Origin of the sequence: Halopseudomonas sp. Lyrl_26 (assembly GCF_051948695.1) — a bacterium.
GTDB classification, from domain to species: Bacteria; Pseudomonadota; Gammaproteobacteria; order Pseudomonadales; family Pseudomonadaceae; genus Halopseudomonas; species Halopseudomonas formosensis.
On sequence record NZ_JAYJLH010000004.1, the window covers coordinates 1 to 57,671 of the forward strand.

General features: G+C 64.5%; 44 protein-coding genes, 1 pseudogene and 1 riboswitch (1 of these 46 running past the window's edge). Of the genes and pseudogenes, 25 read left to right on the forward strand and 20 right to left on the reverse strand.

Going from position 1 to position 57,671, the window contains the following annotated elements; translation table 11 throughout:
- Positions 1 to 72 precede the first annotated feature (72 nt).
- Entirely contained in the window at positions 73 to 1,956 is a 1,884-nt protein-coding gene (gene thiC / locus VF673_RS06945) for a phosphomethylpyrimidine synthase ThiC (RefSeq protein ID WP_440291398.1), read from the reverse strand.
- A gap of 79 nt (positions 1,957 to 2,035) precedes the next feature.
- A riboswitch (TPP riboswitch) is annotated at positions 2,036 to 2,136 on the reverse strand.
- 136 nt (positions 2,137 to 2,272) lie between these two features.
- Between thiC and VF673_RS06950 the strand changes: the two genes are divergently transcribed.
- A complete protein-coding gene (locus VF673_RS06950; protein ID WP_440291399.1) occupies positions 2,273 to 3,745 on the forward strand; it encodes a TolC family outer membrane protein in 1,473 nt (490 codons plus the stop codon).
- A gap of 3 nt (positions 3,746 to 3,748) precedes the next feature.
- On the opposite strand, the gene waaA is transcribed toward VF673_RS06950, so the two are convergent.
- A complete protein-coding gene (gene waaA, locus VF673_RS06955) occupies positions 3,749 to 5,005 on the reverse strand; it encodes a lipid IV(A) 3-deoxy-D-manno-octulosonic acid transferase (protein WP_440291400.1) in 1,257 nt (418 codons plus the stop codon).
- A gap of 134 nt (positions 5,006 to 5,139) precedes the next feature.
- Between waaA and VF673_RS06960 the strand changes: the two genes are divergently transcribed.
- From VF673_RS06960 to VF673_RS06975, 4 genes are all read left to right on the forward strand, one after another.
- Entirely contained in the window at positions 5,140 to 6,306 is a 1,167-nt protein-coding gene (locus VF673_RS06960; protein ID WP_440291401.1) for an NAD(P)/FAD-dependent oxidoreductase, read from the forward strand.
- Entirely contained in the window at positions 6,306 to 7,121 is an 816-nt protein-coding gene (locus VF673_RS06965; protein ID WP_273125311.1) for an aldo/keto reductase, read from the forward strand. Before VF673_RS06960 ends, VF673_RS06965 begins: the two co-directional genes overlap by 1 nt.
- Before the next feature lie 53 nt (positions 7,122 to 7,174).
- Entirely contained in the window at positions 7,175 to 8,041 is an 867-nt protein-coding gene (locus VF673_RS06970) for a hypothetical protein (RefSeq protein WP_090536596.1), read from the forward strand.
- 111 nt (positions 8,042 to 8,152) lie between these two features.
- Positions 8,153 to 9,649 (forward strand): acetyl-CoA hydrolase/transferase family protein, encoded by a 1,497-nt coding sequence (locus VF673_RS06975; protein WP_320331056.1) that lies wholly within the window; start codon positions 8,153 to 8,155, stop codon positions 9,647 to 9,649.
- 46 nt (positions 9,650 to 9,695) lie between these two features.
- Here the strand turns inward: VF673_RS06975 and VF673_RS06980 are convergent, their stop codons facing one another.
- The 4 genes from VF673_RS06980 to mpl form a co-directional block, all read right to left on the reverse strand.
- The gene (locus tag VF673_RS06980) at positions 9,696 to 11,876 is read right to left on the reverse strand and encodes a sulfatase-like hydrolase/transferase (protein ID WP_440291402.1); all 2,181 of its coding nucleotides are present in this window, start codon (positions 11,874 to 11,876) and stop codon (positions 9,696 to 9,698) included.
- Positions 11,877 to 12,459: 583 nt separating this feature from the next.
- Positions 12,460 to 14,325: a carboxylesterase/lipase family protein gene (locus tag VF673_RS06985; protein WP_440291403.1), complete on the reverse strand. Its 1,866-nt coding sequence runs from the start codon at positions 14,323 to 14,325 to the stop codon at positions 12,460 to 12,462.
- Positions 14,326 to 14,503: 178 nt separating this feature from the next.
- The gene (locus VF673_RS06990; protein ID WP_320331052.1) at positions 14,504 to 15,112 is read right to left on the reverse strand and encodes a flavin prenyltransferase UbiX; all 609 of its coding nucleotides are present in this window, start codon (positions 15,110 to 15,112) and stop codon (positions 14,504 to 14,506) included.
- The gene (gene mpl, locus VF673_RS06995) at positions 15,105 to 16,466 is read right to left on the reverse strand and encodes a UDP-N-acetylmuramate:L-alanyl-gamma-D-glutamyl-meso-diaminopimelate ligase (RefSeq protein ID WP_440291404.1); all 1,362 of its coding nucleotides are present in this window, start codon (positions 16,464 to 16,466) and stop codon (positions 15,105 to 15,107) included. The genes VF673_RS06990 and mpl overlap by 8 nt, the downstream gene beginning before the upstream one ends.
- Positions 16,467 to 16,693: 227 nt before the next feature.
- Here mpl and VF673_RS07000 point away from each other — a divergent pair, with 227 nt between their 5' ends.
- From VF673_RS07000 to VF673_RS07010, 3 genes are all read left to right on the forward strand, one after another.
- Positions 16,694 to 17,953: a 6-phosphofructokinase gene (locus VF673_RS07000; RefSeq protein ID WP_440291405.1), complete on the forward strand. Its 1,260-nt coding sequence runs from the start codon at positions 16,694 to 16,696 to the stop codon at positions 17,951 to 17,953.
- A 246-nt stretch (positions 17,954 to 18,199) separates the two neighbouring features.
- Positions 18,200 to 18,727: an inorganic diphosphatase gene (ppa, locus tag VF673_RS07005; RefSeq protein WP_273123723.1), complete on the forward strand. Its 528-nt coding sequence runs from the start codon at positions 18,200 to 18,202 to the stop codon at positions 18,725 to 18,727.
- A 101-nt stretch (positions 18,728 to 18,828) separates the two neighbouring features.
- A complete protein-coding gene (locus VF673_RS07010) occupies positions 18,829 to 20,190 on the forward strand; it encodes an MFS transporter (protein ID WP_407920429.1) in 1,362 nt (453 codons plus the stop codon).
- A gap of 36 nt (positions 20,191 to 20,226) precedes the next feature.
- On the opposite strand, the gene VF673_RS07015 is transcribed toward VF673_RS07010, so the two are convergent.
- Complete coding sequence (locus VF673_RS07015) at positions 20,227 to 20,766, reverse strand: peroxiredoxin (protein ID WP_090536580.1); 540 nt, start codon at positions 20,764 to 20,766, stop codon at positions 20,227 to 20,229.
- Positions 20,767 to 20,880: 114 nt separating this feature from the next.
- Positions 20,881 to 21,645 (reverse strand): enoyl-CoA hydratase, encoded by a 765-nt coding sequence (locus VF673_RS07020; protein WP_440291406.1) that lies wholly within the window; start codon positions 21,643 to 21,645, stop codon positions 20,881 to 20,883.
- Positions 21,646 to 22,273: 628 nt separating this feature from the next.
- Here VF673_RS07020 and VF673_RS07025 point away from each other — a divergent pair.
- From VF673_RS07025 to VF673_RS07035, 3 genes are all read left to right on the forward strand, one after another.
- On the forward strand, positions 22,274 to 24,271 hold the full coding sequence (locus VF673_RS07025; protein WP_440291407.1) for a carboxylesterase/lipase family protein: 1,998 nt from the start codon (positions 22,274 to 22,276) through the stop codon (positions 24,269 to 24,271).
- Positions 24,272 to 24,291: 20 nt separating this feature from the next.
- Positions 24,292 to 26,313: a carboxylesterase family protein gene (locus VF673_RS07030; RefSeq protein ID WP_440291408.1), complete on the forward strand. Its 2,022-nt coding sequence runs from the start codon at positions 24,292 to 24,294 to the stop codon at positions 26,311 to 26,313.
- A 154-nt stretch (positions 26,314 to 26,467) separates the two neighbouring features.
- Positions 26,468 to 27,799, forward strand: a complete 1,332-nt coding sequence (locus tag VF673_RS07035; protein WP_440291409.1) for a ferredoxin reductase family protein — start codon at positions 26,468 to 26,470, stop codon at positions 27,797 to 27,799.
- Between the two features lie 70 nt (positions 27,800 to 27,869).
- Here the strand turns inward: VF673_RS07035 and VF673_RS07040 are convergent, their stop codons facing one another.
- The 4 genes from VF673_RS07040 to pchA form a co-directional block, all read right to left on the reverse strand.
- A complete protein-coding gene (locus VF673_RS07040; RefSeq protein WP_440291410.1) occupies positions 27,870 to 29,438 on the reverse strand; it encodes an FAD-binding oxidoreductase in 1,569 nt (522 codons plus the stop codon).
- 13 nt (positions 29,439 to 29,451) lie between these two features.
- A complete protein-coding gene (locus tag VF673_RS07045; protein ID WP_440291411.1) occupies positions 29,452 to 30,138 on the reverse strand; it encodes a hypothetical protein in 687 nt (228 codons plus the stop codon).
- A gap of 10 nt (positions 30,139 to 30,148) precedes the next feature.
- Positions 30,149 to 30,487, reverse strand: coding sequence for a c-type cytochrome (locus VF673_RS07050; protein ID WP_090536569.1), 339 nt, complete (start codon positions 30,485 to 30,487; stop codon positions 30,149 to 30,151).
- Between the two features lie 61 nt (positions 30,488 to 30,548).
- Positions 30,549 to 32,021: a 4-hydroxybenzaldehyde dehydrogenase gene (pchA, locus tag VF673_RS07055; protein WP_440291412.1), complete on the reverse strand. Its 1,473-nt coding sequence runs from the start codon at positions 32,019 to 32,021 to the stop codon at positions 30,549 to 30,551.
- Positions 32,022 to 32,261: 240 nt separating this feature from the next.
- Between pchA and VF673_RS07060 the strand changes: the two genes are divergently transcribed.
- Positions 32,262 to 34,064, forward strand: a complete 1,803-nt coding sequence (locus tag VF673_RS07060; RefSeq protein ID WP_273126031.1) for a sigma 54-interacting transcriptional regulator — start codon at positions 32,262 to 32,264, stop codon at positions 34,062 to 34,064.
- Positions 34,065 to 34,126: 62 nt separating this feature from the next.
- Here VF673_RS07060 and VF673_RS07065 read toward each other — a convergent pair whose 3' ends face one another.
- Entirely contained in the window at positions 34,127 to 35,215 is a 1,089-nt protein-coding gene (locus VF673_RS07065) for an NAD(P)-dependent alcohol dehydrogenase (protein ID WP_273126028.1), read from the reverse strand.
- Positions 35,216 to 35,287: 72 nt separating this feature from the next.
- Positions 35,288 to 35,632, reverse strand: coding sequence for a 4a-hydroxytetrahydrobiopterin dehydratase (locus VF673_RS07070; RefSeq protein WP_440291413.1), 345 nt, complete (start codon positions 35,630 to 35,632; stop codon positions 35,288 to 35,290).
- A gap of 130 nt (positions 35,633 to 35,762) precedes the next feature.
- Between VF673_RS07070 and VF673_RS07075 the strand changes: the two genes are divergently transcribed.
- The gene (locus VF673_RS07075) at positions 35,763 to 36,230 is read left to right on the forward strand and encodes a hypothetical protein (protein ID WP_440291414.1); all 468 of its coding nucleotides are present in this window, start codon (positions 35,763 to 35,765) and stop codon (positions 36,228 to 36,230) included.
- Between the two features lie 55 nt (positions 36,231 to 36,285).
- Here the strand turns inward: VF673_RS07075 and VF673_RS07080 are convergent, their stop codons facing one another.
- The gene (locus VF673_RS07080; RefSeq protein ID WP_440291415.1) at positions 36,286 to 37,026 is read right to left on the reverse strand and encodes an outer membrane beta-barrel protein; all 741 of its coding nucleotides are present in this window, start codon (positions 37,024 to 37,026) and stop codon (positions 36,286 to 36,288) included.
- Positions 37,027 to 37,187: 161 nt separating this feature from the next.
- Between VF673_RS07080 and VF673_RS07085 the strand changes: the two genes are divergently transcribed.
- Positions 37,188 to 37,964, forward strand: coding sequence for a methyltransferase domain-containing protein (locus tag VF673_RS07085; protein WP_440291416.1), 777 nt, complete (start codon positions 37,188 to 37,190; stop codon positions 37,962 to 37,964).
- Here the strand turns inward: VF673_RS07085 and VF673_RS07090 are convergent.
- The 3 genes from VF673_RS07090 to VF673_RS07100 all read right to left on the reverse strand — a co-directional run bounded on the left by VF673_RS07090 (position 37,948) and on the right by VF673_RS07100 (position 40,747).
- The gene (locus VF673_RS07090; protein ID WP_440291569.1) at positions 37,948 to 39,312 is read right to left on the reverse strand and encodes an MATE family efflux transporter; all 1,365 of its coding nucleotides are present in this window, start codon (positions 39,310 to 39,312) and stop codon (positions 37,948 to 37,950) included. The genes VF673_RS07085 and VF673_RS07090 overlap by 17 nt on opposite strands.
- A gap of 72 nt (positions 39,313 to 39,384) precedes the next feature.
- Complete coding sequence (locus VF673_RS07095; protein ID WP_440291417.1) at positions 39,385 to 39,756, reverse strand: translation initiation factor Sui1; 372 nt, start codon at positions 39,754 to 39,756, stop codon at positions 39,385 to 39,387.
- A gap of 4 nt (positions 39,757 to 39,760) precedes the next feature.
- Positions 39,761 to 40,747: a DUF2333 family protein gene (locus tag VF673_RS07100; RefSeq protein ID WP_440291418.1), complete on the reverse strand. Its 987-nt coding sequence runs from the start codon at positions 40,745 to 40,747 to the stop codon at positions 39,761 to 39,763.
- 239 nt (positions 40,748 to 40,986) lie between these two features.
- Between VF673_RS07100 and dsbD the strand changes: the two genes are divergently transcribed.
- The 11 genes from dsbD (at position 40,987) to VF673_RS07155 (ending at position 54,850) form a co-directional block, all read left to right on the forward strand.
- Positions 40,987 to 42,777, forward strand: a complete 1,791-nt coding sequence (dsbD, locus tag VF673_RS07105; protein WP_440291419.1) for a protein-disulfide reductase DsbD — start codon at positions 40,987 to 40,989, stop codon at positions 42,775 to 42,777.
- Positions 42,778 to 42,971: 194 nt separating this feature from the next.
- Positions 42,972 to 43,415 (forward strand): type II 3-dehydroquinate dehydratase, encoded by a 444-nt coding sequence (aroQ, locus tag VF673_RS07110; protein WP_273127052.1) that lies wholly within the window; start codon positions 42,972 to 42,974, stop codon positions 43,413 to 43,415.
- Positions 43,416 to 43,448: 33 nt separating this feature from the next.
- Positions 43,449 to 43,904, forward strand: a complete 456-nt coding sequence (accB, locus tag VF673_RS07115) for an acetyl-CoA carboxylase biotin carboxyl carrier protein (protein ID WP_090536548.1) — start codon at positions 43,449 to 43,451, stop codon at positions 43,902 to 43,904.
- Positions 43,905 to 43,923: 19 nt separating this feature from the next.
- Positions 43,924 to 45,264, forward strand: a complete 1,341-nt coding sequence (accC, locus tag VF673_RS07120; protein WP_273127048.1) for an acetyl-CoA carboxylase biotin carboxylase subunit — start codon at positions 43,924 to 43,926, stop codon at positions 45,262 to 45,264.
- A 112-nt stretch (positions 45,265 to 45,376) separates the two neighbouring features.
- Positions 45,377 to 46,267, forward strand: coding sequence for a 50S ribosomal protein L11 methyltransferase (prmA, locus tag VF673_RS07125; RefSeq protein WP_090536544.1), 891 nt, complete (start codon positions 45,377 to 45,379; stop codon positions 46,265 to 46,267).
- A 78-nt stretch (positions 46,268 to 46,345) separates the two neighbouring features.
- Positions 46,346 to 47,560 (forward strand): DUF3426 domain-containing protein, encoded by a 1,215-nt coding sequence (locus VF673_RS07130; protein ID WP_273127043.1) that lies wholly within the window; start codon positions 46,346 to 46,348, stop codon positions 47,558 to 47,560.
- Positions 47,561 to 47,654: 94 nt separating this feature from the next.
- Positions 47,655 to 48,698, forward strand: coding sequence for a tRNA dihydrouridine synthase DusB (dusB, locus tag VF673_RS07135; RefSeq protein WP_440291420.1), 1,044 nt, complete (start codon positions 47,655 to 47,657; stop codon positions 48,696 to 48,698).
- Positions 48,699 to 48,760: 62 nt separating this feature from the next.
- Complete coding sequence (fis, locus tag VF673_RS07140) at positions 48,761 to 49,021, forward strand: DNA-binding transcriptional regulator Fis (protein ID WP_090536881.1); 261 nt, start codon at positions 48,761 to 48,763, stop codon at positions 49,019 to 49,021.
- Positions 49,022 to 49,051: 30 nt separating this feature from the next.
- Positions 49,052 to 50,659 (forward strand): bifunctional phosphoribosylaminoimidazolecarboxamide formyltransferase/IMP cyclohydrolase, encoded by a 1,608-nt coding sequence (gene purH / locus VF673_RS07145; protein WP_440291421.1) that lies wholly within the window; start codon positions 49,052 to 49,054, stop codon positions 50,657 to 50,659.
- Between the two features lie 31 nt (positions 50,660 to 50,690).
- Positions 50,691 to 51,971, forward strand: a complete 1,281-nt coding sequence (gene purD / locus VF673_RS07150; protein WP_273123961.1) for a phosphoribosylamine--glycine ligase — start codon at positions 50,691 to 50,693, stop codon at positions 51,969 to 51,971.
- Between the two features lie 137 nt (positions 51,972 to 52,108).
- Entirely contained in the window at positions 52,109 to 54,850 is a 2,742-nt protein-coding gene (locus VF673_RS07155) for a response regulator (protein ID WP_440291422.1), read from the forward strand.
- Between the two features lie 212 nt (positions 54,851 to 55,062).
- Here the strand turns inward: VF673_RS07155 and VF673_RS07160 are convergent.
- A pseudogene (locus VF673_RS07160) lies at positions 55,063 to 57,234 on the reverse strand (YgiQ family radical SAM protein); the annotation flags it as partial.
- A 16-nt stretch (positions 57,235 to 57,250) separates the two neighbouring features.
- Positions 57,251 to 57,671 carry the 3' portion of a replicative DNA helicase gene (gene dnaB / locus VF673_RS07165; protein ID WP_090536530.1) on the reverse strand. The gene runs 980 nt beyond the window's last position, so the window shows 421 of its 1,401 coding nt (coding positions 981-1,401); the start codon falls outside the window, past its right edge — the gene reads right to left on this strand; it ends in the stop codon at positions 57,251 to 57,253.

Genomic DNA, 57,671 nt, shown 5'->3' on the forward strand with positions numbered 1-57,671 from the left:
GGGTACTGGAGAACGCTGCGTCGGATACCCGTCCGCTCATCGAGCTGGTGCTCGACGTTCCCAGGGAGCCAGTCAGACCTTCTGGTACAGCTGCGAACCGCTCTGACGGAATTCGGTGGACTTGGCCTGCATCCCCTCCTCCAGCGCCAGGTCCACCGCCTCGATACGCTGGGCGGCGGCGTAGTCGCGGACCTCCTGGGTGATCTTCATCGAGCAGAACTTGGGGCCACACATGGAGCAGAAGTGCGCGACCTTGGCCGACTCCTTGGGCAGCGTCTCATCATGGAAGGCCCGGGCGGTATCCGGATCCAGACCCAGATTGAACTGGTCCTCCCAGCGGAACTCGAAACGCGCCTTGGACAGTGCGTCATCGCGGATCTGCGCCCCCGGATGCCCCTTGGCCAGGTCCGCCGCGTGGGCGGCGATCTTGTAGGTGATGATGCCGGTCTTCACATCATCGCGGTTGGGTAGCCCCAGATGCTCCTTGGGCGTGACGTAACAGAGCATGGCGCAGCCGAACCAGCCGATCATCGCAGCGCCTATGCCGCTGGTGATGTGATCGTAACCGGGGGCGATGTCGGTGGTCAGCGGCCCCAAGGTATAGAAAGGCGCCTCGTCGCAGCACTCCAGCTGCTTGTCCATGTTCTCCTTGATCAGCTGCATGGGCACATGGCCGGGGCCTTCGATCATGGTCTGCACATCGTGCTTCCAGGCCAGTCTGGTCAGCTCGCCGAGGGTCTCGAGTTCGCCGAACTGGGCCGCGTCGTTGGCATCGGCGATGGAGCCCGGGCGCAGGCCATCCCCCAGGGAGAAGGACACGTCGTAGGCCTTCATGATCTCGCAGATGTCCTCGAAATGGGTATAGAGGAAGTTCTCCTGATGGTGCGCCAGACACCACTTGGCCATGATGGATCCGCCACGGGAAACGATACCCGTGACCCGGCTGGCGGTCAGCGGCACGTAGCGCAGCAGCACACCGGCGTGGATGGTGAAGTAGTCCACGCCCTGCTCGGCCTGCTCGATCAGGGTGTCGCGGAAGATCTCCCAGTTCAGGTCCTCGGCCACTCCGCCGACCTTTTCCAGCGCCTGGTAGATGGGCACGGTGCCTATCGGCACTGGCGAGTTGCGGATGATCCACTCCCGGGTCTCGTGGATATTCCTGCCGGTGGACAGGTCCATGATGGTGTCGGCGCCCCAGCGGGTGGCCCAGGTCATCTTCTCCACCTCCTCCTCGATGGAGGAACCCAGTGCCGAGTTGCCGATGTTGCCATTGATCTTTACCAGGAAATTGCGGCCGATGATCATCGGCTCCAGTTCCGGGTGGTTGATGTTGGCCGGCAGAATGGCCCGTCCCCGGGCGATCTCCTCACGGACGAACTCGGGGGTGATCTCCTGCGCGATGGCAGCGCCGAAACTGTGCCCCGGATGCTGGCGCTGCAGCAGCCCCGCTTCCCGGGCCTCGGCCAGCTTCATGTTCTCGCGAATGGCGACGAACTCCATCTCCGGCGTGATGATGCCGCGGCGCGCATAGTGCATCTGGGTCACGTTGTGGCCGGCCCTGGCCCGGCGCGGCGTGCGCACATGGGCAAAGCGCATGGCATCCAGCGAGACGTCGGCCAACCGTGCGCGGCCGAACTCGGAGCTCAGCCCGGGCAGTATCTCGGTATCGCCACGCTCCTCGATCCAGATGCTGCGCACATCGGCCAAACCCGATCGCAGATCTATCCGGGCTGCCGGATCGGTGTAAGGGCCCGAGGTGTCGTACACCAGCACCGGGGGATTGGCTTCCACGCCCCGATCGGTACGGGTATCGGCCAGACTGATCTCGCGCATGGGCACGCGGATATCCGGGCGCGAGCCCGTCACGTAGACCTTGCGGGAGTTGGGCAGGGGTTGAGTGGCAGCGCCATCGGCGCCGGAAGTGGCGATGGCGGTATCAGGCAGACGACTGGTCATTATTTGTTGTGCTCCGCTGTAGGGGACGTACAGGGAACCGAAGCGGCACGGACGGACGCCCGCAAGGGCGCCGTCGGCAAGGAGTGCGCATCTCGATTCCTACGCCGGTGCTAACCGGTTCAGGTTCAACGGGTGTAATCTCAGCCGGCACTCGCGTACCAGGCACCCCGTCAAGATGAAGGTGCAGCATAGAGCTTCCGGCGCCCGCGGACAAGTTATCGACTTGCGGTCCGCGCTGCGCTTGCCCTTGACCGCCAGCCCGGGTCTCTTTAGCCTTGACTGCTTGACTTGACTCCCCCGTGCGAAGGATCAGTACATGTTCCGTCCTATCTATCTCGCTGTTGTACTGGCCGGTGCATCCGGGTCGGCCCTGGCTCAATCCGACCTGATGACCATCTATCAGGAAGCGCTGCTCAACAGTGCCGATCTGGCTGCAGCAGAAGCCGACGCCCTGGCACGCCAGGAAATCCTGCCCCAGGCCAAGGCACAGCTGCTGCCGAACATAGGCCTGGGTGCCGGGGTCGCCCGTGAGCGGATGGATGTCGAAGGTGCCGGCTCGGACAGCTATTCAACCCATTACTACCAGGCCAGCCTGACCCAGCCGCTGTTCCGTGCCGACCGCTGGTTCAACTACCAGGCCGCCAAGTCCCAGTCGGAACAGGCTCGGGTCGAATTTTCCGCCACCCAGCAGCAGCTGATACTGGACGTGGCCCAGGCCTACTTCAACGTGCTGCGCGCCTCGGACAACCTGGCTACGGCCAAGGCCGAGGAAGCCGCCTTCGAGCGCCAGCTGGAGCAGGCCCGCGAGCGCTTCGAGGTGGGTCTGGCGGCACGCACCGACGTGCTCGAGGCCCAGGCCGGCTACGATGCCGCCCGCGCCACGCGCATTACCGCCACCACCAATCTGGACGTCAGTTACCAGGCCCTCACCCGCCTGACCAACCGCGACCATCCGGAACTGCTGGGCATGAGCCATGAGCTGCCGATCCTCGCTCCGGTCCCCGGTGACATGCAGCAGTGGGTGGACACCGCCGCCGCGCAGAACCTCTCGCTGCAGGCCTACCGCCTGGCCATCGACAGTGCCTCGGAGAGCCTGCGCAGCAGCCGTGCCGGCTATGCCCCGGCGGTGGATGCGTTCATTCGCTACAGCGACAACCACGGCGGTGCCCGCCTGGGCGGCATGCCCGGCCAGATTGCCGGCGACACCGAGCTGACCCAGTTCGGTTTGGAGATGACCCTGCCGCTATTCACCGGCGGCGCCACCACCTCGCGGGTGCGTGAGTCAACCTACCGCCTGAGCCAGGCCGAACAGGCCCGTGAAGCCGAACTGCGTCGCGTGGTGGAGCGCACCCGCAACCTGTTCCGCACCGTGACCTCCAGCGTCGAGGAAGTGGAAGCCCGCCGCCAGTCGATCGTCTCCTCCAAGGCGGCACTGGATGCTACCCAGACCGGCTATGAGGTAGGTACCCGCAACGTGGTGGATGTGCTGGACGCCCAGCGCAATCTGTACCGCTCGGTGCGCGACTACAACAATGCGCGCTACAACTACATCATCGACAATCTCAGCCTCAAGCAGGCCGCCGGCACGCTGAGTCCCCAGGATCTCGAGGACCTGTCAGCCTGGCTGAAAGCCGATTACAACCCGGACCGGGATTTCATTCCGCCGTTCACCGAAGAGGAACAGCGTCAGCTCAACCTGAATGACCGCCCCCGCGCGCCGGCACGTATCCAGCGCAACGAGTGGAGCGACCAGCAGGAGCTGCAGGAGCGTATGCGCACCTCGTTCTGAGGATCAGAGCAATCGGGAAATGCCCTGCAGCAGCTGCTCCAGGGCGCCCTGGTTGGCCTTCACCACCTTCCGGCCCGCCTCACCTGCCCGCTCCCGGGCAACCTCGTCATCCAGCCAGGCCTGCACCTGCGCCACCATCGCTGCGGCATCCGCCACCTCGACCAGCGCCCCGGCCTGCTCCAGCAGCTGGCTGATCTCGGCAAAATTGAACCGGTGCGGACCGGACAGTACCGGCAGACCCAGGGCCGCCGGCTCGAGATAATTGTGTCCGCCCCCGGGGATAAGCGACCCGCCGACGAAGGCCAGGTCGGCGCAGGCATAGAACTGCATCAGCTCGCCCATGCTGTCGCCGAGAAACACCTGATCGGCCTCCCCCGGCTGCGCCCCACGGCTGCGCCGCACCAGAGACAGGCCGCTCTGCTGCACCAGCCGCGCCACCCCATCGAAGCGTTCCGGATGCCTCGGCACCAGGATCAGCAGCGCCCGGGGATGGCGCTCCAGCAGTTGCCGGTGCGCCTGCAGCACCGGCTCGTCTTCACCGGCATGGGTACTGGCGGCGATCCACACCGGGCGCTGCCCCCAACCGGCGCGCCATTGCGCGGCGGCCTCGATTACCGCAGGAGACGGCTTGAGATCGAACTTGATGCTGCCGGTCACCGTCATCGCCGTGTCGCGCACCCCCAGGGCGGCAAAGCGCTGGGCCTCGGCGGCGCTTTGCACGGCCACCCAGTCCAGCGCCGCGAACATGGGACGCACCAGCGGCAGGACGCGCCGGTAGCCGCGGGCCGAGCGCTCGGAGAGCCGCGCATTGGCCAGCACCACGGGCACGCCGGCCCGGCGACACTCGGCGACCAGATTCGGCCACAGTTCGGTTTCCATGATGATCGCCACCCGGGGGGCCAGGCGCCGGATCAGACGGCGCTGCATCCAGGGCAGATCATAGGGCAGATAGGCATGCCCGACCCGGTCGCCGAACAGCTTGCGGATCTGCTCCGATCCGGTGGGGGTCATGCAGGTCATGGTCACCGGCAGCTCGGGGTGCCGGTCGAGCAGCTCGCGGACCATAGGCGCGGCGGCAATGGACTCGCCGACGGAGACCGCATGCACCCAGATGCCGCCGGCACGCAGATCCCCGCCCAGGGCAAAGCGCTCGGCCCAGCGCCGGGCATAGGCCGGTGCACGCCAGGCGCGGTACAGCAATCGCAGCAGGATCAACGGCAGGCACAGGAGGAAAATCAGACTGTAGAAAAAACGGGGCATGCACTTCTCCAGATCAGGGCCGCGCATAGAGTAGCAGAACCGGCTGCCTCAGGCCGGAGCCGGAGATCGAAGTGACCTTCCAGGCGGCCCGCGGCTATACTACAGGCCCTTTCCTCGGTCAGTTCTGGGAGCCCATGAGCACACCCCTGCATGTTGATATCTGTATTCTCGGTGGCGGCATCGCCGGACTCTGGCTCAATGCGCGGCTGCGCCAGCAGGGCTTCAGCACCCTGCTGATCGAGCCTGCCGCCCTCGGGGGCGGCCAGAGCACCAAGTCGCAGGGCATCATCCATGGCGGCACCAAGTACGCGCTGCACGGCAAGCTGACCACGGCAGCCGAGGCCATCGCCGGCATGCCCGCCCGCTGGCGCGCCTGTCTGGATGGCAGCGGCGAGCTGGACCTGCGCCAGGTGCGGGTGCTGTCACAGCATCACTACCTGTGGTCACCGGGCAATCTGATCAGCAATCTGGCCGGGTTCTTCGCCAGCAAGGCGCTGCGTGGCCGGGTCGACAGCATCAAGGGCCGTGATCTGCCCGCGGTCTTCACCGACCCCGCATTCAAGGGCAAGGTCTACCGCCTGGGCGAGCTGGTGCTGGATGTGCCTGATGTGGTCCGCCGCCTGGCACAGCTGGGCGAGGGCACCCTGGTACAGGGCCAACCGCAGCTCGACGGTGGCGATGAGGGTATCCGCGGCCTGCAGGTCGGCGGCCGACAGGTGCTCGCCCGGCGCTACGTGCTGGCCGCCGGTGAGGGCAACGAGGCCCTGTTGAACATGGCCGGGCTGAGCCAGCCGGCGATGCAGCGACGCCCGCTGCAGATGGTGCTGGTCAAGGGGCCCGGGCTGCCGCAGCTGTTCGCCCACTGTCTGGGCAACAGTCCGAAGCCGCGCCTGACCGTTACCACCCACCCCTGCGCCGATGGCCAGTGGTGCTGGTACCTGGGCGGGGATCTGGCGGAACAGGGCACCGACATGCCCGCCGACCGCCTGATCGAGCGGGCGCGCGCCGAACTGGCCGAGCTGCTGCCCTGGGTCGACCTGAGTGACTGCCGGTGGAGGACGCTGCCGGTCACCCGCGCCGAACCGGCGCAGAGCGGCCTGGTGCGCCCGGACAATGCCCACGTGCAGCCGGTCGGCAATGCCCTGGTCTGCTGGCCCACCAAGCTGGCGCTGGCCCCGGACCTGAGTGACAGGGTCCTGGCCGAGCTGCAACGCCAGCAGATCCACCCACAGCAGGCGCAACCGGAGCCGGCATTGCCGACGCCGCCGGTCGCCACTCCGGTATGGGATACCCTGTTCTGATGACACTGGCACATCTGCACCGCCCGCTGGGCAATACCGGCCTGCAGGTTTCACCCCTGGGGCTGGGCACCGTCAAGATCGGCCGCAACCAGGGGGTCAAGTATCCCAGCGGCTTCGACCTGCCGGACGACGGGCAGGTCCGCGACCTGCTGGCGCTGGCCAGGGAGCTGGGCATCAACCTGCTGGATACCGCCCCCGCCTACGGCACCAGCGAAGAACGCCTCGGCCCGCTGCTGCAGGGCCAGCGTCAGGACTGGGTGCTGTGCACCAAGGTTGGCGAGGAATTTGTCGACGGTCAGTCCCGGTTCGATTTCAGCGCCGCCCATACCCGTTTCTCGGTCCAGCGTTCGCTGCAACGCCTGCACACGGACTATCTGGATCTGGTGCTGGTGCACTCCAGTGGCGACGACCTGACAGTGCTGGAAGATGAGGTCTATCCTGCACTACAGCAGTTGAAACAGGAGGGCCTGATCCGCGCCTTCGGCTTCTCCGGCAAGACAGTGGCCGGTGGCGTTCAGGCCCTGCGCGACGGCGACTGCGCCATGGTCACCTGGAACCTGCGCGAGCAGGCCGAGCGTCCGGTTCTGGATTACGCTGCGGACCACGGCAAGGGCATCCTGGTGAAAAAGGCGCTGGCCAGCGGGCACATCTGCCTGGAAGGTGAGGACCCGCTCACCGCCGGCTTCGAGCTGGTATTCAGCCACCCGGCGGTCAGCAGCGCCATCATAGGCACCATCAACCCGCTGCATTTGCGGCAGAACGTGACAACAGTAGCCGGCATTCTCGAACGCCGGACCGCCGGTACTGCGGACTGACCCCTTGCGGGCCACTGCGCAGCTGTACCGGCGGCAACCCCAACGGAGGCAGCATGAGCAGAGTCATAGCCCGCAGAAGTCCCATCGCCTTCAAGACTCAGGCGCTGCATGTTCAGGCCGGACCTGAACTGCTGCGCTATACCCCGGTGGGCAATCCGCTGAGCTTCGACGACATGCTCGCCCTGCGCCAGCCGGTGCAGGTGGATGACCCCGAGTGCTTCGAGCTGACGGTGGCCAATCTGGGGGTGTCCGCCGATATCCTGTTCACCTGGCAGCAGCGCGATTTCCGCCTGCTGGTCCGCCAGCGTCGACCGGATCGCGGCGATGAGGTGCTCAAGCTGCTGTCGGGCTACGTTCCCGCCCACGAGCTGCGTCTGCCGCTGCTGACCCTGATGACCGAGCTGGCCGAGGAACTGCTGCTGGAAACCCGCCATGGCTGGCTCAATGGTCGCTATCAGGAAGTCTGGCTGCCGACCCCCTACGCCGAGAACCTGCCCCCTGATCCGAACCGCTGGTACAGCCTGTCGCCATACCAGAGCGCCACTCGGGCGGTCATCTGCCGGGAGCTGAACCTGCTGGAGCGCCCGAGGGCCTATGTGCACCTGCCCACCAACTCTCTGCAGCTGGTCTACCAGATGCGTCTGACCGCCCCGCCCTGTCCGGATCTGAGCGCCCTGCACGCCGACGAGAGCCTGGACCAGCACAGTGGCGAACTCATCGCCCGGCTTGACCCCAAGCAGCCCGATCTCTATCTGGCTGAACTGATCGACGGCACCGCCAGCGGCCGCCTGTTCACCCTGGAACGGGGCGAACTTGTCGAACAGCAACCCGAGCACCTGCTGCTCAGCGAGGCCTTCGCCCCCCAGCAGGGCTGGGTGATCGATTCCTCCCACTGCAGCTGGCCCGACGGCCTGCGCTGAGCCTGCGAGCAGGCATGACCCGGGGGTCGCTGTTAGACCATGGTCCAGTGCCCAACGCTGCGCAGGCGCCTCTAGACTGCCCGGGTTCCAAATCAATCTGGTGTCAGTCCCATGTACAGAAATCGTATTCGCATGCCGGCGCTGCATGACAAGGTCATGAGCGCGGCACAGGCAGCACTGTTGATCGAAGATGGCATGACCGTCGGCATGAGCGGGTTCACCCGTGCCGGGGAAGCCAAGGCGGTCCCCCTGGCGCTGGTCGACCGGGCCCGGGAGCAGCCGCTGAAGATCGACCTGCTGACCGGTGCCAGCCTGGGCAACGACCTGGACCGCCAGATGACCGAAGCCGGCGTACTGGCACGGCGCATGCCCTTTCAGGTGGATGCGACCCTGCGCCGGGCGATCAACCAGGGTGAGGTCATGTTCATCGACCAGCACCTGTCCGACACCGTGGAGCAGATGCGCAATCACCAGCTCAAGCTGCCGGACATCGCCATCATCGAAGCCGTGGCCATCACCGAGGAAGGCCATATCGTCCCGACCACCTCGGTGGGCAACTCGGCCAGTTTCGCCATCTTCGCCAAACAGGTGGTGGTGGAAATCAACCTGGCCCACAACCCGGATCTGGAAGGGCTGCACGATATCTATATCCCGACCTACCGTCCGACCCGCACACCCATCCCCCTGGTCAGTTCGGAACAGCGCATCGGCAGCACCGCGATTCCGCTGGACCCGGCCAAGATCGCCGCGATCGTGATTACCGATCAGCCCGACTCCCATTCCACGGTCACCCCGCCGGATGAGGAAACCCAGGCCATTGCCGACCACCTGATCGCCTTCTTCGAACGCGAGGTCACGGCAGGCCGCCTGCCGAACAACCTGGGTCCGCTGCAGGCCGGCATCGGCAATATTGCCAATGCGGTTCTATGCGGCCTGATCAACTCCCCCTTCGAGGACCTGGTGATGTACTCGGAGGTGCTGCAGGACTGCACCTTCGAACTCATCGATGCCGGCAAGATGAAGTTCGCCTCGGGCTGCTCCATCACCCTGTCCGGCCGCTGCAACGAGCGGGTGTTCGGCAATCTGGACAGGTACCGGGACAAACTGGTGCTGCGCCCGCAGGAGATGTCCAACCATCCGGAGCTGGTGCGCCGGCTGGGCATCATCGGCATCAATACCGCACTGGAGTTCGACATCTACGGTAACGTCAATTCCACCCACGTCTGCGGGACCCGCATGATGAACGGCATCGGCGGCTCGGGGGACTTCGCCCGCAACGCCAATCTGGCGATCTTCGTCACCAAATCCATTGCCAAGGGCGGCGCCATCTCCAGCGTGGTGCCCATGGTCAGCCATGTTGACCATACCGAGCATGATGTGGACATCCTGGTGACCGAGCACGGACTGGCCGACCTGCGCGGCCTGGCCCCGCGGGAACGGGCGCGGGTGATCATCGACAACTGTGCCGATCCGCAATACCGGGAAGCGCTGAGTGATTATTTCGAGCGGGCCTGCGCCCGGGGCGGGCACACACCGCATCTGTTGCGCGAAGCGGTGGAGTGGCACCTGAACCTGGAAGAGTTCGGCCACATGCGGGCTGCCGGTTGAACAGCGCTGGCGCCCCGGGCGGGGCGCCAGCTGTGGTACCGCGATACTACTGCGGGCAGGCGCCCAGATTGGCCTGGATGATCGCCAGGTCCTGGGCGTCGGTCAGGCCGTCATGGTTGAAGTCATAGAGGCTGGAACCACCCCACTGCGAAGCGAGCCGGCTGTGGTTGTCGATGTCTTCCTGATCCACCACCCCGTCGCCGTTACCGTCACCCGGACAGGCCTTCTGTGATGCCAGCAGCAGCTCGAGCTGGTATTCCAGTTCGGCCAGACGCTGTTCCTCGGCGGGCGAGAGCCGGGGCTCGGGGTTGAGCAGGTCATCCCCTTCCCCGTCCAGGGCGGGCTGCGGGACAGCCTGATCAACGCGGTAGAACTCCCGGGTCTTGACCAACACGCCGCTGTCGGTGGCGATGTCATAGTCCATCGACTCGTTGAGCACCAGCTTGTACTCGTCATCCCGGATCGCCATGTAGACGGTCGGACCCATCTCGATGGGCTGATAGTCACCACCCTGGTCCTCGTACAGAGCCTGGTTGACCTGCCAGCAGTGGTCGACTTCCTTGAGCACCCCGTTCTCGCCGACATTGGCTCCCTGCCCCCACCAGACCCCGTTGTTGTCCGCGCACACCTGGGCGGACATGGGCGTGTGGGAACAGAAGTTGCCATTGAACACGCAGGGGCCGTTCACCGCATCGTTGGCGAGGATATTCAGCCCGCCCTGGGTGAAGTTGAACTCCCGAACGCTGTCGCGATCCGGCTCGGTCAGGTAGGAATACATCTCCTCGGCATCAGTGCCCTCGGGTACCGTCTGCTCCAGGTCCACCCCGGCCACATCGGCAAAGAAGCTGAACAGATCCACGACGTTGACCATGTGCTCGACGTTGCGGCTGGGCTGCTCGACCATGGGTCCGGAGACCACCAGGGGCACCCAGACGCCGGTCTGATAGGCCGTGCCCTTGGCCCGGCCCGGGTCGAAGCCGAGCTTGACCGTGGGCCCGAAGGAGCCATTGTCCCCCACCACGACCACTACCGTATTGCTGGCGGCCGGATCGTAGATCAGGCTGCCGTCGTCCCCGCGGGAGGCGATCCCGGTTTCCACCAGCAGTCGACCCAGCTCGGTGTCCAGGGCCTCGACCATGGTGTCCATGACGTTGCGCTGGTTGAGCGGCGCCGCGGAGCTGCAGTCGGCGGTGAGGATATCAGCTGCACCGGAGGGCACCAGACTGCGGGGCGGGTGCTGCAGCGGCGTATGGGCAGAGCTGAAGCTGAGGGTCGCCATCCACGGCTGGTCAGCCGGTTGCGACTTGATCCAGTCGATGGTGGTGTCCACCTCGATGGTTGCGCGGTAGCCACGGGAGCGAGGGTCCGACAGGCTGAGTTCCTGCACGTCGTCTTCCCAGTTCACCAGCAGCCTGGAAACGTAATGAGCATTCTCCCGCTCGAAATTCACGTATGCCGGCGGAGTGGATTCGCAGTTCTGCTCCGGCACCAGTACGCCGCCCTGGGTCAGGCACTGCAGACCGGCCGAATCCCCGCCGGGCTGGCCGGTGATTTCGCTGCAGCTGGCGCCACCGTCTCCCGTCGGGATGTAACAGGCGCCGAAGTGGGCGCCACCCTGGGCCGCATGGGGCACGAAACCGCAGCTATACTGACCTTCCTCGCCCACGCCGCCGGCGGTGGTATCAATCGAGGCCGGCAGCCCACCCCAACCCTTGAAGTGCTCCCAGCCCAGCGCGGCCGGCGCGGCTATGCCGGCGGGGTTGTTCTCCGGTCCACCGAGGTGGAACTTGCCGAACAGGCCGCTCTCGTAACCCGCCGCAGCCAGCACCTTGGGTACCGTCATGACGTAGGGCGAGACATGTGAATTGGCCAGATCATTGGGGCCGATCGCCTGCTGGATATTGGTCCGCATCGGATACAACCCGGTCATGAAGCTGGCCCGACTGGGCGAGCACTCGGGCATTGCCCAGGCATTGCGGAAGCGCAGACCGTTGTCGGCAAGGGCATCAATCGACGGCACCGACGGCGGCTTCATTCCGCCATAACCGAAGGACTCGAACTGGTCGATACCCACATCATCCATGATCACGAACAGGATGTTCGGCGGTTGCCCCGCCTGCGGCGGGCCGTCCGACGATGACGAGCTGCTGCTGCCACCGAACTTGCATGAAGCCAGTACCAGCGTGGCGGCCAACAGCGTGCCGGTGGTAAGTATCCTGGATTGCATGGCGTTTCCCTCTTTCCTCTTTTCAGCTGAAACGATGACCCGGCTACTGCGCCAGCGGGTCACCCTGATTGCACCGCCCCGGGATTGCAGGCGGCTGTGGACGGTAGTTGGCAAGGTGCAGCACAGAAGATTCGACAGGCCGAGCAGAACGCTCGAACGAAACCGCAGTTCGGGAAATCAGGGTTGAGGCAGGGTCGAATACGGATGAAATCGTCAGCAAGGACAGCGGGAACGGGAACCATGCCGGTGAGGGCTGGGTGCGACGCCCCTGGCGCCGGACCGGGCGCAGGGTCTGCCCACGGGCCAAAGCAGCCCGTCCAGACCGACGGTGGTCGGGCGGATGAATGAAAACCGCCAGCCTCGGATCCGATCCCCTCATGGCGCATCAGCTCTTGTTGTTGTCTCGCACGTCACTGTGCCTGCCATCCGAGCGGATGGTGGCTTCATGACAGTGAGTCTAAACCAGCAAAGGCGGTGCTGAAAGAAAAATTAGAGTTTTTACTCAAAAAATGACCGGCGGGTACCGGTGCCACCTCCGTGGCACCGGGTTTTGAGCAGCGCCGAACCCTGTCAGCGCGCCTGCTCAGGGTGTGGAGTAGCTGTCTCCCTGACCGAACAGGCTCTGCAATGTCGCCTTTTCCTGAGGCGAGAGTCCGGCTTCATCCATGGCTTCTCCCCAGGCCATGCGTACTGCCGGCAAGGTCAGGGCCTCGTCGGACAGGCTGATATCGGCCGCCTCCTCGGTGGCATCGAACACGATCAGCTTGTCCTGCCCCGCCGTTGGCGTCCAGCTGCTCCAGGTGGGAAGGTCCTGGGTGAAATCGCCGTTGGGATCGCCATCCCGGGCGAAATCTGCCAGATAGCTCATCATCGCCAGCTGCAGGTCGCGCCGCCCCGCCTCGTTCTGCTCGGTGAAGGGCAGATCGAACAACCCGCTTCCGGTACCGAAGAAGAAGGATATGTCCGATGCATGGCCTGCGCCGTAGATGAAGTTGAACGGCGCCGGGCCCGATGCCGTACCCCAGCGGAAGTCGTAGGCATAGGTCTGTGGCTGGTGTTGGCTGATCAGCGCGGCGAGCTGATCGACATACTTGGCGCGCCAGGAACGGCCACCGTAATAGCCCGTCAGCTCATAGGTATCCCTGTCCTTCTGGGTCGGCAGCACCTCATCCAGGGTCTGGGTGCCTTCGAAGGCCACATCCAGCAGATCCAGCCAGCTCTTGTCCGGCGGCGAGGGCACCTGCGGCAGCAGACCCTTGACCGCTCCGCCGTACAGGGGCATGAAGGACTTCTGTTCGTACTCGTTGGCCCCGAGGATTACCGGCACGTTGTTGAACTCGCCACTGGTGAAGCGGGGAATCCACCCCCCTTCCGGAATCACGGTGCCATCCTCGATGGCGCCGTAGGCGCTCAGTGAACTGTAGTTGACCACGGCCTGATACAGATCATGCCCCTGCGCCGCGCGCAGGTACTCACCCAGGGTGCCGGCGGTTTCCATCTCCTCGCGCATCTGCCTGGCCTGATCCGCCGAGATGGGTGCATCCGGGGTCTTGCGGTCTTCCAGCAGGCGAATCAGCCATTCCACATGCTGATTGGCCGAATTGCGCGCCGCTGTGGTACTGCGGGTGTTCATCGAGCCGCTCTGGGACATGGCCCGATGGAAAAGCCCTCCGCCGGCCTCGGGGGACACCAGCAGGTTCAGCACGTTGTGCCCGCCGGCGGATTCACCGGTGATGGTGACATTGTCCGGATCCCCGCCGAAGGCAGCGATATTGTCCTGCACCCACTCCAGGGCCCGGATGGTATCCAGGGTGCCGAAGTTGCCGGAATCGGACAGCGGATCGGCACCATTGGTCTGGACGGCGGGATGGAAGAACCAGCCCAGCGGCCCGAGCCGGTACTGCACCACCACCACGACCACATCGGAGTGGTTGGCCAGGGTGCTGCCGTCATATTGCTTTGCGGTGCCGAAATTGTTCGATCCGCCATGTATCCAGACGTACACCGGCAGAGCCTCGTCGGCGAAACCGGCTCGATCGGGACGGTAGATATCGACCGTCAGACAGTCCTCATCACCCACCATGGTGGAGGTACGCTGCCAGCGGGTTGTGGTTTCTGCCTGCACGCATTCGGGACCGCGTTCACGGGCATCCAGAGTACCGCTCCAATCTTCCGGCGGCTGGGGTGCGCGCCAGCGCAGCTCGCCCACGGGTGCCTGAGCATAGGGAATACCATGCCAGATCAGCGTGTCATCAGCGACACGCCCACGCACTTCGCCGTTGGCCAGAGTGACAGTGGCGCGTTCACCTCGCTCGCCGCGGTCACTGGAGCCGCCGCCTCCGCCGAGACAGCCGATAAGCAGGGCCGAACCGGCGGCCAGGGCCAGCGCAGTCACCAGTGGACGGGGTCGCAAGGGGGTGGAGCAGGCATTGCTGTTACGCGTATACATCCGACTTCTCCTGACTTTTATTGTTATTCAGAGGACAGACAGCAGGACAGTCCCGACCGCACCACGGAAAAGGTGCCCGTCAGAAGGTAGATGCGAAATGATCGTTCCGGTAGCCGGATAACGCAGCTGTATATCGGTACCCGGTGCCGGCTTATCGACCGCACCGGGCTGTGCAGGACTACTCGCCCCAGCGCTTGAGCAGATCCTGCTCGATACCCAGCTGATTGAGGATGCGCGCCACCACGAAATCCACCAGATCATCGATGCTCTGCGGCTGATGGTAGAAACCGGGGCTGGCCGGCAGTATCACTGCGCCCATCTGGCTGAGCTTGAGCATGTTTTCCAGATGGATGGTGGAATAGGGACTTTCCCGGGGCACCAGGATCAGCTGGCGACGCTCCTTGAGAGCGACATCCGCAGCACGCTCGATCAGGTTGTTGCTGGCTCCGCAGGCAATCGCCGACAGCGTCCCGGTACTGCAGGGGCAGACCACCATGGCCGAGGGCGCGCCGGAGCCGGAGGCCACCGGGCTCATCCAGTCCTGCTTGCCGAACACCCGGATCTGCCCTGCCCTCGCCTGGTAATGCTCGGTGAGAAAGGCTTCCAGCGCCTGGGGCTTGGGTGGCAGTTGCAGCTCGGTCTCGGTGGCCACCACCAGTTGCGCCGCCTGGGAGATCAGAAAGAGCACCTCGACCTCGGCCCGCACCAGGCATTCCAGCAGGCGCAGCGCATACTGGGCTCCCGAGGCGCCGGTGACGGCAAGGGTGACGCGGCGCGGCTCAGCCATGGCGATGCTCCAGCGCCTGCTTAAGCTTCTGGTGGATACCACCGAAGCCGCCGTTGCTCATGATCACCACCCGGGTGCCGGGCTGCGCCTCGGCTGCCACCTTCTCGACGATCGCATCGATGTCGGTCATCACCTGCGCCGGTACCGGGCTGTCACGCACCACCGAATCCAGCGACCAGTCCAGTCCAGGCGGCTGGTACCAGATCACCTCGCTGGCGTGCTCGACGCTGCCCGGCAGCGCCGCCATGTGACTGCCCAGACGCATGGTGTTGGAGCGCGGCTCGATGATCGCCAGCAGCCGCTGGTCACCGATACTGGCGCGCAGCCCCGCCAGGGTGGTGGCGATGGCGGTGGGATGGTGGGCGAAATCGTCATACAGGGTGACGCCCCCGGTGTCGGCAATCTTCTCCATGCGCCGCTTGGGACTGGCAAAACCCGCCAGCGCCGCTATGCCCTGCTCCGGCGTCACGCCCACATGACGCGCCGCCGCCAGCGCACAGAGCGCATTGGCCACACTGTGGGCGCCGGTCTGCTGCCACTCGGCGATGCCCTGCAGCTGCCCGTCCAGCCAGACCTCGAAGCGCGAGCCATCCTCGGCCAGCAGCCGCGCCTGCCAGGTGCCGCCCTCGCCGGTGGTCTGGACCGGAGTCCAGCAGCCCTTGCCGATCACCCGCTGCAACGCCGCATCCTGCCGGGGATGGATGATCAGGCCGCTGGCAGGAATGGTGCGCACCAGGTGGTGGAACTGACGCTCGATGGCGGCCAGGTCCTCGAAGATGTCCGCGTGGTCGAACTCCAGATTGTTCAGGATGGCCGTGCGCGGGCGGTAGTGGACGAACTTGGAACGCTTGTCGAAGAAGGCGCTGTCGTACTCGTCCGCCTCGACGACGAAGAACGGCGTATCGCCCAGCCGGGCGGAAATGCCGAAGTTCTGCGGGATGCCGCCGATCAGAAACCCCGGAGCCATGCCCGCATCCTCCAGCAGCCAGGCCAGCAGGCTGGAGGTGGTGGTCTTGCCGTGGGTTCCGGCCACCGCCAGCACCCAGCGATCCTGCAGTACATGATCGGCCAGCCACTGGGGACCGGAAGTATAGGGAATGCCCTTGTCCAGCACATATTCCACCGCCGGATTGCCCCGGGACATGGCGTTGCCGATGATCACCAGGTCCGGTTGCGGTTGCAGATGGGCCGGATCATAACCTTCCATCAACTGGATGCCCTGGGCCTCGAGCTGGGTGCTCATCGGCGGGTAGACATTGGCGTCCGAACCGCTGACCTGATGCCCCAGGTCCCGCGCCAGCAGCGCCAGCGAACCCATGAAAGTACCGCAGATACCGAGAATGTGCAGATGCATCGAGCGACCCTGTAAGCAAAACCATCAGGGGCTGGATACTAGCATGGGCCGGCGCCGGTTTGTTTCTCCGACCGGCCTGCGCGCACCGCACGGCAGCCGGTCATGCAAAACGACCTGCATTCGGCTATCATGCGCGCCATTCATTTCACCTTGAGTCTGTCGACGTCATGCAACCGCATCACCGCTGCGGTTGTCTCACTGACGTCAGCCACCAACTTGGAGCCAGCATGACCGTCAAGAACGCCTTCTACGCCCAATCCGGCGGGGTTACCGCAGTAATCAACGCCTCTGCTGCCGGGGTTATCGAAACCGCTCGCCAGCATCCGGACAAGATCGGCAAGGTCTATGCTGGCCGCAACGGCATCATCGGTGCACTGACCGAGGATCTGATCGACACCAGCCTGGAATCGGCGGAGAACATTGCCGCCCTGCGCCACACACCCTCCGGCGCCTTCGGTTCCTGCCGCTACAAGCTCAAGAGCCTGGAGGCCAACCGTACCCAGTACGAGCGCCTGATCGAGGTATTCAAGGCGCACAATATCGGCTACTTCTTCTATAACGGTGGCGGCGACTCCGCTGACACCTGCCTCAAGGTATCCCAGCTGGCCGAGACCATGGGTTACCCGATCAAGGCGATCCATGTACCCAAGACCGTGGACAATGATCTGCCGATCACCGACTGCTGCCCCGGTTTCGGCTCGGTAGCCAAGTATGTGGCCACCTCCATCCGCGAGGCCGGTTACGATGTGGCCTCCATGTGCGCCACCTCGACCAAGGTGTTCATCCTCGAGGTCATGGGCCGTCACGCCGGCTGGATCACCGCCGCCTGCGGTCTGGCCAGCGAAGCCGAGGGCGAAGCGCCACACATCCTGCTGTTCCCCGAGATCGAATTTGACGAGGCTGCCTTCCTGGCCCGCGTCGACGAGTGCGTCAAGACCCACGGTTACTGCGTGATCGGGGTTTCCGAGGGCATCAAGAACAAGGAAGGCAAATTCCTCTCCGAGTCCGGCCTGACCGACGCCTTCGGCCATGCCCAGCTCGGCGGGGTTGCCCCGACCATCGCCAACCTGATTCGCGAAAAGCTCGGCTACAAGTACCACTGGGCCGTGGCCGACTACCTGCAGCGCGCCGCCCGCCACATCGCCTCCCAGGTCGATGTGGAACAGGCCTATGCCCTGGGCAAGGCAGCGGTGGAGATCGCCCTGGAAGGCAAGAACGCCATCATGCCGGCCATCCGTCGCCTGGAAAGCAGCCCGTACCGCTGGGACATCATCGAGGCTCCCCTGAGCGAAGTGGCCAATGTCGAGAAGTTCATGCCCCGCGAGTTCATCAGCGAGGACGGCTTCCACATTACCGACGCCTGCCGCGAGTACCTGTCGCCGCTGATCCAGGGTGAGGACATCCCCCCGTTCAAGAACGGCCTGCCCGCCTACGTGCGTCTGCAGAACCTGCCGGTGGAGCGCAAGCTGCCGCCCTTCGAGGTCTGATCGAGGCCCGGGAGCACACCCCTGGGATCGTCGAGCAACAGCTCGATGAAAGGGGCTGCCCGGCAGCCCCGGGGAGTGCCGGGCAGCGCCTGCCACCCCGCGGACGAGCTGGTGCTCGTCCCTCCCGGGATGGTGCGAGGAGTTCTCGCCATGGCGCATTGGTGCTGTTATACTCCCGGCCCATATTTTTCCTGGCACCCGCAAGCAGGTGCCGACCGATTCACACTGCCCCGCATCAGGTAACCCATGAGCTACGACCAGATTCCCGCAGGCAAGGACATTCCCAACGACATCTACGTCGCCATCGAAATCCCGGCCAACCATGCGCCGATCAAGTACGAGATCGACAAGGACACCAGCACTCTGTTCGTCGATCGCTTCATGGCTACCCCGATGTTCTACCCGGCCAACTACGGCTTCATTCCGAACACCCTGGCCGATGATGGCGACCCGCTGGACGTACTGGTAGTCACCCCGCATCCGGTTGCCCCGGGCTCGGTCATCCGTTGCCGTCCGGTTGGCGTACTGCACATGACCGACGATGGTGGCGGCGATGCCAAGCTGGTGGCCGTACCCCATGACAAGCTGACCGTTCTGTACAAGGACGTGAAGGAATATACCGACCTGCCGCAACTGCTGATCCAGCAGATCCAGCACTTCTTCGAGAACTACAAGGATCTGGAAGCCGGCAAGTGGGTCAAGATCGACCGCTGGGGCAACGCTGACGAAGCCCGTGCGGAAATTGTAAAGGCAGTAAACGCTTACCAAAAATAAGCGTTTCGCCGAATGGGAACCCGGCCACAAGCCGGGTTTTTTATGCCCGCTGCAAAGGTCCCCGACATGGCCTTACAATCCATGCCTACCCGCTCAATCACATAACGAAAACAGCCATGCAATCGACCTCCGAATCGACACCTGCCAACTCCCGCTCACGGGTGCTGTTTGCCAGCCTGGTCGGCACCACCATCGAGTTCTACGATTTCTACGTCTACGCCACCGCCGCGGTGCTGGTGTTTCCGCACCTGTTCTTCCCACCGGGCAACGAGACCGCCGCCCTGCTGGCGTCCTTCGCCATCTTCGGTGCAGCCATGATTGCCCGACCCTTGGGTGCGGTCTTCTTCGGCCATCTGGGTGACAAGGTCGGGCGCAAGAAGACCCTGATCTACGCCCTGCTGACCATGGGCATCGCCACCTTCCTGATCGGTCTGCTGCCGACCTACCACAGCATCGGCTGGATAGCGCCGCTGCTGCTGGTGCTGATGCGACTGGCCCAGGGCTTTGCCATCGGCGGCGAGTGGTCGGGGGCGGCACTGGTGGCCACGGAGAATGCTCCGGAGGGCAAGCGCGCGTTGTTCGGCACCTTCCCCCAGCTGGGAGCCCCGCTGGGCTTCATCATCGCCAACGGCCTGTTCCTGATCGTTGCCGCCCTGCTGCCCTCGGACAATCCCTCCCGTCCCTCCGAGGCCTTCCTCGACTGGGGCTGGCGGATTCCCTTCCTGTTCTCGGCGGTGATGGTGATAGTCGGCCTGTGGATCCGCCTGAACCTGGTGGAAAGTACCGCCTTCTCCAAAGCAGTCGAGACCGGCCGGGTGGTCAAGCTGCCGATGGGCGAAGTGGTACGCCGGCACTGGCGTGAGCTCATCCTCGGCACTTTCTACATGCTGGCCACCTATGTGCTCTTCTATCTGATGACTACCTTCTCCCTCAGCTATGGCCGGGCGCCGGTTGAACCCGGCCCGGGCCAGTTGCCGGGACTGGGCTACAGCTACAACGACTTCGTGCTGATGCTGATCTTCGGCGTGGTGTTCTTCGGTATCTTCACCCTGATCTCCGGCCCGCTGGCCGACCGCTGGGGCCGGCGCAAGACCCTGATCATGGTGACCCTGGGCATCATCGCATTCGCGCTGCTGTGGGTGCCGCTGCTGTCGCTGGGCTTCGTCGGCGTACTGCTGTGGCTGGCGCTGGGCTTCAGCCTGATGGGCATGACCTTCGGCCCCATGGGAGCCCTGTTGCCGGAGCTGTTCCCGACCAACGTGCGCTACACCGGCTCGGGCATCTCCTACAACGTCTCCTCCATCCTCGGCGCGGCGGTTGCGCCCTTCGTGGCGGTATGGCTGTGGCAGACGGGTAACGGCAGCCCGGTGCTGGTCGGTGTATATCTGGCAGTGATGGCCGGCATCACCCTGCTGGCCCTGATCATCGGCAAGGAAACCCGGGATCTGGATATCACTCGGTAGGAACCTGATGAAGGGGAGGAATCAAGCCCCTCCCCGCTACTCCCTGGTGTCAGCCAGACGCTCGACACCCAGCTCGCCGAGGGTGGCGGCCATATCCTCGGCCGAGGTAGCCGGCCGCACCTCGGTATCTATCCGGAGTACCCGCCCGTCCTTGCCGATATAGATGGTGTGCCGCCGGGCATAGCCCAGCGGGTGCAGTACACCGTAGGCCCGGGCGACCGACTTGTCCTCGTCACTGAGCAGGGGGAAGTCCGCGCCGGTCTCCGCGGCAAAGCCGGTGTTCTTGCTCAGCGGATCGACACTGGCCATGAAGTAGCTGACATCGTACTCGCGGATCAGATGGCCGTTCTCCGCCAGCGACTTGCACTCGATGGTGCAGCCGGACGTATAGGCTCGCGGAAACCACGCCAGCACCACCGCCTGCCGATCACGGTAGTCCGACAGGCGGTAGGTCTGACCGTCGGAGCCCGGCAGCTCGAAGTCCGGGGCCAGCTCTCCCACTTCAAGGGCATTGGCCGACAGGGCCAGGCACAGCAGCCCCAGCCCCGGCAGAAATCGCTTCACGGTACGCAGCATGGTCTTGCCTCCTCATCGGTACTGCCAGTGTAGGCGCTGGGGTGCGCATTGCACAGCTGCGCCCGGACTGACAGCGGCTGACACAGGATGAGGCCGCTGCCGCTCCAGCCGGGCTCAGAGCCGGCTGAAATCCGGCTGGCGTTTCTCGGCGAAAGCCTGAAACGCCTCCTTGGCCTCGGCACTGCGCAGCTGTGCCGAGAAGATGCGGCTCTCGCGCTCCATCTGCTCCAGGATCCGGTCGGTGTCGCGCATCAACTGCTTGGCCTGCGCAACCGCACCCACGGGTCGCTGCGCCAGGCGTGCTGCCAGCCGCTGCGCCTCGGCGTGCAGCTGGTCCCGCGGCACCACCCGATTGGCCAGCCCCCAGGCCAGCGCATCACGGGCCTCTACCGGATCACCCAGCGCGAACATCTCGAAGGCACGTACGTGGCCGATGCGCAGCGGCATCAGCAGACTGGAGCTGGCCTCTGGAACCAGCGCCAGGTTGACGAAGGGCGTCATCAGCTGGGCGTCCTCGGCCAAAACCACCAGATCGCAATGCAGCAACATGGTGGTACCGACCCCCACCGCCTTGCCCTGCACCGCCGCCACCAGCGGTGTGCGGGCGGTAACCAGATTGCGCAGGAAGCGCTCCACCTGGCGCACCGCCGGTCCCTGGTTGCGTGACTGGGCGGCAAACTCGCCCAGATCGTTGCCGGCGGAGAAGATCTCGCCCTCGGCGCGCAGCACCACGACGCGGATATCGGCGCTGGCCTCAGCCTGCTCCAGCGCATCGGCCAGGGCCCCGTACATCGCATCGGTCAGGGCATTCTTCTTTTCCGGACGGGAAATGGTAACGGTCAGTACACCGTCATTCAGCGCTGTGGTCACTTCGCTCATCAATGGCTCCTGGAGACTGTCTGTTCCTGTTGCCGTCGAGGGTAGACATTCCCGCATGATGCCGTCCAGACGCCCGGCGCAGGATCAGTCAGCCTGTGACAGGGGCATCGGCCCGGTGAATGATCAGTCCTGCCCCAGCCACCAGACGGCAGCCCGCCGGGCGATCTCGGCGACCGGAAGTGTGGCATCCAGGGTCAGCACTGCCGGCTGATGGCCACCACTGCATCCACTCTCTGCATCGCCCCCTCCGCCGGGCTGCTAGCCGGCAAACGCATGACCAGCCATTCCTATTATGAATCATTGGTTTCATCCCACCCGGGCGGCGCTCCGGGGTGCGATGCAATTGTTCATGGCGGACAGCTCACCGGGGGCTCTGGATTGGGAGAGACATTTTCGTGATTTGCATCACAACTTTATGCCGCCGCGATGCCAGTGGGCTCGCCTGATGTCACTTCAGGCACCGGTCAAGGCCCGCCATATCTCGAATCTGCCCCTATACTCGGGGAGCCGGGATGGCTCATCCGGGCATTTTTTCCGCGGCGCATAACGAGGCGAAGCGGTAAAAGCGCTCACATCACCCAGGATGACAACCGGCGACTTCAACAAGAACAATAACGGAGTTACTTCAATGCACAAGATTTCCCTTTCGCGGCGCCGTCCCGCCTTGCTGACCGCTTCCATCGCCGCTCTGGCGCTGGGCCTGAGCGGCTGCTGGGGCGGCTCATCTTCCTCCAGTTCGGGCAGCAGCACCCTCACCGGCACCTTCGTCGACAGCGCCGTAGCCGGGCTGGATTACGAAGGTGAACGTACCCGGGCTGGCGTGACCGATGACCAGGGCCAGTTCAGCTATCGCCGCAATGAAACCCTGCACTTCTCCATCGGTGAGCTGGCACTGGGCTCGGCCACCGGCGCCGAGATCATTACCCCGCTGAGCATTACCGAGGGAGCCGACAGTGCAGAGGACCCCAGGGTGGTGAATCGGCTGATCCTGCTGCAGACACTGGATGCTGACGGTGATCTGAACAACGGCATCCAGCTTACCGAGGCCATCCGCGAGGAAGTATCGCGCCACGCAGCCGACATCGACTTTGACCAGCCCAGCGCCGATTTCAGCGCCAGCCTCGCGCCCCTGCTGGCGGCACTGGAAAGCGCCGGCGCCTTCACCGACACCGACCCCAGGGCTCGGCGGGTAACCCAGGCCGAGGACGCCCTGGAACACTTCCTTCGTTCCACCGGCGAACGCGTGGTGGTGGAGACCACCCACGGCGAGCTGCGCGGTTTCGCCGCTGACGCCAATACCTGGCAATTCCTGGGTATCCCCTACGCGAAGCCGCCGATCGGCGAGCTGCGCTGGCGCGCCCCCGAGGCACTGGAACCCTGGGAGGGAACCCGCGAGGCCATCACCTGGAGCGATCAGGCCGCGCAGAATTCCGCCCTGGAGCGCTTCGGCGAGGGCGGCATGAGTGAAGACTCCCTGTACCTCAACGTGACGGCACCCAAGAACGCCGACAAGCTGCCGGTGATGGTCTGGTTCCATGGGGGTGGCTTCACTTCCCTGACCAGCAACACCCGGCCGTTCAACAACCCTGAGGCACTGGCCAGCAAGGGCGTGGTACAGGTTTCGGTGAACCATCGTCTCGGGCCGTTCGGTTATATCGCGCACCCCGATCTGAGTGCCGAGAGCGGTTACAACGGCTCCGGCAACTACGGTCAGATGGATCTGATTGCGGCTCTGGAGTGGGTGCAGGACAACATCGCCGCCTTTGGCGGGGATCCGGACAATGTCACCATCTTCGGTGAATCCGGCGGCGGTCGGAAGGTGCTGTCGCTGATGGCCTCCCCCCGTGCTACCGGCCTGTTCCACCGGGCCATCAGCCAGAGCGGCACCCTGCATCCGGACACCCGCACCCTGGCCAGTGCCGAAGCCATAGGGGTACGCCTGCAGGAAAACCTCAATGCGGCCTCGCTTGCCGAAATGCGCGAACGCACCTGGATGGAAGTGGTGGCCGCCGCGGCGACCCTGGTGCCCTATACCAACATCGACAACCACTACCTGCCCTATGCCGAACGGGAGGCCTTCGAAAGCGCGTCACAGAACGATGTGCCCTTCATGTTCCTGGTCAACACCAATGACACCGAAGAGCCGATTGCCACAGTGCTCAACGTGTTCCCCTGGATGGCTGACCACAGCACCTCGCCCCACTACGCCATGCACTTCAGCAAGCAGCCTGCCGGCTGGCGGGAGATGGGCGTGACCGCCTACCACGCTGCGGAACTGGCCTACCTGTTCAACATGCCGGAAAGCGTCATTACCCACTACCAGCTGAGCCTGGTGCTGGACCCGGCCACCGGTCGGTCGGTACAGATCGGTGATCTGAACGGCAACGGCATCACCGGTTCCCAGGGTGATACCGATGACATCTTCACCTCCGCCGGCTTTGACGAAACCGACGACCTGGTCATCGAGCGCATGATGACCATGTGGACCAACTTCGCCAAGACCGGTGACCCGAGCATTCCCGGGGAACTGGAATTCCCGCTGTACGACGCCCAGGCCCAGCGCTATGTCGAGATGGACACCGAGGCCAGCGTCAAGACCGATATTTCCAGCGTGTTCGCAGACTGACTGTCGACGGAGGAATTTCCATGCATCACAGAAAACACATGGCCAGCCGGACGACCCTGCTGTTCGGCGCCCTGCCTCTGGCACTGATGCTGTCGGGGTGTTTTGACGGCTCTTCCTCGTCCTCCTCGCGGCCCCAGGTACAGACAGGCACCTTCGTCGACAGCCCGGTCGCCGGGCTGGACTATGAAGGGGACCGTACCCGGGCCAGCCGCACCGACGAAGCCGGCCGCTTCGAGTATCGCCGCGGCGAGGCCCTGCGCTTCGCCATTGGCGAGCTGGAGCTGGGCAGCGCGACCGGCGCCGAGGTACTCACGCCGCTGTCGATCACTGCCGACGCAACCGATGCCCAGGACCAGCGTGTGACCAACAAGCTGATCCTGCTGCAGACCCTGGACGCCGACGGCGATCTGAACAACGGCATCCAGATCACCGATGCCATCCGCTCGCGGGTATCGGCCCAGGCGGCGGATATCCGCTTCGATCAACCCCCGGAACAGTTCCGCGATAGCATTGCGGAGCTGATAGCGGCGCTCGAGGCCGACGGTGCCTTCACCGACACCGACCCGCGGCCGCGGAGCATAAGGGGCATCGACCAGGCGCGTGCGCACTTCGCTCGCTCCACCAGCCCGCGCCACACCGTCAGCACTACCTATGGCGAAGTGCGCGGATTCGAGGCCAACGAGCGCACCTGGCAGTTCCTCGGCATTCCCTATGCCAAGCCGCCGATCGGCGAACTGCGCTGGCGCGAGCCCGAGCCGCCCGCGTCCTGGTCCGGGGTACGCGAGGCCGTGGCCTGGGCCGACCAGTCGGCACAGGACATGGCGCTGGAGCGGATCAATGAAGGAGGCATGAGCGAGGACTCGCTGTACCTCAATGTCACAGCGCCCAAGGACGCGGAGAACCTGCCGGTGATGGTGTGGTTCCATGGTGGCGCCTTCGCCATCCTCTCGGCCAACTCGCGCCAGTACAACAATCCCGAAGGGCTGACCGACCGGGGCGTGGTACTGGTGACCGTCAACCACCGTCTCGGCCCGTTCGGCTACCTGGCGCACCCGCTGCTGAGCGAGGAAAGCGGCTACGGCGGTTCCGGCAACTATGGCCAGATGGACCTGGTGATGGCGCTGAAATGGGTGAAGGACAATATCGCCGCCTTTGGTGGCGATCCGGGCAACGTCACCCTGTTCGGTCAGTCCGGCGGTGGCGGCAAGGCCTATTCGCTGCTCAACTCGCCCCAGGCGAGCGGACTGTTCCACAAGGCCATAGTCCAGAGTGCCTTCGCACCCCTGGATGAGGACACCACCCCGGCGGCCTCCCTGAGCAGTGCCGAAGCCATCGGCGAGGCGATCTTTGCCCGGGCCGGTGTCAGCACCCTGGAGGAGGCCCGCGCCCTGCCCTGGACCGCCATAGTGCAGGCGGAATCGTCCAATGGCATTACCCGGCAGCTGTACCGGCCCAATGTCGATCACTACTACCAGCCGCAAACCTACTTCGACAATGCGCGCAACGGCATGCCCAGCGATGTCCCGCTGATGGCCGGGGTAACCTCGGGCGACAGCATCAACCACCGGGAGTCCCTGCCCATCTGGCTGCGGCAGCGTACCGAGGACTATCAGTCCGACCAGTACGTCTACAAGTTCAGCCAGGTACCCGACGGCTGGGTCCAGTTGGGGCTGCAGAGCTGTCACGGCTGCGAGCTGCCCTATCTGTTCAATCACCCCGAGGGCATGGTGCAGAACTTCCAGCTCGGCCTGGTGCTGACCCCGGAGGGCCGGCGCCCGGCGATCGGTGATCTGAACGGCAACGGCGTCAGCGGCTCCCAGGGTGATTCCGAGGACATCTTCCTGTCCATGGAGTGGGGCAGCGAGGACGACGCCATCGCCAAGGTCATGATGCAGACGTGGACCAACTTCGCCAGGACCGGTGACCCCGCCCTGGAGGAGTTTGACTGGCCCGAGTATGACCTGGCGAACGATACCTTCGTGGAGATAGGTCCGCAGGGCGAGCTGACCGTTAAAACCGGCCTGGAAGCGGCCATGGAGTAAACCCCGCTCGGCTGCACACCCCGCAAGGAGGTGTGCAGCCTTCCTGCCCGACCTTCTTCCCGCTACCGACAACCCGCCACTTGATCTGGATCATGGCCTGCGTGCCGGTCCCGGCGCCTAATGGGGAATCTGAACCCTCAGCCGGGAGCAAGTCATGCGTCGCATCACCTGGGTATTCTGGTCGATTCTGGCCGTTCTGGCGTTTCTGTGGCTGCTGTCGGAGCCAGAGGCGTTCCATATCCGCGGGATCTTTCCTGCACGTAGCCTGCTGGCTCAACTCACGGGTGTTCTGGCCATCGGCTGCATGAGCCTGGCCATGCTGCTGGCCCTGCGGCCACGCTGGCTGGAGGCGTGGCTGGACGGGCTGGATAAGATGTACCGGCTGCACAAATGGCTGGGCATCGGCGCGCTGGTGCTGTCCATCCTGCACTGGCTGGTGATCAAGGGCCCGAAGTGGGCGGTAGGCTGGGGCTGGATCACCAGACCCGCCAAGGGCGGCGGCGCCAACCTGTCGACACTGGAAGCCTTCCTGCGCAGCCAGCGCGGGCTGGCGGAAAGCATCGGCGAATGGGCTTTCTATGCGGCCGTACTGCTGATTGCCCTGGCACTGATCAAACGCTTTCCCTACCGGCTGTTCTACCAGAGCCACCGCTTGCTGGCGCTGGTCTATCTGGCGCTGGTGGCGCACAGCCTGGTACTGCTCAAGTTCAGCTACTGGACCGCACCGGTCGGCTGGGTCACTGCCTCGCTGCTGGCCGTCGGCAGCTGGGCCGCGCTGCAGTCACTGTTCAGACGCATTGGCACCGGGCGGCGGGTGTCCGGCAGCATCACCGGATTGCACTACTTCCCCGGCGTCCGCTCCCTGCAGGTGGACGCACGGGTGCCGGGCTGGCCGGGGCACAAGCCCGGTCAGTTCGCGTTCGCCGTGTCTGATCGCAGCGAGGGCTTCCACCCCTACACCATCGCTTCCTGCTGGCAACCGCAGGACCCGCAGATCAGTTTCGTGGTCAAGGAACTGGGGGACCATACCCGTACCTTGCGCGAGCAGTTGCGTGTCGGTGAGAAGATTGCCGTGGAAGGCCCCTACGGCTGCTTCACCTTCGATGATGATCGCCGTCGACAGATCTGGGTGGGCGGCGGCATCGGCGTCACCCCTTTCATCGCCCGCCTCCGGCATCTGGCCAGTCACCCGCAGGACAACCGCCCGGTGGACTTCTTCCACAGCACCGCCGAGGTCGACGAGGAGGCGCTGGCCCGACTGACCGAGGATGTCAGCCGCACGCAGGTCCGGATGCACCTGCTGATCAGCGGCCGCGACGGCTACCTGACCGGCGAACGCATACGCGCCACCGTACCCGACTGGCGGCAGGCGAGCATCTGGTTCTGCGGCCCGGCCGGATTCGGTCGGGCCCTGCGCGAAGACTTCGCCCGTCAGGGCTTTGATGTGCACCGGCATTTCCATCAGGAAATGTTCGACATGCGCTGAGCGGGTCGGAAACCGGAAACGACAAAGGGCAGCCCGAGGGCTGCCCTTGTCTTTTCCGACGGCTGGCGGATCAGGACTTGTAGGTGTCCAGATCGATACCGGAACGGCCCGGTGCCAGGATGTTGTTCGGGTCTACCGCACGCTTGATGGCGTGCTCCAGATCCCGTTTGGCCTTGCCGTAGCTCTGGGCCACACGCTCCTGGAAGCGGGTGTTGACCCGGTATACGGCGTAACCTTCCTTCTCGAACTCGTCCAGCAGTTCGGCGAAGCAGGCGTCGGCGCGCTGGGTTTCTTCCTCGTTGGTGCGATCGTACAGCACGTCGATGACGTGGTGCATGTCACGCGGGGCAACGATGAACTCCGCAACATAGTCCAGGCCGTGCTTGTGCAGGACGCGCTTGGCCATGGCCGCCTGTTTGCGGCATTCGCTGCCACGGGCCTCACTGACCGGCGCGAACCACATGGAGCCACCGCCCCCACGCCAGTTGTACAGACCGAACTCCTGCAGGTTCGGCACACCGGACATCAGCTCGGCGCGGTACTTGAAGGGCTGCTTGTCCCCGGCCTCTTCCTGGGTGACGATGCGACCCTTGCCGAGCCTCTTGAACTCGTCGACGATGATCTTCCAGTTGACGTCGACCTGCTCCTGGGTGCCATACAGTGCCGCGTACAGGTTCCAGGCACCCATGCCGGTGTCCTTCTGGATCTGCTTCTGGATCTCGTCGGGGGTGTGGCCCGGCTCGGTGATGTAGTCGGAACGACGCACGTTGCCGCTGCCCGCTTCCCAGAGGATATTGGCGATCACCGCCGAGTTGGGGATGATCCCGCGGATACGCAGTGGACGCAGGACCTCGACGATCTCGACAATGTCTTCCTCGTTCTCGAAGATGATCTCGAAGGGCTTGAATACCGGCGGCTTGGGCATCAGCCAGAAGCCCATCTTGGTGCAGATACCGTAGTTGGACTGGGTGAACATGCCGTCCAGGGTCGGGCCATAGCCCCACTTGAAGATCTGCCAGGTGTTGCTGCCCTTCACGCCGCCCATGCCGGTGCGATAGACATCACCGTTGGCCAGTACCACTTCCATGCCGCACTGCATCATGAAGTGCTCACCGTAGGGGGTGTAACCCACACCACGGTCCATGGTGTTGCCCACCGGGCCGGCAATGGCCGAGGGTGCGGAGAAGGACAGCATGACCGGCAGGTTGTTTTCCTGGATGTAGTCGTACAGCTGACCGTAGGTCACGCCCGGCTCGACCAGGGCGTAGCACATTTCCGGGTCGACCTTGATGATCTTGTTCATCTTCTTCAGGTCGAGAATGACCTGACCGCGCTGCCCCGGGGCAGCCGAGCCATAACCGAAGTTGCGGCCGGTGGAGATGGTCCAGATCGGAATGCGGTGCTCGTTACAGATCTTCACTACACCCTGGACCTGTTCCACGGTGGTGGCGGTGACTGCGGCGGAGGGCGCGTGGGCGGCGTTCTCCACGGACATCATGATCTTGTTGTAGGGAACCAGCTGCTGCTGTTCCACCAGTACGTTCTCGTTACCCAGCAGGGCGCGGAACTTCTCCACCGCTGCGTTGAATTCCTGCTGCGTCACGCCGCGGGGCAATACGCCATTGTTCTGTTCAGACATGGATCAGACTCCTTCAGGTCTCGATCGAAAAGGAAACGAAGCTGCCATCAAGCGGCGCGCCGGCCTGGGCAATCAGCGGAGCGGCGGTCGGACGACCGGCACCCAGCGAACCCAGCAGATAACCGATACCGACGGCCCACTGGTCAGCGTGGCGCTGGTTGCGCGGTGCGGCGGACAGCTGGCGGGCCGGGGCAGCACTGCCCAGGCGCTCCTCGGTCAGCTCGAAGCCGGCACCGCAGCCATGCAGCTGGCGGCCCAGCTGGCGTGCACAGCCCTCGGCACTGGCCGTATTGAGCAGACGGTGACGGGTGACACCACCCCGGGCGGTGTGCTGGCCGAGCCATTCGACGCGGGCGCCGGCGCTGCGCGCCATGTCCACCACCAGGGCGGCACTGGCATCATCCAGCAGGCCGATCAGCCGCATCTTCCGGCCGCTGCCCAGCTGGCTCTGCAGGCTCAGCAGGTCGGTCAGGTCACCCCCGATCTGGCGCACCTGTACCGCCGCACCGGTGGCCCGGGCACCCTGCACGAAGGCCGACTGTTCGGCACCCTGATTGACCAGCACCAGCGCGGGGCGAGCCGCTGAACTGCGCGGGCTGCCGTGGGCCGCACCCAGGGCAGGCAGGGCACCGCCCAGAGTCAACCCGGCGAGGCTGCCCAGGGCCATGCCCTTGAGGACGAAACGACGATCCATACTCATGCGCTCCTCCTCATTTCTGCTTCGGCTGGTGAGCAGGCAGGCTGGCGATGTACTCGGTTACCTGAGCCAGGGATTCGTCATCGATATAGGCCTCGGGAAACGCCGGCATGGCGCGGAAGCCGTTACGCACGATCGCCTTCACGTACTCGAACGGCAGACCACGCCCCTGGATCGGCACACCCACACCCACTTCAGGCTTGTGGCACTTACCGCAGAGGTTGTCATACAGCTCCTGACCGTTTTCCCACTGGGCAGCCTGCGCGCCCGCGCCAAACATCAGCGCCAGCGGCAGAACCACTGCGGCGCCCAGGGCGGCCCGGCCGGGCAGCATGCGTGAACGAGATTTCATGTTTTGCTCCTTCTTATGAAAAGCGCTTCCCCGGCAGTTGCATGGCTCGCCGGGGTGCTGCTCAGAACGGGTACGGACGCGGTGCGTGCTGAACCGTGATCCAGTGATCAGTGGTGAATTCCTCGATGGCCCAGTCACCGTTGAAGCGACCCAGACCGGAGTTCTTCTCACCACCGAAGGGGGCGTTCGGCTCATCGTTGACCGGCATGTCGTTGACATGGGTCATGCCCGCACGGATGCCCTGGGCGAAGGCCACGCCCTTGGAGATGTCACGGGTGAACACGGTGCTGGACAGGCCGTACTCGGTGCTGTTGGCCAGCTCCAGCGCATGGGCGGCGTCACGGGCGGACTGGATGCCCACCAGGGGTCCGAAGATCTCTTCCCGAGCGATCTCCATGTCGGCGGTGACGTTGCCGAAGACATGGGGCGGCATCACGTTGCCCTGGGGCTCGCCGCCCACCAGCAGGGTTGCGCCTTCTTCCTGGGCAAGGCGAATCTTGTCCTTCAGGCCGTCCAGCTGCCTGGCATTGATCACCGGACCGACCACGGTCTCGGGCTTGCTCGGATCACCGTAGGGCAGCGCCTTGACCCGCTCGACGTAACGGCGGGTAAATTCCTCCAGCAGCGGCTGCTCGACGATGATGCGGTTGATCGCCATGCAGATCTGGCCCTGGTGCAGGAACTTGCCGACCACGGCAGCGTTGACCGCCGCGTCCACGTCAGCGTCGGCCAGCACCACAAAGGGACTGTTGCCACCCAGCTCCAGTGCCACATGCTTGAGGTGCTCGCCACCGCTGGCGATACGGCCGATATTGCGGCCCACCGGGGTGGAACCGGTGAAGGAGATGAAGGAGGGGATCGGGTGCTCGACAAAGGCATCACCGATTTCCGAACCGGCGCCCACCACCACACTGAGTACACCGGCCGGCAGACCGGCTTCCTCGAATATGCGCGCCAGCAGCAGACCGCCGGTTACCGGGGTATCACTGGCCGGCTTGATGACGACCGCGTTGCCCAGTGCCAGTGCCGGGGAAACTGACCGGGCGCTCAGGTGCAGGGGGAAGTTCCAGGGACTGATGACCCCGATCACGCCCAGGGGTGCGCGGTACACACGACTTTCCTTGCCAGGTACATCGGTCGGCAGGATGCGGCCGTGGCAGCGACCCGGCAGACTGGCCGACTCCAGGGTGATGGACCGGGCTGCGCCCCACTCGATCTGCGCCTTGATGCGGGTACTGCCGGACTCGCGGATCAGCCAGTCGACGATCTCGTCCTTGCGCTCATCGAAGATCTCGACCGCCCGGCGCATGATCTGGCCACGTGCGGTCGGCCCCATCGCGGCCCACTCGACCTGCGCCTGAGCAGCCTTGCGGTAGGCTTCATCCAGATCTTCCCGGGTAGCCATGGGCAGGCTCAGCAGCTGGTCCCCGGTGAAGGGATCGGTTACGTCCAGGTTGCGGCTGGCGCTGCCGGCACGCCATTGACCACCGATCGGCTGCAGCTCCAGATTCTGATAGACAGGCTTGCTAGTCATCTGTTTTCTCTCTCATGTGTTCGATGCCCCAATACCCGCCGGCAGATCATGAAGACCCGCAGGGCACAGTATAGGATGTCCGAACTTTACAAGTTCTGTGCCAGAACCAGCATAGGCGACGAATCGCCGCACATCCACGCGCACACGTCGGATCGCCCGACGACACGAAGAAAAGAATCGTAGAATTTTCAACACTGCGTATAATTGAACGCACAAATTTCAACGCACGGCAGGCAAACCATGGCAGATATTCCCGCCTATGCGGAGAAGCTCCTCGAGAGACTGATGGCGGACCGCCGCAATCTCTTCGTTCGCTCCTCCGATCAGCTCAGCAATGGCTACCCCTCTCCCGACCAGTTGGCCGAGGCGATTGCCTTTGCCCCTGCCCAGGGCAACATCTGGCTGTTCGGTCGGCGCTACCTGCTGATGCAGAGTGGCGCCTTCGGTGAAATCCGGCGCGAACTGATCCGCGAGGCGGGATTGGAAAAGGCCCGGGGCATCTATACCGCCACCGGCTGGCATGCCGGGGCACGGCTTGCGCGGCAGGTGGCACAGCAGTGGCCAACCGGGGATCACGGCAGCCTGTTCAGCGCCGGCCCGCGCCTGCACATGCTCGAGGGCATGGTCAACGTCGAGCCCATCCACTTCGAGATGGACAGCGAAGCCGGCAGCTTCTACAGCGACATGTACTGGCACAACTCGCTGGAGGCCCAGGAGCATCTGGCCCATCACCCGCCGGGGGGTGAGTGCGTGTGCTGGATGCAGACCGGTTTTGCCAGCGGCTACGCCTCCGCCCTGCTCGGACGCATGGTGGTATTCCGCGAGATCGAATGCCGCGCCACCGGGCATGGCGCCTGCCGCATCATCGGCAAGCCCGCCGAGCAGTGGGCGGATCTGGAGAACGACACCCGGGACCCGGAGACCGACGGCTTCTTCAGCCATCTGTTCCACGGCATGGCCGAGCCACACCACAGCGTGCTGCCCGATGACGGCGGCGATCAGATCATGCTAGGGGCCGCTCCCGCCTTCCTGCGGGCCCAGCGCATGCTGCAGCGGGTGGCGCCTACTCAGGCCACGGTGCTGCTGGCCGGGGAATCGGGGGCGGGCAAGGAAATGTTTGCCCAGTACCTGCACCGCCACAGCCCTCGGGCGGACAAGCCGCTGGTCAGCCTCAACTGCGCGTCGCTGCCGGAAAATCTGGTCGAGGCCGAGCTGTTCGGCGTCGAGCGCGGCGCCTATACCGGCGCCGATCGGAGCCGACCGGGGCGCTTCGAGCGGGCCCATGGCGGCACCCTGTTCCTTGACGAGATTGCCTCCCTGAGCCTGGATGCCCAGGGCAAGATCCTGCGCGCCCTGCAGGAGGGCGAGATCGAGCGGGTCGGTGGCGACAAGCCGATCCGGGTGGATGTGCGACTGGTGGCCGCCGCCAATGTGCAGCTGCGCGATGAGGTGCGCGCCGGACGTTTCCGCGAGGATCTGTTCTATCGTCTGAATGTCTATCCGATCCAGATCCCCAGTCTGCGCGAGCGACGCGAGGACATACCCCTGCTGATGAACCATTTCCTGCAGCGTTACTGCCAGCTGCATCAGCGCGATGTACGTGGCTTTACCAGCCGGCTGATGAACAGCCTGCTGACCCACCCGTTTCCCGGCAACATCCGCGAGCTGCAGAACCTGATCGAGCGCGGCGTGATCAGTTGTGATGAAGGCGAGCCCATGGACCTGCCGCACATCACCCTCAACGGTGAGCTGCTGGAAGGCGACCCCGCGCTGGGCCTGAACGCCGAGGGCAAGCTGGATATCAGCCCCACCCCGGCACCAGTGCACGTGTCCGACGAGGGACTGGGGCCGCTGCCGCCCCCTGTCGCGCGCCTGATGGCCTTCCTCAACGGCAAGGACGCCCGCCTGCAGACCGCGATCAGCGAGATCGAGGACCTGCTGATCGACCACGCCCTGAACCGCACCGATGGCAACGTGACCGCGGCCGCGCACCTGATCGGCCTGAGCCGGGCACAGATCAATTACCGTTTGAAAGGCAGATAGCAAACCGGCGGCGGGCGCCGCCGGCAGCCGTCACCACAGGGCGCGGTGACGGCGAGCGTGGGTCACGACAGGCGCAGAATCGGCTTGACCGCCGTGCCGTTGGCCGAATCCTCGAAGGCCTGGTTGATCTGCTCGAAGTCGTAGAACCTGACCAGTTTGTCGAAGGGGAACTGCCCGGCCTTGTAGTATTCCACCAGCTTGGGAATGAACACCCGGGGTACCGAGTCACCCTCGATCACGCCGATCATGCTCTTGCCCTCGGCCATCAGGTCATTGTGCACGTCGATGCTCATCTCCGGGGTCACCCCGACAATGGCCACCACACCCAGCGGCCGCAGGGCATGCATGCTCTGGCGCACCACCGGCGGCACCCCGGTGGTTTCCACCGCGTAGTGCACCCCGCCGCCGCTGGCTTCGCGGATTTCCTTGACCACATCCACCTGCCTGCCGTTCAGGGCATGGGTCGCCCCCAGCTCCCTGGCCAGCTCAAGGCGGCTGTCATGCACGTCGATGGCGTAGATCTGCTGGCAGCCGGCGATCTTCGCCGCCATGATAGCGCTCAGGCCGACGGCACCGCAGCCATACACGGCAATGCTGGTGCCGAACTCGGGGCGCAGGCGGTTGAGCACAGTACCGGCGCCGGTCTGGATGCCACAACCCAGCGGCCCGAGCAGGGCCAGATCCACATCCTTGTCGACCTTCACCACGTTGCGCTCGTGGGCAATCACCTGGGCGCCGAAGGAGGACTGACCGAAGAAGGTATGCACATCGGTGTCGCCCTGGTGGATGCGGCAGCTGTGGTCCTCCATGCAGCCACCGAAATTGAGCTCGTTGAAGCGCGAGCACACGGTGGGGTGGCCGGTCAGGCAGTTCTCGCACTGGCCACAGTGAGCAAAGGACATGACCACATGATCACCCACCGCCACGCTGCTGACGTTCTCGCCGACTTCCTCGACGATACCCGCTCCCTCGTGTCCCAGCACGATGGGATAGGGGGAAATGCCCAGGTCCCGGGCTACCGCGTCGGTGTGGCAGACGCCGGTCGCCACCACCTTGATGCGCACTTCTCCCGCCTTGGGTGCAGAGAGGGTGACTTCCTCGATACTGAATTCCTTGCCCTGGGCATGGGTTACTGCAGCTTGAATCTTCATATCTGACTCCATGTGAGTGCCTAGTGGAAACAGGTCGGTCGTCTTGCAGGCAAAAACCAGACCAACTCACCATCAACTACTGGTGACAAGCTGATCAGTTCGCGCTGCCATGACGAAATCGTTGCGGTGCAGGCCATGGATCTTGTGCGTCCACCAGCGCACCGTCACCCTGCCCCACTCCACCAGAATCGCCGGATGATGGCCCTGCTGCTCGGCCAGTTCGCCGACCCGGTTGGCAAAGGCCAGCGCACCGGCAAAGTCGGGAAAGCTGTAGCTGCGCTGCAGCTGTTCAACACCGTCGATGCGTGCAACGACCCAGTCCGGGATCTGCGGCAGTAGCTGCTCCCGCTCCGCCTCGGTGACCCTTGGTGCGTCGGAGCGGCAAGCCTCGCAGTGCTGTTCGGTCAGTCTGGACATGATTCGACACCCCTGTGGTTGAGGACAATACTTCTAGGTTAGTCCAGTCCCCGCCCTACATGAGCGTTGCCGGGCAAATCTGCGCCCGGCGATGACCACTGAACTGGGCAAACACCTCACAGGAGGCCCCATGACCACCAATGCCGCCCCTGGTCGGAACCGCTTCGCCGGCCATGCCGAAGCCACCGATCTGAGCCATTTCGAACGCCACAACTACAGTGGAGACCAGGAGGAGCAGGCTGCCTTCGAGCGCCTGGTTCGCCTGTGCAAGGAGGTTGCCCGCCGGTTGCGCGCCAACGGACCGGGCGTGGTCGCCATCATGGCTGACCACGTGTGCTGGGTGTCACCACTGTTCACTGCCGAGGAGCCGCTGGTCTCGGCGCTGGCACAGGATCTGGCTCATACGGAATTCACCTATGCCTTCTTTCCCTCCCATTCGGAGGATCTGACAGCCGCGGAACTGGAGGATATCGCCGATGCCGTGCAGCACTGGCTGGACAACCCGACCTTCGAGGCGGTGGATCAGGCAGAGCTGGACAGAGCGGTGCACGTGATCATGGAACGCTGGGATGACGACGACTGTCGGCACCTGAACTGAGGGAGGGAAAAACACAGGGAGCCAGATCGGCTGACTCCCTGCAGACAGGGCTGGCTTAGAACGCCATACCCAGGGTGATGCCGAACTCGTTGCTTTCCAGCTCGGTATTCTGAGCCAGATCCTGACGGTTCTTCAGCTCATAGTTGGTCTGGGTGTAATACAGACCAGCGGTAAACCCGCTGTCCCACAGGAAGTTCAATTCTGCATAGGGGTTGAACTTCTCGTCCAGATCCACGGTTTCACTACCGACGCCGTCGAGCTTGATCTTGGCTTCCCCTTCGATGGAATAACGGGCACCCACTTCCAGGCGGGTAATTACATTGTTACCCCGGTGATGCCAGCCCACTGCAGCCTTGGCAAAGGGGCTCTTGTTGCTCAACTCGACATCGCCTACCGAGCGGTCATCCATTTCATAACGGGTCCAGTCATAACCGACGCCGACCAGCACATCGAAGTTGCTGTTGTTGTTCAGCGGCATCCGCATACCCAGGTCGAGATCGGCACGGGCATCCTTGATCTCGTCGTCACCACGCTCACCGTAACGGCCGTTGGCGCCGATCTGGAAGATGACCCCGGGGCCGCCGGTCATCTTGTTGCCGTAGTTGTAGAAGATACCTACCTTACCCACATCATCATCGCGACCGTCGATTCTGTCGTTGTCGGAATTGAACTCGTACTCGTTATAGGCGCCAATAAGCCCCAGGTTGGAAATGGGTTGCTCGGCAGCCAGTCCAAGCATCGGGCTCATGATCAGACCGGCAGCGGAAGCGTGGATCAAAGTAGTACGAAGGCGCATAGGTATTTCCTCTTTGTATTTGCCTGAGTAACTACCGACAGAACGCGTTTTATTAAGTTCGATAATTTTGATGTTTCGCTTAACTGCCGGTTCAGGCGGAGCGCTCTGATATAATCGCCTCCCACCGCCGCGCTTCAGCTGTTACTTCTCCGGACCTTCACATGACTGATCGCTACTTTGATCAACTGGGCGCGCACTTCGCACGCAAGATCTACTCCAGCACCAAGGGCGCCATCCGCCTGGCCGTGCTGCAACGCGATCTTCGCCAGTGGCTGCCCGAGCTGGCCGGCGACGGCCCGCTGGATATCCTCGACGTAGGTGCAGGACTCGGCCATATGAGCGAGTGGCTGCTGCGCCAGGGCCACCGACTGACCATCAGCGAACCCTCGGCCGAAATGCTCGAGGCCGCCCGGGCCCGGCTGCAGGCAGTGGAGGTATCAGCGCCGCCGTGGGAGGCGCTTGAGCTGCCACTGCAACGGTTGCCCGAACGGGGGCAGCGTCATGATCTGGTTATCTGCCATGCGGTACTGGAGTGGCTGGCCGACCCGGCTGCTGCCCTGGCCGACCTGCGCGCACTGGTGCGCCCGGGCGGCGCCCTGTCCCTGGCCTTCTACAACCGCGACGCGCTGATCTACAAGAATCTGATCAAGGGCCAGTTCCGCAAGCTGCAGCGTAATCAGCTGGCCGGCATGGGCCGGCGCGGCCTGACGCCGCAGCAACCGCTGGATCCGCGGCAGGTACAGCAATGGATAGCTGAGGCCGGGTTCGACTGCCGCTACATGACCGGGGTACGGGTATTCCACGATTACATGCCCGAGCCCTTCAAGTCCGAGGCCGACGAACAACAGGTGATCGAACAGGAGCTGCTGTACAGCACCCATCCGGCCTACCTGCATCTGGGCCGTTATCTGCATTGCTGGCTCAGGCCGAAGGATTGAGCCCCAGCGGCTGCATCCAGCGATCGCGGCGCCACAGCCAGAAGAACCAGCCGCCAAGCAAGGCACCCCGCGCCAGCATGAACAGGTAGAACCCCAGCCACAGGCCGTGGTTGCCGCTGTCGCGCAGCAGCCAGGCCGCCGGCACATAGATCAGCAACACCGCCGCCAGCATGGCGTTGCGCATGTCCCTGGCCCGGGTGGCACCGATGAACAGCCCATCCAGCAGATAGCTCCACACCGCCACCAGGGGCATCCAGGCCATCCACGGCAGGTAGAGGGTCGCCACCGAGCGGATGGACTCCACCGAAGTCAGCAGACTGATGATCCAGCCGCCCAGCAGATTGAAGGCCAGCACAAAACCGCTGCCGACCACCAGGGACCAGAAGGTACTGACCACCAGCACCCGCTTGAGCGCCTGACGATTGCGCTGCCCCAGGGCATGACCACCCAGGGCCTCCACTGCATGGGCCAGGCCATCCAGTCCGTGGGAGGTGATCAGCAGGAAGTTGAGCAGCACCGCGTTGGCCGCCACCACCGAATCGCCGAGGCGCGCGCCCTGCAGCACCAGCAGATAGAACACCAGCTCCAGCGCCAGGGTGCGGATCAGGATGTCGCGGTTGACCCGGATCAGCGGTGCGGCTCCGCGCAGGCGCAGCGCCGCCGACCAGTCTGTCACCCCGGGGTAGCGCGCCAGCACCGGTCGCAGCAGCCACAACCCCAGCAGCAGGCCGGCATAGTCCCCGACCACGGTCGCCCAGGCTGCTCCCGCGACGCCCCAGTCCAGCACCAGCACAAAGAGCACATCCAGCACTATGTTGGTCAGGTTCACCGTCAGCAACAGGTACAGGGGCGCGCGGCCGCGCTGGGCACCGATGAACCAGCCGACCAGCACGAAGTTGGCCAGCGCCGCCGGCAGGCTGATCAGTCGGATGTTGAAATACAGCCGCGCCTGCGCCAGCAGGGCCTCGCTGCTGTCGATGAAATGCAGCGCGATATTCAGCAGCGGTCGATGTACCAGCCATACCAGCAGGGCCAGCAGCAGCGCCAGCCACAACGCCTGCAGCAGCACCAGACGCAGGCGGTCGCCATCCCGCGCGCCACAGGCCTGGGCGACAAAACCGGTGGTGCCCATGCGCAGGAAGCCCGCAGCCCAGAGAATAAAGGTGATCAGCGTGGCACCGACTGCCACGCCACCCAGATGGTGGGCCCCGTCCAGATGCCCGATCACGGCGGTGTCCACCAGTCCGACCACGGGCACGCTGATATTGGACAGGATCATCGGCGTCGCCAGCGCCCAGACCTGACGATGGGTCGGGCGGTGGCGCGCAGCGGAGAACAGGGAAGACAACGTCATGGCTTGCCGGCGGCGGCCAGCCGTTGCCGGGCACGCGCCCGGCAACCGGAGATCAGCAGCATCGCATCAACCGCCTGCCCTTTTGGTCTTGAAACCTTCGGCCGTCAGCCAGTCACACAGCATGTCGGCGCGATCACCCTGGATCTCGATGACCCCGTCGACCACGGCACCGCCGCAACCGCAGCGGTCCTTGATCCGTTTGGCCAGCGCCTTGAGCTCATCGGCGGGCAGCGCCAGCCCCCTGATGGTGGTCACCGTCTTGCCGCCGCGGCCCTTGGTCTCCCGGCGTACCCGGGCGATCCCGTCACCGGCCGGAACCTGCGGCTGACCGCAGATGCAGGCATCCTGCGGTTGTCGGCAATCGGGACACATGCGTCCGCTGTCAGTGGAGTACACCAGTCCACCCAGGGCTCCGAAACCGGTCTGTCGCTTGGCCATGAACTCAACCCTGCTCCAGCAGTCGACGCAGGTCGATCAGCCCGGCGTTGGCCCGGGACAGATAGTTGGCCATGACCAGCGAATGGTTGGCCAGCACACCGAAGCCACCACCATTGAGGATCATCGGACTCCATACGGTCTCCTGGGTCGCCTCCAGCTCGCGGATGATCTGGCGCAGGCTGACCAGGGCATTCTTCTTGTCCAGCACCTCGGCGTAATCCTTTTCCACCGCACGCAGCAGGTGCGCCAGCGCCCAGGCACTGCCCCGCGCCTCGTAGAAGACGTTGTCGATCTGCAGCCAGGGGGTCTTCTTGCGCTCGCGCCCACCATCGGTCAGCGGTGCCCGTGCCACGCTGGAGGACAGCCGCTGGGACAGCGAACCCAGACGCGTGCTGGCATCGCCTATCCAGGCCGCGAGGTTGTCGGCACGGGCGTAGAAGCTGGCATTGCCGCTCTCCAGACGACCTATGTAGTCATCCAGCAGGCGCACGGCACTGCGGTATTCGCTCTCACTGGCGGGCAGTGCCCAGCTGTTGTGATCGAAATGCAGCAGCGGTTCGGCCTTGGCCAGCGCCGCATCCTCGGTGGACTGCGACTGGGAACGCGCCATGTCCCGGCGCATGGCCCGTGCCATGTCGCGCACCTGGACCAGCACACCGAATTCCCAGCTGGGCATGTTGTCCAGCCAGATGCCGGGAGGGGTGATGTCATTGCTGATGAAGCCGCCGGGCTTCTCCAGCAGGGTCATTGAAAGCGCGCGCACCGTGCGGGCGGTATGGGATCCGGTGGTGAGGGAGTTGCTGGCCCCGACCGGGAGTACGTTCAGTTCGTTCAGACCCGGCTCACGGCTCCAGTACCAGCCGACCAGCAGGCAAATGAACAGATAGACAATGAGCACTGCACCGATCACTGTGCCCAGGGTGCGACTGCGACCACCACCGAGGCGATCGCCGAGTCCGTCCGCACCGCTAACACGTCTGTTGAATTTCATCTGGCTCCCCCTCTTCATGCGCCGCGGCAAGCATACCATCTGGACCGTGACAGCACAGCCGCCTGCCATTGTCCTCTGGCTCAGCATAGACGGTTCCGGCGCACCCTGACCGGCGCCACCCCGGAGATGGTGCCTGGCAACCCGAACGCACCCCGCACCGAAAAATATGGTGGCAAAGCGGGCATGGCATTCGCGGCGACAGGCAGTATCATAGCCCCAAGCCCATTTCGGACATGCCCATGCCGCTTTCACGTATCCTGCTGTTCCTGCTACTGGTAATGTGCAATACGGTGCTGGCCCAGACCAGCCTGACCGGCAACACCGGCAATGGCATCTCGCTACTGGACAATGTCGGCAGTACCGCCCGCTTCCTGCCGGTGCATGAGGCCTTCCGCCCTGGCCTGGTTCAGGCCGACCGCGAGCGCATCGAACTGCAGTTCGATATCGCCCCGGAATACTATCTCTATCGCCATCGCCTGAGCTTCGAGCTGCTCGGCGGTGATGACAGCATCCGCCAGACCCGGCTGCCCGATGGCAAGGCCATTCACGACGAGTTCTTCGGCGACGTCGAGGTCTACTACACCAGCCTCAACGTGGTGCTGGACATTACCCCGGGCAACAGCCCCGCGCGGCAGCTGCGGGTCGAATACCAGGGCTGCGCCGATGCCGGCCTCTGCTACCCGCCGGAAATCCACACCCTGGATCTGCCCGGCGCAGGCGGTGCGCCCGGCGTTGCCGAGTCCTCCGATGACGACGGATCCCTCGGCTGGTCCCTGCTGTTGCTGTTTGCCGCTGGCCTGGCCCTGACCTTCACCCCCTGCGTACTGCCCATGGTGCCCATTCTCACCGGCATGGTACTGGGGCGAACCGACATCGACCGCACCCGGGCCTTCATCCTGTCGCTCAGCTATGTGCTGGGCATGGCCCTGACCTTTGCCCTGGTCGGCGCCCTGATCGGCCTGTTCGGCGCGGCGTTGAACATACAGGCGCGCCTGCAGTCACCCTGGGTGCTGGGCACCTTCGCCGCCTTCTTTGTGCTCTTTGCCCTGGCCATGTTCGATCTGTACCAGATGCGCCTGCCGGCCTTCATCCGCGAGCCGGCCGAACGTCTGGGCAGCCGCACCCGGGGCGGCTCGGTACCCGGCGCCGCCGCCATGGGCGTGCTCTCTTCGCTGGTGGTCTCGCCCTGCATATCCGCCCCCCTGGCCGGTGCGTTGGTGTATATCAGCGCCACGGGTGATGCCATCGGAGGCGCCCTGCAGCTGTTTGCCCTGGCACTGGGCATGGGTGTGCCGCTGATTCTGGTGGCGATGTTCGGCAGTGCCCTGCTGCCGCGCTCGGGCCCCTGGCTGAACAGCGTCAAGCAGACTTTCGGCTTCGGCCTGCTGGCGGTCGCCATCTGGCTGCTGGAGCGGTTCATTCCGGGGCCGGCCAGCCTGGCGCTGTGGGCCGCGCTGGCCGCCGGCATCGCCGTGCAGCTGGGCCTGTTCGACCGGCTGCCGCGTTCCGGTGTGGGTCGGCTGGCCCAGACTGCCGCCCTGCTGCTGGCCATCTATGCCGCCGCCGCACTGTTCGGCGCCCTGTCAGGGGCAAGCGATCCCCTGCGTCCGCTGCAGAACCTGCGCGGAGCGGGTACCCCGGCGGCTGTGGAAGCGTCCGGCTACTTCGAGCGCGTTACCGAGGTTGATCAGCTGATGCAACGCCTGCAGCAAGCCCGCACCAGCGGTCAGCCGGCCATCGTCGAGCTGTCCGCCGACTGGTGCATCAGCTGCAAGGTGATGGAGCGCGACATCCTCAATCAGCCCGTTGTGCGCAGCGCCGGGCTGGATGACCTGATGCGCATCCAGCTGGATGTGACCGATAACACCCCTGCCCAGCGGGCCTGGATGACCGAGCAGCAATTGTTCGGCCCACCGGCGTTCCTGTTCTTTGATGGCCAGGGCCGGGAAATAACGGATCTGCGCATTCAGGGCGAGGTATCGCGGGAGGTATTCCTGCGGCACCTGCAGCGGGCGATCGGCGCGCGATAACCCCTCCCTCGCCTCCGTCCCGCCCCGGCGGGAAAGGGGCATGCTCAGGCCCAAGTTCCACAAAAACAGGGCAATCATGCTGCCATCTGATGGCATCGAACTGCTTCTGGACAGCTGTTTTTTTATCCGGCAAACTCTGCCCTCATTCATGACCACAGAGTCAATCACTTACCTCCGCCGTGGAATAGTCCTCAATGGCCCGTATCCTGGTTCTGCATGGCCCCAATCTCAACCTGCTCGGCACCCGCGAGCCGGGTGTCTATGGCGCGGTCACCCTGGAGCAGATCAATGCCCGCCTCGTCCAGCAGGCCAGCGAACTGGGGCATCAGCTGGAGGCACTGCAGAGCAACGCAGAGCATGAGCTGATCGCGCGCATTCACGCTGCGCGGGAGGACGGCACCCGGTTCATCATCATCAATCCCGCCGCATTTACCCATACCAGTGTCGCAATACGTGACGCGTTGCTGGCGGTGAGCATCCCATTCATCGAAGTGCATCTTTCCAACGTGTACAAACGTGAGCCTTTTCGCCATCACTCCTATTTCTCGGACGTTGCCGAGGGCGTGATCTGCGGGCTGGGAGCCGAGGGTTATACCCTGGCACTGCAGGCAGCTGCACACCGAATTGAAGAAAACTGAAAACGACTACATTGCCCTGGAGCGCAAATATCAATGGATATCCGCAAAGTAAAGAAACTCATCGAACTGCTTGAAGAGTCCGGCATCGACGAGCTGGAGATTCACGAAGGCGAGGAGTCCGTACGGATCAGCCGCCACAGCCAGAAAGCGGTCGCCCCTCAGCAGTACGTCCAGGCTCCCATGGCCGCTGCACCGGCTCCCGCTGCCGCTCCGGCTGCTGCCCCGGTCGCCGAAGCTGCTCCGGCCGAGCCTTCCGGTCACCTGGTGCGCTCACCCATGGTCGGTACCTTCTACCGTTCGCCGTCCCCCGAGTCCCCGGCCTTCGTTGAAGTCGGTCAGACCGTCAAGGCCGGCGACGTGCTGTGCATCGTTGAAGCCATGAAGATGATGAACCACATCGAAGCCGACAAGAGCGGTGTCATCCAGGCTATCCTGGTCGACAACGGCCAGCCGGTCGAATTCGATCAACCCCTGTTCAGCATCGCCTGAGCCCGACCCGGAGGCTGCGATGCAGAAAGTACTCATAGCCAACCGCGGCGAGATTGCACTGCGCATCATCCGTGCGTGCAAGGAGCTGGGGTTGAAGACAGTGGCGGTGCATTCCACCGCCGACCGTGAACTCATGCACCTGGCCATGGCCGACGAGACCGTGTGCATAGGTCCGGCCATTGCCACCGAGTCCTACCTGAACATTCCGCGCATCATCAGTGCGGCCGAGGTGACCGGTGCCGACGCCATCCACCCCGGCTACGGCTTCCTCGCGGAAAACGCCGATTTTGCCGAGCAGATCGAGCGTTCCGGCTTCACCTTCATCGGCCCCAGCGCCGACGTGATCCGCCTGATGGGGGACAAGGTGTCGGCCATCGAGGCAATGAAGAAGGCCGGCGTACCCACGGTGCCCGGTTCCGATGGCCCGCTGCCCGAAGACGAGCAGAAGTGCCTGCAGATCGCCAAGCGTGTCGGCTACCCGGTGATCATCAAGGCTTCCGGTGGTGGTGGCGGCCGTGGCATGCGCGTGGTGCACAAGGAAGAGGATCTGATCAAATCGATCCGTCTGACCCGCACCGAGGCTGGCGCTGCGTTCGGCAACCCCATGGTCTACCTCGAGAAGTTCCTGACCAATCCCCGTCACGTGGAAGTTCAGGTGCTGTCCGACGGTCAGGGCAATGCCATTCATCTGGGCGATCGGGACTGCTCGCTGCAGCGCCGCCACCAGAAGATCATCGAGGAAGCGCCTGCCCCGGGCGTTGACGAGAAGGCCCGTGCCGAAGTCCAGGCCCGCTGCGTACAGGCCTGTATCGAGCTGGGTTACCGCGGCGCCGGCACCTTCGAGTTTCTCTACGAGGACGGTCAGTTCTTCTTCATCGAGATGAACACCCGTATCCAGGTGGAGCATCCGATCTCCGAGATGGTCACCGGTATCGACATCCTCAAGGAGCAGATCAAGGTCTGTGGCGGCCTGCCCCTGAGCCTGAAGCAGGAGGATGTGGTCATCCGCGGGCACGCCATCGAGTGCCGGATCAACGCCGAAGACCCCACCAGCTTCCTGCCCAGCCCGGGTACCGTGAGCTTCTTCCACGCGCCAGGCGGTAACGGCGTACGGGTCGACTCGCACCTGTACAGCGGTTACAAGGTACCGCCGAACTACGACTCGCTGGTCGGCAAGCTGATCACCTACGGCGCCACCCGTGACGAGGCGCTGGCGCGGATGCGCAATGCCCTGGACGAGCTGGTGGTCGACGGCATCAAGACCAACACCCCGCTGCACCGGGAGCTGGTACGCGATGAGGGTTTCTGCAAGGGTGGCGTGAACATCCACTACCTGGAAAAGAAACTCGGCATAAGCTGACCGACCGCAGTATCACGAGTATGATTCGTGTTGAGGGGAGCGACCTGTCGCTCCCCTTGTCGTTTCTGCCGAGACCCACGCTGACAGCACGAACTTTCTGAAGGAAGCCCCTATGCCCTGGTTGCAACTGCGTCTTGCCATCACTCCGGAACAGGCCGAGCCCATGGAGGACCTGCTGCTGGGACTGGGCGCCGTCTCGGTCACCTTCATGGACGCCGAGGACCAGCCGATCTTCGAGCCGGACCTGGGCACCACACCCCTGTGGCAGCATACCCACCTGCTGGCCCTGTTCGAGGCCGATACCGAGCGCCAGCCGCTGCTCGATCTCCTGCAACAGCTGTGGCAGCAGCCGTTGCCCGAATACCAGTTCGAGGACATTGCCGACCAGGACTGGGAACGCAGCTGGATGGACAATTTCCAGCCGATGCGCTTCGGCCGGCGGCTGTGGATAGTGCCCAGCTGGCACGAGGCGCCGGACTCCCAGGCGGTCAACCTGCTGCTGGACCCGGGCCTGGCCTTCGGCACCGGCACCCACCCGACCACCGCCCTGTGCCTGGAGTGGCTGGATGGACAGGACGTGCGCGGCCTGAACGCAATCGATTTCGGCTGCGGCTCCGGCATCCTCGCCATTGCCGCGCTGCTGCTGGGGGCCGAACGGGTCACCGGCACCGATATCGATCCCCAGGCCCTTGAGGCTTCCCGGGACAACGCCCAGCGCAACGGCATCGCCGATGAGCGTTTTCCCCTGTATCTGCCCGAGGCCATGCCCGCCGAGCCGGCCGACCTGCTGCTGGCCAACATCCTCGCCGGCCCCCTGGTCAGCCTGGCACCGCAGCTGATCTCCCTGGTCAGACCGGGCGGGCGCATTGCCCTGTCCGGCATTCTGGCCGAGCAAACCGAAGAGATCCTTGCAGCCTATCGCGACGCTTTCGAGCTGGACCCGGTGGCCGAGAAGGACGGCTGGATCCGGGTCACCGGCGTGCGCCGGGGCGTGGCGCCGTGAGACAGTTGCAGGCACAATATGCCGCAGCCGTCCCCCGCGGGCAGCAGATGATCAACGACTGAAGGACCCGGTCATATCATGAGCGAGCTGCTGGTCACCCAATGCCCCCATTGCCAGACCCGTTTCCGGTTGACCCCGGAGCAGCTGGGTGTCGCCGGTGGGCATGTGCGCTGCGGTGCCTGCCTGGAAGTCTTCCATGCTGCCGATGCCGCGGCCGCCCTGCAGCCGGTCACACCCGCTCCGGTCATGGACACTGCGCAGCCCCCATCACCTGCTGCCCCGCCGCCGCGGGACGGCCTGCTCGACGATGATCTGGACGAACCGGACCTGGCCGCCCTCGGCCTGGACGAGTCGATCATCGACGAGATCACCCCGGCCGGCCCATTCGCCGATCTGCATGAGGAGTTCCTCACCACACCACCGGCCCGGGACTTCGGTCCCGACTTCGACCACCAGCGCAGCGGTCTCTCCGCCGTGCTCAGCGACACCGAAGGCTATGCCGACCGGGGTATCTTCCACCGGGATCAGCCTGACGCTGCCAGGGACGCAAACGGACCGACGGACACGGAGGTGGAAACGACGCCTCAGCCCGAGCCGCCACGGAATGCGGAACAGCAGTCATCGCACCTCGACAGCGAAGCCGATGATGAGCTGGTCGCCGAGCCGGAGCAGGACGCGCCGGACCTTGTTTCTGCGGCGATGGAGCCAGCCGGGCTGGATGAGGCCGACCCGGACCCGCGCCGGGAGCCCGAGGTCACCCCGCTCAACCTGGCCATGCTCGAGGAAGACCTGCTGGTGACAGCCGGCCGGCGTCGCCGCGCCCCCGGCTGGCTGTGGACAGTTCTTACCCTGGTAGCCCTGGCGGCGCTGCCGGCTCAGTATCTCTACTACCACTTCGATGCCCTGGCCCGCCACGAGAGCACCCGGCCCTGGCTGGAAAACCTGTGCCTGCTGGCCCGCTGCGAACTGCCGGCACGGGTCGACATCAGCCGCATCCGCAGCGCCAACCTGCTGGTTCGGCCCCACCCCGAATTTCCCAACGCCCTGGCCATTGACGTGATCCTGTACAACCGGGCCGACTTCGAGCAGCCCTTCCCGGTGCTGGAGATGCAGTTTGCCGACACCGGCGGCCGCCAGGTTGCCAGTCGCCGTTTCCGACCGGAGGAGTATCTGTCCGGGGAGCTGGCCGGCGTCCGGCTGATGCCTCCACAGACCCCCATACATATCGGGCTGAGCATGCTCGATCCCGGAACACAGGCCCACAGCTACCGTCTGGAATTTCTCAGCCCCTGAGCAGCTGGTCAAATTTCAGCCAGACAGTCTTTATATGGATGCCGGTAGCGGGTATGATAGCCGCCCTCTTCACTTTTTCTGACCCAGCCCGAACATGCCTGCAGTTCTGGGGCATGCACCATTGACCGCGGAGTACAGGGATAGGCCAGCTGTGATCAAGATCGGACCCCACCAAGTTACCAGCCGCGCAATCCTGGCCCCCATGGCCGGCGTTACGGATCGCCCGTTCCGCCGCATGTGCCGGCAGCTGGGTGCCGGGCTGGTCGTCTCCGAGATGGTTACCAGCGACACACGCCTGTGGCACAGCCGCAAGTCCCGCCAGCGTCTGGACCACCGCGGCGAACCCGGCCCCCGCTCGGTGCAGATCGCCGGTGGTGATCCGCAGATGATGGCCGATGCCGCCCGCAGGAACCGTGACAACGGGGCCGAGATCATCGATATCAACATGGGCTGCCCGGCCAAGAAGGTGTGCAACAAGGCCGCCGGCTCCGCCCTGCTGCGCGACGAGCTGCTGGTGGCCGAGATTCTCGCGGCGGTGGTCGCCGCCGTGGATATTCCGGTCACCCTGAAGATCCGCACCGGCTGGGACGAAGACAGCCGCAATGGCGTGCGGGTGGCCCGCATAGCCGAGCAGAGCGGCATTCAGGCCCTTGCGGTTCATGGTCGCACCCGCAACCAGCTGTATACCGGCGAGGCCGAATATGACACCATCGCCGAAATCCGACAGGCCATCCGCATTCCACTGTTTGCCAACGGGGATATCGATTCCCCGCAGAAGGCCAGACAGGTTCTGGAGTACACCGGAGCCGACGCGGTCATGATAGGTCGGGCGGCCCAGAGCCGGCCCTGGATCTTCCGCGAGATCGAACACTATCTGCGCCATGGCGAGGTACCGGCCGAGCCCGGCCTGGCCTGGCAGCAGCAGCTGTTGCTGCAGCATCTGGACGCCCTGCACGAGTTCTACGGCCCCGAGCAGGGTGTGCGCATTGCCCGCAAGCATGCGGGCTGGCAATTGCAGTCGTTACCCGGCGCGGACGAGTTCCGTCGCAGCTTCAACCGCATGGAGTGCGGTGATGAGCAGCGCCAGGCAATCCAGCATTTCTTCGCCCGTTTGATGGAAGGAGGCCTCGCGGCATGAACGACGTAACCACAGCCCTGAAATACGGAAATCCTACCGTGACCGACACCACCGACCCCGACATGCCGACTCCTGCCACGGGTGCGCTGACGGCCCCCCAGACCCTGCGCGACAGCGTGGAACTGGCCCTGCGCAACTACTTCGAGCACCTTGACGGCCAGGACGTGACCGACGTGTACAACATGGTGCTGGCCGAAGTCGAGGCGCCCCTGCTGGAGAGCGTCATGGATTATGTCCGGGGCAACCAGACCCGCGCTTCCGAGGTCCTGGGTCTCAACCGCGGCACCCTGCGCAAGAAGCTCAAGCAGTACGGCCTGCTGTAACCCTTTTTTATCAACCCTGATGGAATTGCAATGACCGACCAAACCACCCGCCTGCCGGTACGTCGTGCGCTGATCAGCGTTTCCGACAAGACCGGCGTTGTCGACTTCGCCCGTGAACTCAGCGCCCTGGGCGTGGAAATCCTTTCCACCGGCGGCACCTGGAAGCTGCTGCGCGACAACAACATCAACGTCGTGGAAGTAGCCGACTACACCGGCTTCCCGGAAATGATGGATGGCCGGGTGAAAACCCTGCACCCGAAGATCCATGGCGGCATTCTCGGTCGCCGCGATCTGGACGGCGCGGTCATGGCTGAGCACGGTATCCAGCCGATCGACATGGTGGTGGTCAACCTCTATCCCTTCGCCGCAACCGTGGCCAAGCCGGGCTGCACCCTGCCCGAGGCGATCGAGAACATCGATATCGGCGGCCCGACCATGGTCCGCTCCGCCGCCAAGAACCACAAGGATGTTGCCATCGTGGTCAACGCCGACGACTATGGCAAGGTGCTGGCCAACCTGCGGGATGGCGGCCTGACCTATGCCCAGCGCTTCGATCTGGCGCTGAAGGCCTTCGAGCACACGGCCGCCTATGACGGCATGATCGCCAACTACCTGGGCACCATCGACCAGACCCGCGACACCCTGAGCACCGAAGACCGCGCCGCCTTCCCGCGCACCTTCAACACCCAGTTCATCAAGGCCCAGGACATGCGCTACGGCGAGAACCCGCACCAGAGCGCGGCCTTCTACCGTGAGGCGCAACCGGCCGAAGCCGGCATCGCCACCGCGGTCCAGCTGCAGGGCAAGGAGCTGTCCTACAACAACGTCGCCGACACCGATGCCGCCCTGGAATGCGTGAAGAGCTTCACCAAGCCGGCCTGCGTCATCGTCAAGCACGCCAACCCCTGCGGCGTGGCTGTGGTTCCCGAAGACGAGGGTGGCATCCGCAAGGCCTATGATCTGGCCTTTGCCACCGACAGCGAGTCGGCCTTCGGCGGCATCATCGCCTTCAACCGCGAGCTGGACGCCGCCACCGCCAACGCCATCGTCGAGCGCCAGTTCGTCGAGGTCATCATTGCCCCCAGCGTCAGCGCCGAAGCCCGCGAAGTGGTCGCGGCCAAGGCCAACGTGCGTCTGCTCGAATGCGGCCAGTGGCCGGCTGAGCGGGTTCAGGACCTGGACTACAAGCGGGTCAACGGCGGCCTGCTGGTGCAGAGCCGGGATACCGGCATGATCACCGAAGCCGACCTCAAGGTAGTGACCAGGCGGGCGCCCACCGAGCAGGAAATCCACGACCTGATCTTCGCCTGGAAAGTGGCCAAGTTCGTCAAGTCCAACGCCATCGTCTACGCCAGGAACCGCCAGACCGTGGGCGTCGGCGCCGGCCAGATGAGCCGGGTCAACTCCGCCCGCATTGCCGCGATCAAGGCAGAACATGCCGGCCTTCAGGTAGCCGGTGCAGTGATGGCCTCCGACGCCTTCTTCCCGTTCCGGGACGGCATCGACAATGCGGCCGCCGCCGGTATCCGTGCGGTGATCCAGCCCGGCGGCTCGATCCGTGACGAGGAAGTCATTGCGGCAGCCGACGAAGCGGACATTGCCATGGTGTTTACCGGAATGCGCCACTTCCGCCACTGAGCAACCCCAGATACAGGTTTGAGGTAACAGAATGAACGTATTGATTATCGGCAGTGGCGGGCGTGAGCACGCGCTGGCGTGGAAGGTGGCCCAGGATGCGCGCGTGGAGAAGGTGTTTGTCGCTCCGGGTAACGCCGGCACCGCCACCGAGGCCAAGTGCGAGAACGTCGCCATCGACGTGCTGGAACTGGACAGGCTGGCCGACTTTGCCGCAGCCAATGTCGAGCTGACCATCGTCGGCCCCGAGGCTCCCCTGGTGGCCGGGGTGGTGGATCTGTTCCGCGAGCGCGGGCTGAAATGCTACGGCCCCACCGCCGGCGCCGCCCAGCTGGAAGGCTCCAAGGCCTTCACCAAGGATTTCCTGGCCCGTCATGGCATTCCCACCGCCAGCTACGCCAACTTCACCGAGGTGGAGCCGGCCCTGGCCTACCTGCGCGAGAAAGGTGCTCCCATCGTCATCAAGGCCGATGGTCTGGCCGCCGGCAAGGGCGTGATTGTCGCCATGACCCTCGAGGAAGCCGAAGCCGCCGTGCGCGACATGCTGTCGGGCAACGCCTTCGGTGAGGCCGGTTCCCGGGTGGTCATCGAGGAATTCCTCGATGGCGAGGAAGCCAGCTTCATCGTCATGGTCGATGGCAGCAACGTGCTGCCCATGGCCACCAGCCAGGATCACAAGCGCGTCGGCGACGGCGACACCGGCCCCAACACCGGCGGCATGGGCGCCTACTCCCCGGCGCCCGTGGTCACCGATGCGGTCCACCAGCGGGTGATGGACGAGATCATCTGGCCGACCGTGCGTGGCATGGCCGCCGAGGGCAACGTCTACACCGGTTTCCTCTACGCCGGTCTGATGATCGACCGCAGCGGCGCGCCCAAGGTCATCGAGTTCAACTGCCGCTTCGGCGATCCCGAAACCCAGCCGATCATGCTGCGTCTGCAGAGCAGCCTGGTGGAGCTGGTCGAGGCCGCCCTGGACGGCCGGCTGGACCAGACCCGGGCCCAGTGGGATCCGCGCCCGAGTCTGGGCGTGGTGCTGGCCGCCGGCGGCTACCCCGGCGACTACCGCAAGGGAGATGTGATCAGCGGCCTGGCGCAGGCAACCAGTCCGGACGGCAAGGTCTTCCACGCCGGCACCGCGCTGCGCGACGGCCAGGTAGTGACCCAGGGCGGTCGGGTACTCTGCGCCACCGCGCTGGGCGGCAACGTCCAGGCCGCGCAACAGGGTGCCTATGCGCTGGCCAAAGCGATCCACTGGGATGGCTGCTTCTACCGCTCGGATATCGGTTATCGGGCCATCCAGCGGGAAAGCTGAGCAGATGCTGCGCGCCGTTCGCACCATCCGGCGCGCAGATCATCGGGGGCTGGCAGGATGTCGTCCTGCCAGCCTTGCACTGAGCGTTCCCCCTCCGCAGAATAGGTGCTGGATTGACCAGGGACAGGACAGGTAACGTGAAGCGTACGCTCGGAGTTTTGCTCAGCGCTCTGCTGGGCCTGTGGCTGCTTGTCGGCAGCTGCTGGGCCAGTAATGCCGGTGCGCCCGAGGGTTATCAGTCCTTCGTGGATACCAGCGGCCAGCTGACACTCAACGATATCCTCTCCAACCGCTACGCCAATCTCTTCGTGCCCACGGCGGAAAGTCCGCTGAAGGTTCCGGGCGCCGGTGCCGCGCTGTGGATCAACGTGCCGCTGGAGCACGCCACCACCTACCTGCTGGAACTGCACAACCCCAGCATTGCCCGCATCAACGTCTATCTGCTGCAGGACGACCTGCTGCGGGTCAGTCATTCATCCGGCATCGCTGATCCCCGCGCCAGCATTCCCCTGCCCCATGGCGGCTTTGCCTTCCCGGTCAACCTCACCGAGAGGGACGGCAAGAAGCTGCTGGTGCGGCTGCAGAACGACTACCCCATGACCACCCACCTGACCATGGTGCCGCTGAGCGAGGTCACCCGGGTGCACATACGCCACCAGTCGGTGCAGGGCATTCTCGTCGGCCTGCTGCTGGGCACCGCACTGACCGCCCTGCTGTTCGGGACCCTGCGTCGCGATCCGCTGCATCTGCTGCTGGGTATCAGCGCGGCGCTGTTCGCCCTCAGCGGCTTGACCGGCGTGGGCTGGGCCCTGCACAACTGGAGTTTCCTGCATGGCCAGACCGGCAATCTGCTGAGCCTGGCCGGCTTCATCGTGCTCAGCGCCGGGCTGCACGGTGCCATGCCCCTGCCCGGCACCACCGGCAGCCGCGCCGAACGCATCATCATTCTGGTGGTCGGCACCCTGATCCTGTCGATCAGCATTGCCCAGCCAGCCAGCACCCAGATGGTGCTGTCCGGGCTGCGCATTGTGCTGCCGGGACTGATGCTGGTGCTCATCGCGGTGGCCCTGGTGCGCCGCAATCCGGTCGACCCGCTGTTCACCGCCGGTACCCTGCTGCTGACCTCCAGCTGGCTGCTGGAGCAACTGCTCGGCCTGCCGCCCCATGGAATCACTCAGCACCTGACCGACCTGCTGCTGTGGGCATCCCTGCTGTGCTATTCGTGGAGTCTTTTCCGTCAGCAGCAGGCCCACACTCTGATCCAGATCATGCAGCAGCATGAGCAGGCCTCGGCCAGGGAGCACCGCGAGGCGCGGATCCGCTTCCTGGCCCGCATCAGCCATGAGCTGCGCACCCCCATGAACGGCGTGCTGGGCATGTCCGAGCTGTTGCTGGACACCGCACTGTCGTCCAAGCAGCGCGATTATGTGCAGACCATCCACAGCTCCGGCAACGACCTGCTCAATCTGATCAACGATGTCCTGGATCTGTCCCGCCTGGAATCCGGGCAACTGACCCTGGAGAAGATGCGCTTCGACCTGCATTCGCTGATCGATGACTGTCTGGAGAACTGCCGTACCCGCCTCAATCACCAGCCGGTCGAGCTGATCAGCTTCATCCATCCGGACGTTCCGCGCTCCATGGAAGGCGACTCGACCCGGCTGCGGCAGATCATCATGAGCCTGCTGAACAACGCCAATGCCAACACCGAGGAAGGCGAGATACTGCTGGTGGTGGCTGCCGAGGAGCAGGCCGACGGCTCGCAGACCCTGCGGCTGGTGGTGCAGGATACCGGTCACCCCATGGGCGCCGAGGCGCGCAGCAGCCTGCTCGAGGCTGCCGCCCCCACCGGGCTGCTGGTGGACATGATGGAACGCCAGGGGCAGCTGTCACTGTACATCTCCCAGCAACTGGTGCGCATGATGGGTGGGCAGATCGGCATCAAGGAGTCCTCCGAGCAGGGCAACTCCATCTGGATCACCCTGCCGGCCGAGCTCATCGACACCCCGGATGACTCCAGCCGCCAGAGCCAGTGCCTGACCGACCTGAACATCCTGATCGTCGATGACAACGCCACCTGCCGCAAGGTGCTGCAGCAACAGGCCAGTGCCTGGCACATGGTACCCCGCACCGCAGCCAGCGGCCGCGAGGCCCTGGCCATGCTGAGGGCCCAGGCCAACCTGAACAACCCCTTCGACATCCTGCTGCTGGACCAGTCGATGCCCGGGATGACAGGTCTGGAACTGGCCAGCAAGATCAAGGACGACCCGCTGATCGGCGACGACCTGCTGATCATCATGCTCACCGGCATCAATCAGCTGCCGAGTCGCATCATCGCCCGCAATGCCGGCATCCGCCGGGTACTGAACAAGCCGGTGTCCGGTTACACCCTGCGTACCACCCTGATCGATGAATGGTTGCAGTTCAAGCAACGCAGCCGGGTGACCCCCGCCGTCGAGGAGCCCGGTGAGGCGTCCGAATCGGACTTCCAGGTGCTGGTGGCCGAAGACAACGCCATTTCCAGCCGCGTGATCCAGGGCATGCTGGCACGGCTGAAGGTCTCCTGCGATGCGGTGAACAACGGGGAAAAGGCGGTACAGGCGGTTCAGAGCGGCAATTACGATCTGGTGCTGATGGACTGCGAGATGCAGGGCATGGACGGCTTCACGGCGACCAGACATATCCGCGACTGGGAGCAGCGGCAGGCCATGTCACCGGTGCCCATCATCGCCCTGACTGCACACATCCTGCCCGAGCACCGGGAGCGCGCTCGCCAGGCCGGAATGACCGGACACATGGCCAAGCCGGTGGAGCTGGCCCAGCTCGAAGCGCTGCTCAATCACTGGAAGGCATCGCGCCGACCGGGCCGGGTCAGCTAGGCATTACAGCTCAGGCGCAGACGTTTCGTTCAGACTGGCCCCGCTGCAGGCGGCAGCGTAGGTGGCCAGCAACTGGCGGGCAAGTGCATTCAGACTCATGACAGTCCCTCCTCGGTGAGTTCCCGTTCATCTTCGCCGAGCCCGGGGGTGGCGGCCATTGAATCCTCTCAATGACCGCCATAGACGCCGGCTCAGCGTGCCGGACGGCCTCCCCCGCGCTTGCTGCGCCGGCCCGCACCGGTGTCGCGGGGCGGCAGACCGGTATGCTGGGTGAGCAGACGGCCCTTCACCGGTCGGCCCCGCCCGGCGCCTGAACGGGCAGCACCCTGCCCCTCCACCGCCGGCTGCCAGGTCGGAATCAGATGCTGCTTGCTGTTGCCGATCAGATCGGCACGCCCCATCTCGGTCAGGGCCTCGCGCAGCAGCGGCCAGTTCTTCGGGTCATGGTAGCGCAGGAAGGCCTTGTGCAGCCGGCGCTGGCGCTCGCCCTTGACCGTGCCCACAGCCTCGCTCTTGTAATCCACCCGGCGCAGCGGGTTCTTGCCCGAGTGGTACATGGCGGTGGCCGTGGCCATCGGCGAGGGATAGAAGGCCTGCACCTGGTCGGCACGGAAACCGTTGCGCTTGAGCCACAGGGCCAGGTTCATCATGTCCTCGTCGGTGGTCCCCGGGTGGGCCGCGATGAAGTACGGGATCAGGTACTGCTCCTTGCCCGCCTCCCGGCTGAACTTGTCGAACATCCGCTTGAAGGTATCGTAGGTGCCTATCCCCGGCTTCATCATCTTCGACAGGGGGCCTTCCTCGGTATGCTCGGGGGCAATCTTCAGGTAGCCGCCGACGTGATGGGTGACCAGCTCCTTGACATACTCCGGCGAGCGCACCGCCAGGTCGTAACGCAATCCGGAGGCGATCAGCACACGCTTCACCCCGGGCAGCTCCCGGGCCTTTCGATACAGTCCGATCAACGAGGAATGATCGGTGTTCAGGTTCTCGCAGACCCCGGGCCAGACACAGGACGGCTTGCGGCAGGAGGCTTCGATCTCGCGGCTCTTGCAGGCCAGCCGATACATGTTGGCGGTCGGTCCGCCCAGGTCGGACACGGTACCGGTGAAGCCGGGGACCTTGTCCCGCATCTCCTCGATCTCGTGGAGGATGGACTCATGGGAGCGGCTCTGGATGATACGGCCCTCGTGCTCGGTGATGGAGCAGAAGGTGCAGCCACCGAAGCAGCCACGCATGATGTTCACCGAGAAGCGGATCATCTCGTAGGCCGGAATCTTCTCGTCCCCGTAGGACGGATGCGGCACCCGGGCGTAGGGCAGCCCGAACACGTAGTCCATCTCCTCTGTGGTCAGGGGTACTGGCGGCGGGTTGAACCAGACATCCCGTTCACCATGGCGCTGCACCAGCGCCCGGGCGTTGCCGGGGTTGGTTTCCAGATGCAGTACCCGGTTGGCATGGGCATAGAGCACCGGGTCGTTGCGCACCTTCTCGTAGGACGGCAGGCGGATCACGGTGCGATCACGCTCGATGCGCGGATGGGGCAGCAGTTCGACCACCTGCACCTCGTCCTCGGACTGCGGCTCCATCCCCCTGGCCTGCTCCACCGCGCAGGCGGCGGCATCCTGGGTGTTGACGTAGGGGTTGATGATCTTGTCTACCCGGCCCGGGCGATCGACCCGGGTGGAGTCCAGCTCGAACCAGCCCGCGGGCGTGTCCCGGCGGATGAAGGCGGTGCCGCGGATGTCGGTCAGCTTGCTCACCGGCTCGCCGGCCGCCAGACGCTGGGCGACCTCGACCACGGCGCGCTCGGCGTTGCCGTACAGCAGCAGATCGGCCTTGGTGTTGATCAGCAGCGAGGGGCGCACCTTGTCCTGCCAGTAGTCGTAGTGGGCGATCCGCCGCAGCGACGCCTCGATACCGCCGAGGATGATGGGCACATCCTTGTACGCCTCACGGCAGCGCTGGGCATAGGGCACGCTGGCCCGATCGGGTCGCTTGCCGGCCTTGCCACCGGCTGTATAGGCGTCGTCCGAGCGGATCTTGCGGTCGGCGGTGTAGCGGTTGATCATCGAGTCCATGTTGCCGGCGGCCACACCGAAGAACAGATTCGGCTTGCCCAGCTTCATGAAGTCATCCTTGCTCTGCCAGTCCGGCTGACTGATGATGCCGACGCGGAAACCCTGGGCTTCCAGCACCCGGCCGATGATGGCCATGCCGAAGGACGGGTGATCCACGTAGGAGTCGCCGGTGACGATGATCACATCGCAGCTGTCCCAGCCCAGCAGGTCCATCTCCTCCCGACTCATGGGCAGGAAGGGCGCCGGGCCGAAACACTCGGCCCAGTAACGGGGGTAGTCGAACAGGGGCCGTGCCTGGGGCATGGTTAACGCCATGGGGTTATTCCTCTCCGCCCTGGTAGCTGCCAGGTGCGAGATTTTCAAATCGTGTGTACTTGCCGATGAAGGCCATGCGGCAGGTGCCGATGGGCCCGTTACGTTGCTTGCCGATGATCAGTTCGGCGATACCCTTGTCCTGGGTGTCGGGGTGGTAGACCTCGTCCCGGTAGACGAACATGATGACGTCCGCGTCCTGCTCGATCGCACCGGACTCGCGCAGGTCCGAGTTGATCGGACGCTTGTTCGGGCGTTGCTCCAGGGAGCGGTTGAGCTGGGACAGTGCCACCACAGGCACGTTGAATTCCTTGGCCAGCGCCTTGAGCGAGCGGGAGATCTCGGAAATCTCGTTGGTACGGTTCTCCGAGGAGGCGCCGCCGATGCGCATCAGCTGCAGGTAGTCGATCATGATCAGCGACAGGTCG

Bases quoted from the DNA above. Each gene is read 5' to 3' on its own strand.
- accC (WP_273127048.1), top strand. From the start codon at position 43,924: ATGCAGAAAGTACTCATAGCCAACCGCGGCGAGATTGCACTGCGCATC.
- dusB (WP_440291420.1), top strand. From the start codon at position 47,655: ATGCCTGCAGTTCTGGGGCATGCACCATTGACCGCGGAGTACAGGGAT.
- VF673_RS07040 (WP_440291410.1), bottom strand. From the start codon at position 29,438: ATGTCTGAACAGAACAATGGCGTATTGCCCCGCGGCGTGACGCAGCAG.
- VF673_RS07085 (WP_440291416.1), top strand. From the start codon at position 37,188: ATGACTGATCGCTACTTTGATCAACTGGGCGCGCACTTCGCACGCAAG.
- ppa (WP_273123723.1), top strand. From the start codon at position 18,200: ATGAGCTACGACCAGATTCCCGCAGGCAAGGACATTCCCAACGACATC.
- VF673_RS07015 (WP_090536580.1), bottom strand. From the start codon at position 20,766: ATGCTGCGTACCGTGAAGCGATTTCTGCCGGGGCTGGGGCTGCTGTGC.
- VF673_RS07130 (WP_273127043.1), top strand. From the start codon at position 46,346: ATGAGCGAGCTGCTGGTCACCCAATGCCCCCATTGCCAGACCCGTTTC.
- VF673_RS07060 (WP_273126031.1), top strand. From the start codon at position 32,262: ATGGCAGATATTCCCGCCTATGCGGAGAAGCTCCTCGAGAGACTGATG.
- VF673_RS07070 (WP_440291413.1), bottom strand. From the start codon at position 35,632: ATGTCCAGACTGACCGAACAGCACTGCGAGGCTTGCCGCTCCGACGCA.
- dsbD (WP_440291419.1), top strand. From the start codon at position 40,987: ATGCCGCTTTCACGTATCCTGCTGTTCCTGCTACTGGTAATGTGCAAT.
- VF673_RS07080 (WP_440291415.1), bottom strand. From the start codon at position 37,026: ATGCGCCTTCGTACTACTTTGATCCACGCTTCCGCTGCCGGTCTGATC.
- VF673_RS07030 (WP_440291408.1), top strand. From the start codon at position 24,292: ATGCATCACAGAAAACACATGGCCAGCCGGACGACCCTGCTGTTCGGC.
- purD (WP_273123961.1), top strand. From the start codon at position 50,691: ATGAACGTATTGATTATCGGCAGTGGCGGGCGTGAGCACGCGCTGGCG.
- prmA (WP_090536544.1), top strand. From the start codon at position 45,377: ATGCCCTGGTTGCAACTGCGTCTTGCCATCACTCCGGAACAGGCCGAG.
- VF673_RS06965 (WP_273125311.1), top strand. From the start codon at position 6,306: ATGACACTGGCACATCTGCACCGCCCGCTGGGCAATACCGGCCTGCAG.
- VF673_RS07000 (WP_440291405.1), top strand. From the start codon at position 16,694: ATGACCGTCAAGAACGCCTTCTACGCCCAATCCGGCGGGGTTACCGCA.
- VF673_RS07075 (WP_440291414.1), top strand. From the start codon at position 35,763: ATGACCACCAATGCCGCCCCTGGTCGGAACCGCTTCGCCGGCCATGCC.
- aroQ (WP_273127052.1), top strand. From the start codon at position 42,972: ATGGCCCGTATCCTGGTTCTGCATGGCCCCAATCTCAACCTGCTCGGC.
- accB (WP_090536548.1), top strand. From the start codon at position 43,449: ATGGATATCCGCAAAGTAAAGAAACTCATCGAACTGCTTGAAGAGTCC.
- thiC (WP_440291398.1), bottom strand. From the start codon at position 1,956: ATGACCAGTCGTCTGCCTGATACCGCCATCGCCACTTCCGGCGCCGAT.
- mpl (WP_440291404.1), bottom strand. From the start codon at position 16,466: ATGCATCTGCACATTCTCGGTATCTGCGGTACTTTCATGGGTTCGCTG.
- VF673_RS07020 (WP_440291406.1), bottom strand. From the start codon at position 21,645: ATGAGCGAAGTGACCACAGCGCTGAATGACGGTGTACTGACCGTTACC.
- VF673_RS07045 (WP_440291411.1), bottom strand. From the start codon at position 30,138: ATGAGTATGGATCGTCGTTTCGTCCTCAAGGGCATGGCCCTGGGCAGC.
- VF673_RS06975 (WP_320331056.1), top strand. From the start codon at position 8,153: ATGTACAGAAATCGTATTCGCATGCCGGCGCTGCATGACAAGGTCATG.
- fis (WP_090536881.1), top strand. From the start codon at position 48,761: ATGCCGACTCCTGCCACGGGTGCGCTGACGGCCCCCCAGACCCTGCGC.
- VF673_RS07100 (WP_440291418.1), bottom strand. From the start codon at position 40,747: ATGAAATTCAACAGACGTGTTAGCGGTGCGGACGGACTCGGCGATCGC.
- VF673_RS07035 (WP_440291409.1), top strand. From the start codon at position 26,468: ATGCGTCGCATCACCTGGGTATTCTGGTCGATTCTGGCCGTTCTGGCG.
- VF673_RS06980 (WP_440291402.1), bottom strand. From the start codon at position 11,876: ATGCAATCCAGGATACTTACCACCGGCACGCTGTTGGCCGCCACGCTG.
- VF673_RS07050 (WP_090536569.1), bottom strand. From the start codon at position 30,487: ATGAAATCTCGTTCACGCATGCTGCCCGGCCGGGCCGCCCTGGGCGCC.
- VF673_RS06960 (WP_440291401.1), top strand. From the start codon at position 5,140: ATGAGCACACCCCTGCATGTTGATATCTGTATTCTCGGTGGCGGCATC.
- pchA (WP_440291412.1), bottom strand. From the start codon at position 32,021: ATGACTAGCAAGCCTGTCTATCAGAATCTGGAGCTGCAGCCGATCGGT.
- VF673_RS06970 (WP_090536596.1), top strand. From the start codon at position 7,175: ATGAGCAGAGTCATAGCCCGCAGAAGTCCCATCGCCTTCAAGACTCAG.
- VF673_RS06950 (WP_440291399.1), top strand. From the start codon at position 2,273: ATGTTCCGTCCTATCTATCTCGCTGTTGTACTGGCCGGTGCATCCGGG.
- VF673_RS06990 (WP_320331052.1), bottom strand. From the start codon at position 15,112: ATGGCTGAGCCGCGCCGCGTCACCCTTGCCGTCACCGGCGCCTCGGGA.
- waaA (WP_440291400.1), bottom strand. From the start codon at position 5,005: ATGCCCCGTTTTTTCTACAGTCTGATTTTCCTCCTGTGCCTGCCGTTG.
- purH (WP_440291421.1), top strand. From the start codon at position 49,052: ATGACCGACCAAACCACCCGCCTGCCGGTACGTCGTGCGCTGATCAGC.
- VF673_RS07095 (WP_440291417.1), bottom strand. From the start codon at position 39,756: ATGGCCAAGCGACAGACCGGTTTCGGAGCCCTGGGTGGACTGGTGTAC.
- VF673_RS07065 (WP_273126028.1), bottom strand. From the start codon at position 35,215: ATGAAGATTCAAGCTGCAGTAACCCATGCCCAGGGCAAGGAATTCAGT.
- VF673_RS07025 (WP_440291407.1), top strand. From the start codon at position 22,274: ATGCACAAGATTTCCCTTTCGCGGCGCCGTCCCGCCTTGCTGACCGCT.
- VF673_RS06985 (WP_440291403.1), bottom strand. From the start codon at position 14,325: ATGTATACGCGTAACAGCAATGCCTGCTCCACCCCCTTGCGACCCCGT.